This is a genomic window from Parathalassolituus penaei (genome assembly GCF_026626885.1).
GTDB lineage: Bacteria > Pseudomonadota > Gammaproteobacteria > Pseudomonadales > Oceanobacteraceae > Oceanobacter > Oceanobacter penaei.
The window spans coordinates 1-50,339 of record NZ_JAPNOA010000013.1 but is presented as its reverse complement, the minus strand read 5'-3'; the positions used below and the strand labels follow the sequence as shown (position 1 = coordinate 50,339).

45 protein-coding genes, 1 pseudogene and 1 riboswitch are annotated in these 50,339 nt (G+C 56.0%); of the genes and pseudogenes, 17 read left to right on the top strand and 29 right to left on the bottom strand.

The genetic code is table 11. The annotated features are described in order from the left end of the window. A partial coding sequence (locus tag OUO13_RS03075; protein WP_283172378.1) for a transposase occupies nt 1-264 on the top strand: 264 nt, incomplete at its 5' end. A gap of 922 nt (nt 265-1,186) precedes the next feature. Here the strand turns inward: OUO13_RS03075 and OUO13_RS03070 are convergent. Beyond that, nucleotides 1,187-2,782 (bottom strand): ABC-F family ATPase, encoded by a 1,596-nt coding sequence (locus tag OUO13_RS03070; RefSeq protein ID WP_283172377.1) that lies wholly within the window; start codon nt 2,780-2,782, stop codon nt 1,187-1,189. Between the two features lie 82 nt (nt 2,783-2,864). After that, nucleotides 2,865-3,695 carry an NAD(+)--dinitrogen-reductase ADP-D-ribosyltransferase gene (locus OUO13_RS03065; RefSeq protein WP_283172376.1) on the bottom strand — a complete coding sequence of 277 codons (831 nt, stop codon included), beginning with the start codon at nt 3,693-3,695 and terminating at the stop codon, nt 2,865-2,867. 104 nt (nt 3,696-3,799) lie between these two features. On the opposite strand from OUO13_RS03065, the gene OUO13_RS03060 reads away from it, so the two are divergent. Beyond that, a complete protein-coding gene (locus tag OUO13_RS03060) occupies nt 3,800-4,747 on the top strand; it encodes an ADP-ribosylglycohydrolase family protein (protein WP_283172375.1) in 948 nt (315 codons plus the stop codon). A gap of 67 nt (nt 4,748-4,814) precedes the next feature. Here the strand turns inward: OUO13_RS03060 and OUO13_RS03055 are convergent, their stop codons facing one another. Both OUO13_RS03055 and OUO13_RS03050 read right to left on the bottom strand, forming a co-directional pair. Beyond that, nucleotides 4,815-6,965, bottom strand: coding sequence for a S1-like domain-containing RNA-binding protein (locus tag OUO13_RS03055; protein WP_283172374.1), 2,151 nt, complete (start codon nt 6,963-6,965; stop codon nt 4,815-4,817). 73 nt (nt 6,966-7,038) lie between these two features. Beyond that, nucleotides 7,039-7,317, bottom strand: coding sequence for a peptidylprolyl isomerase (locus OUO13_RS03050; RefSeq protein ID WP_283172373.1), 279 nt, complete (start codon nt 7,315-7,317; stop codon nt 7,039-7,041). A gap of 21 nt (nt 7,318-7,338) precedes the next feature. Here OUO13_RS03050 and OUO13_RS03045 point away from each other — a divergent pair, with 21 nt between their 5' ends. Beyond that, nucleotides 7,339-7,800, top strand: coding sequence for a DUF3301 domain-containing protein (locus tag OUO13_RS03045; RefSeq protein WP_283172372.1), 462 nt, complete (start codon nt 7,339-7,341; stop codon nt 7,798-7,800). Here OUO13_RS03045 and OUO13_RS03040 read toward each other — a convergent pair. From OUO13_RS03040 to OUO13_RS03025, 4 genes are all read right to left on the bottom strand, one after another. Continuing rightward, entirely contained in the window at nt 7,792-8,529 is a 738-nt protein-coding gene (locus OUO13_RS03040; RefSeq protein ID WP_283172371.1) for a glutamine amidotransferase-related protein, read from the bottom strand. The genes OUO13_RS03045 and OUO13_RS03040 overlap by 9 nt on opposite strands. A gap of 26 nt (nt 8,530-8,555) precedes the next feature. After that, nucleotides 8,556-8,798, bottom strand: a complete 243-nt coding sequence (locus OUO13_RS03035; RefSeq protein WP_283172370.1) for a DUF3820 family protein — start codon at nt 8,796-8,798, stop codon at nt 8,556-8,558. Nucleotides 8,799-8,938: 140 nt separating this feature from the next. After that, nucleotides 8,939-9,220 (bottom strand): pyrimidine/purine nucleoside phosphorylase, encoded by a 282-nt coding sequence (gene ppnP / locus OUO13_RS03030; protein ID WP_283172369.1) that lies wholly within the window; start codon nt 9,218-9,220, stop codon nt 8,939-8,941. After that, nucleotides 9,214-10,533, bottom strand: a complete 1,320-nt coding sequence (locus OUO13_RS03025) for a sensor histidine kinase (RefSeq protein WP_283172368.1) — start codon at nt 10,531-10,533, stop codon at nt 9,214-9,216. Before OUO13_RS03025 ends, ppnP begins: the two co-directional genes overlap by 7 nt. Nucleotides 10,534-10,763: 230 nt before the next feature. Between OUO13_RS03025 and OUO13_RS03020 the strand changes: the two genes are divergently transcribed. Further along, entirely contained in the window at nt 10,764-12,707 is a 1,944-nt protein-coding gene (locus OUO13_RS03020; protein ID WP_283172367.1) for a DEAD/DEAH box helicase, read from the top strand. 647 nt (nt 12,708-13,354) lie between these two features. Here OUO13_RS03020 and OUO13_RS03015 read toward each other — a convergent pair. Beyond that, on the bottom strand, nt 13,355-14,764 hold the full coding sequence (locus OUO13_RS03015) for an SLC13 family permease (protein WP_283172366.1): 1,410 nt from the start codon (nt 14,762-14,764) through the stop codon (nt 13,355-13,357). A gap of 111 nt (nt 14,765-14,875) precedes the next feature. Here OUO13_RS03015 and OUO13_RS03010 point away from each other — a divergent pair, with 111 nt between their 5' ends. Together OUO13_RS03010 and OUO13_RS03005 are read left to right on the top strand one after the other, a co-directional pair. Next, the gene (locus OUO13_RS03010; RefSeq protein WP_283172365.1) at nt 14,876-15,712 is read left to right on the top strand and encodes an AraC family transcriptional regulator; all 837 of its coding nucleotides are present in this window, start codon (nt 14,876-14,878) and stop codon (nt 15,710-15,712) included. Nucleotides 15,713-15,872: 160 nt separating this feature from the next. Continuing rightward, nucleotides 15,873-16,015, top strand: a riboswitch (FMN riboswitch). An 80-nt stretch (nt 16,016-16,095) separates the two neighbouring features. Then, nucleotides 16,096-16,569 (top strand): 6,7-dimethyl-8-ribityllumazine synthase, encoded by a 474-nt coding sequence (locus OUO13_RS03005; protein WP_283172364.1) that lies wholly within the window; start codon nt 16,096-16,098, stop codon nt 16,567-16,569. Between the two features lie 91 nt (nt 16,570-16,660). On the opposite strand, the gene OUO13_RS03000 is transcribed toward OUO13_RS03005, so the two are convergent. The 5 genes from OUO13_RS03000 to OUO13_RS02980 all read right to left on the bottom strand — a co-directional run bounded on the left by OUO13_RS03000 (nt 16,661) and on the right by OUO13_RS02980 (nt 21,528). Further along, entirely contained in the window at nt 16,661-17,473 is an 813-nt protein-coding gene (locus OUO13_RS03000) for a hypothetical protein (RefSeq protein ID WP_283172363.1), read from the bottom strand. Between the two features lie 241 nt (nt 17,474-17,714). Beyond that, entirely contained in the window at nt 17,715-18,572 is an 858-nt protein-coding gene (gene rluB, locus OUO13_RS02995) for a 23S rRNA pseudouridine(2605) synthase RluB (protein WP_283172362.1), read from the bottom strand. Then, nucleotides 18,569-19,435 (bottom strand): SMC-Scp complex subunit ScpB, encoded by an 867-nt coding sequence (gene scpB / locus OUO13_RS02990; RefSeq protein WP_283172361.1) that lies wholly within the window; start codon nt 19,433-19,435, stop codon nt 18,569-18,571. Before scpB ends, rluB begins: the two co-directional genes overlap by 4 nt. Next, entirely contained in the window at nt 19,432-20,274 is an 843-nt protein-coding gene (locus OUO13_RS02985; RefSeq protein ID WP_283172360.1) for a segregation and condensation protein A, read from the bottom strand. The genes scpB and OUO13_RS02985 overlap by 4 nt, the downstream gene beginning before the upstream one ends. A 39-nt stretch (nt 20,275-20,313) precedes the next feature. Continuing rightward, a complete protein-coding gene (locus OUO13_RS02980; RefSeq protein WP_283172359.1) occupies nt 20,314-21,528 on the bottom strand; it encodes a nucleotidyl transferase family protein in 1,215 nt (404 codons plus the stop codon). Nucleotides 21,529-21,788: 260 nt separating this feature from the next. Here OUO13_RS02980 and OUO13_RS02975 point away from each other — a divergent pair, with 260 nt between their 5' ends. From OUO13_RS02975 to slyD, 4 genes are all read left to right on the top strand, one after another. Further along, a complete protein-coding gene (locus tag OUO13_RS02975; RefSeq protein ID WP_283172358.1) occupies nt 21,789-22,373 on the top strand; it encodes an NADPH-dependent FMN reductase in 585 nt (194 codons plus the stop codon). A gap of 136 nt (nt 22,374-22,509) precedes the next feature. Continuing rightward, a complete protein-coding gene (locus OUO13_RS02970) occupies nt 22,510-24,915 on the top strand; it encodes an ATP-dependent helicase (RefSeq protein ID WP_283172357.1) in 2,406 nt (801 codons plus the stop codon). 23 nt (nt 24,916-24,938) lie between these two features. Then, entirely contained in the window at nt 24,939-26,180 is a 1,242-nt protein-coding gene (locus tag OUO13_RS02965) for a DUF4124 domain-containing protein (protein WP_283172356.1), read from the top strand. A gap of 117 nt (nt 26,181-26,297) precedes the next feature. Next, complete coding sequence (gene slyD / locus OUO13_RS02960; protein ID WP_283172355.1) at nt 26,298-26,783, top strand: peptidylprolyl isomerase; 486 nt, start codon at nt 26,298-26,300, stop codon at nt 26,781-26,783. 112 nt (nt 26,784-26,895) lie between these two features. Here slyD and OUO13_RS02955 read toward each other — a convergent pair whose 3' ends face one another. From OUO13_RS02955 to OUO13_RS02945, 3 genes are all read right to left on the bottom strand, one after another. After that, nucleotides 26,896-27,690, bottom strand: coding sequence for a type IV pili methyl-accepting chemotaxis transducer N-terminal domain-containing protein (locus OUO13_RS02955; RefSeq protein ID WP_283172354.1), 795 nt, complete (start codon nt 27,688-27,690; stop codon nt 26,896-26,898). A gap of 556 nt (nt 27,691-28,246) precedes the next feature. Further along, on the bottom strand, nt 28,247-29,095 hold the full coding sequence (locus OUO13_RS02950) for an LEA/WHy family protein (RefSeq protein ID WP_283172353.1): 849 nt from the start codon (nt 29,093-29,095) through the stop codon (nt 28,247-28,249). 141 nt (nt 29,096-29,236) lie between these two features. After that, nucleotides 29,237-30,028: an SDR family NAD(P)-dependent oxidoreductase gene (locus OUO13_RS02945; RefSeq protein ID WP_283172352.1), complete on the bottom strand. Its 792-nt coding sequence runs from the start codon at nt 30,026-30,028 to the stop codon at nt 29,237-29,239. A gap of 262 nt (nt 30,029-30,290) precedes the next feature. Between OUO13_RS02945 and OUO13_RS02940 the strand changes: the two genes are divergently transcribed. Beyond that, nucleotides 30,291-30,974 carry a YiaD family glycine zipper/OmpA-like lipoprotein gene (locus tag OUO13_RS02940; RefSeq protein WP_283172351.1) on the top strand — a complete coding sequence of 228 codons (684 nt, stop codon included), beginning with the start codon at nt 30,291-30,293 and terminating at the stop codon, nt 30,972-30,974. Between the two features lie 452 nt (nt 30,975-31,426). Then, nucleotides 31,427-31,849, top strand: a complete 423-nt coding sequence (locus tag OUO13_RS02935; protein WP_283172350.1) for a hypothetical protein — start codon at nt 31,427-31,429, stop codon at nt 31,847-31,849. Between the two features lie 446 nt (nt 31,850-32,295). On the opposite strand, the gene dapD is transcribed toward OUO13_RS02935, so the two are convergent. Next, a complete protein-coding gene (dapD, locus tag OUO13_RS02930) occupies nt 32,296-33,330 on the bottom strand; it encodes a 2,3,4,5-tetrahydropyridine-2,6-dicarboxylate N-succinyltransferase (RefSeq protein ID WP_283172349.1) in 1,035 nt (344 codons plus the stop codon). A 60-nt stretch (nt 33,331-33,390) separates the two neighbouring features. Beyond that, entirely contained in the window at nt 33,391-33,735 is a 345-nt protein-coding gene (locus tag OUO13_RS02925) for an ArsC family reductase (RefSeq protein ID WP_283172348.1), read from the bottom strand. A gap of 193 nt (nt 33,736-33,928) precedes the next feature. Between OUO13_RS02925 and OUO13_RS02920 the strand changes: the two genes are divergently transcribed. Continuing rightward, nucleotides 33,929-35,947: a methyl-accepting chemotaxis protein gene (locus tag OUO13_RS02920; protein ID WP_283172347.1), complete on the top strand. Its 2,019-nt coding sequence runs from the start codon at nt 33,929-33,931 to the stop codon at nt 35,945-35,947. Between the two features lie 59 nt (nt 35,948-36,006). Here OUO13_RS02920 and OUO13_RS02915 read toward each other — a convergent pair whose 3' ends face one another. From OUO13_RS02915 to sufB, 8 genes are all read right to left on the bottom strand, one after another. Further along, on the bottom strand, nt 36,007-36,696 hold the full coding sequence (locus OUO13_RS02915; RefSeq protein ID WP_283172346.1) for an alpha/beta hydrolase: 690 nt from the start codon (nt 36,694-36,696) through the stop codon (nt 36,007-36,009). A 53-nt stretch (nt 36,697-36,749) separates the two neighbouring features. Continuing rightward, the gene (sufT, locus tag OUO13_RS02910; protein WP_283172345.1) at nt 36,750-37,277 is read right to left on the bottom strand and encodes a putative Fe-S cluster assembly protein SufT; all 528 of its coding nucleotides are present in this window, start codon (nt 37,275-37,277) and stop codon (nt 36,750-36,752) included. A gap of 61 nt (nt 37,278-37,338) precedes the next feature. Continuing rightward, nucleotides 37,339-37,554, bottom strand: coding sequence for a hypothetical protein (locus OUO13_RS02905; RefSeq protein ID WP_283172344.1), 216 nt, complete (start codon nt 37,552-37,554; stop codon nt 37,339-37,341). A gap of 37 nt (nt 37,555-37,591) precedes the next feature. Further along, nucleotides 37,592-37,951 carry a HesB/IscA family protein gene (locus OUO13_RS02900; RefSeq protein WP_283172343.1) on the bottom strand — a complete coding sequence of 120 codons (360 nt, stop codon included), beginning with the start codon at nt 37,949-37,951 and terminating at the stop codon, nt 37,592-37,594. Between the two features lie 134 nt (nt 37,952-38,085). Then, complete coding sequence (locus OUO13_RS02895) at nt 38,086-39,318, bottom strand: aminotransferase class V-fold PLP-dependent enzyme (protein ID WP_283172342.1); 1,233 nt, start codon at nt 39,316-39,318, stop codon at nt 38,086-38,088. Continuing rightward, nucleotides 39,318-40,667, bottom strand: a complete 1,350-nt coding sequence (gene sufD, locus OUO13_RS02890; protein WP_283172341.1) for a Fe-S cluster assembly protein SufD — start codon at nt 40,665-40,667, stop codon at nt 39,318-39,320. Before sufD ends, OUO13_RS02895 begins: the two co-directional genes overlap by 1 nt. Nucleotide 40,668: 1 nt before the next feature. Then, nucleotides 40,669-41,418, bottom strand: a complete 750-nt coding sequence (sufC, locus tag OUO13_RS02885) for a Fe-S cluster assembly ATPase SufC (protein WP_283172340.1) — start codon at nt 41,416-41,418, stop codon at nt 40,669-40,671. 142 nt (nt 41,419-41,560) lie between these two features. Then, a complete protein-coding gene (sufB, locus tag OUO13_RS02880; protein WP_283172339.1) occupies nt 41,561-43,015 on the bottom strand; it encodes a Fe-S cluster assembly protein SufB in 1,455 nt (484 codons plus the stop codon). Nucleotides 43,016-43,214: 199 nt separating this feature from the next. Between sufB and OUO13_RS02875 the strand changes: the two genes are divergently transcribed. The 4 genes from OUO13_RS02875 (at nt 43,215) to OUO13_RS02860 (ending at nt 46,259) form a co-directional block, all read left to right on the top strand. Further along, nucleotides 43,215-43,685 carry an SUF system Fe-S cluster assembly regulator gene (locus OUO13_RS02875; protein ID WP_283172338.1) on the top strand — a complete coding sequence of 157 codons (471 nt, stop codon included), beginning with the start codon at nt 43,215-43,217 and terminating at the stop codon, nt 43,683-43,685. 422 nt (nt 43,686-44,107) lie between these two features. Next, complete coding sequence (locus OUO13_RS02870; protein ID WP_283172337.1) at nt 44,108-44,716, top strand: hypothetical protein; 609 nt, start codon at nt 44,108-44,110, stop codon at nt 44,714-44,716. Nucleotides 44,717-44,758: 42 nt separating this feature from the next. Continuing rightward, nucleotides 44,759-45,568 (top strand): tRNA cyclic N6-threonylcarbamoyladenosine(37) synthase TcdA, encoded by an 810-nt coding sequence (gene tcdA / locus OUO13_RS02865; RefSeq protein WP_283172336.1) that lies wholly within the window; start codon nt 44,759-44,761, stop codon nt 45,566-45,568. Between the two features lie 73 nt (nt 45,569-45,641). Beyond that, entirely contained in the window at nt 45,642-46,259 is a 618-nt protein-coding gene (locus tag OUO13_RS02860) for a MarC family protein (protein WP_283172335.1), read from the top strand. An 811-nt stretch (nt 46,260-47,070) separates the two neighbouring features. Here OUO13_RS02860 and OUO13_RS02855 read toward each other — a convergent pair. Next, complete coding sequence (locus OUO13_RS02855; protein WP_283172334.1) at nt 47,071-49,035, bottom strand: methyl-accepting chemotaxis protein; 1,965 nt, start codon at nt 49,033-49,035, stop codon at nt 47,071-47,073. Between the two features lie 550 nt (nt 49,036-49,585). Beyond that, nucleotides 49,586-50,339 (bottom strand): annotated as a pseudogene (locus tag OUO13_RS02850) (integrase core domain-containing protein); the annotation flags it as partial.

Sequence of the window (50,339 nt, the reverse complement as noted above, 5' to 3'; positions counted from 1 at the left end):
AAAGGCTCCGGCAGACAGGTCTCATTCCGGGTTTATAGTGCCACGCCGACCTACACCGACTGGATGAAAGCCCGAATCGACAGTGACGAAGGCAAGAGAATCTACAGCCATCGGATGTCGACGGTTGAACCCGTGTTCGCGAACCTGGAACACAATAAAGGCTTGAAGCGGTTCAGTCTGCGGGGTAAAAAGAAGGTGCAAGCTCAATGGCAGTTATACGCCATGGTACACAACATTGAGAAGTTGATACCCAAAATCGGGTAATCAAAGGGAAATAACAGGATAAGGAGGTCGAATATGCAACGATATCGTGTTTCATCTATCTCCAGTCGTTTAATAATTTTGAGAAAGACTGTTGGCTCAGATTTTCGATAGATTCTTGATATGAGAAAAATATCAGCCTCGAAAATACTTTTTCTACAGTCTCGTTAGATGCCAATGAAGATACGAGTACTAAATTCGATTTTATGCGTAGTTTTTGCGGGAACTATATTGGCGGCTATGTCCATCGTGACCTTTTTTGCATTTTGGCCGTCAAGAATCGCGCATTTTGAGCTCAGGCTTATGGGGGACATCGCAATTGTAAGCGCGCTATATTTCGGTGTGGTGCCGTTGTGCATATTGGGGTTTATATCATTAAAAAGGTTGCCTACAACGCCTCAATCTGTAGGTATTATGGTTTCTTGGCTGTTGATAGTGTTTTTGCTAAGGGCCAAGAAACCTTGGTTATACTACGGTGAATTCCCGTGGTTGTTGTTCGAGCGCGAATTCATTCAGCCGCTTCCAGTAGTGTTGGCTGCAAGTCTAGGCTTTTCGATCTTAGCCAGATTCATGTGCCGCCGCTATGAAACAACGGGCTAGTAACCCCAAAAAAATTGAACTAAAAGTACCTTAAACTTTGGCTATGGTGCATCTAACAATCAGCAGCAGCGGAAAAAGCTACGCTCCGCTGTGCAAGGCGTTAACGTGCACACCTATGAAATGCAGAAATAGCGAAGAATTCCTTAAAGAATCATCAGCTATTGATAATTCTGAGCACAGTTTCGAGCATCCATAAAAAACGGGAGCTGTTGCTCCCATTCTTTATTATGCGTCTGGCTTCAGACCTCAGACCTCAGATCCGATCGCGGCCCGCTCAGACCTCAAGCGCCAGTCTCCCGACGCCTGACGCCCGACTTGTCATCAATCACTCAACGCCCTGGCTGTGCAGGTATTCGTCGTAGGTGCCGTGGAAGTCGACAATCTCGTTATCACGGATTTCGATAATACGGGTGGCCAGTGACGATACGAACTCACGGTCGTGGGATACGAAAATCAGGGTGCCTTCGTACATTTCCAGCGCAAGGTTCAGGGATTCGATAGATTCCATGTCCATGTGGTTGGTTGGTTCGTCCATGATGAGGACGTTGTGGTTGCCCATCATCAGTTTGCCGAACAGCAGACGGCCTTTTTCACCACCGGAACATACCTTGACGTTCTTTTTGATGGCGTCGGCGTTGAACAGCAGACGACCCAGAGAACCACGCACGGCGGTTTCGTCCTGGGCTTCGGTTTTCCACTGTTCCATCCAGTCGAACAGGTTCATGTCCTTGTCGAATTCGTATTCGTGGTCCTGGGCGTAGTAACCAACGTTGGCGTTTTCCGCCCATTTGATGGTGCCGCTGGTTGGGGTTACGTCGTTAACCAGACACTTCAGGAAGGTAGTTTTACCAGCACCGTTGGCACCGATAACGGCGATTTTTTCACCGGCATCGATCATCAGGGTGGATTTCTTGAACAGCAGTTCGCCGCCGTCATAACCGTGAGACAGGTTCTCGATGGCAACCGCCTGACGGTGCAGTTTCTTCTCTGGAGTGAAGCGGATAAAAGGGTTCTGGCGGCTGGATGGCTTGAACTCTTCGATCTTGATCTTATCGATCTGCTTGGCGCGAGAAGTTGCCTGCTTGGACTTGGAAGCGTTGGCAGAGAAGCGCGATACGAACTGTTGCAGTTCGGCGATCTGGGCTTTCTTCTTGGCGTTGTCGGCTTGCTGACGTTCACGCGCCTGGGTGCTGGCGATCATGAAGTCGTCGTAGGTGCCTGGGTACACCTTGATCTGGCCGTAGTCGATGTCGGCCATGTGGGTGCACACGGAGTTCAGGAAGTGACGGTCGTGCGAAATGATGACCATGGTGCACTTCATGTTGTTGATGATGCCTTCCAGCCAACGAATGGTGTTGATGTCGAGGTTGTTGGTTGGTTCGTCGAGCAGCAGGATGTCCGGGTTGGAGAACAGGGCTTGTGCCAGCAGCACACGCAGTTTCCAGCCTGGGGCCACGTTGGCCATTGGGCCGAAGTGGAATTCAGTACCGATACCGGCACCCAGCAGCAGGTCGCCAGCACGGGATTCAGCGGTGTAACCGTCCATCTCGGCGAATTCGCCTTCCAGCTCGGCGGCACGCATGTAGTCGTCTTCGGTGGCTTCCGGGTTGGCGTAAATGGCATCACGCTCCTGACGGATGGCCCACAGTTCCTTGTTACCCATCATCACGGTGTCGAGCACGGTGAATTCTTCGAAGGCGAACTGGTCCTGGCTCAGTTTGCCCAGACGTTCGTTTGGCGTAACAGAGACGTTACCGGCGCTCGGTTCGAGGGAGCCGTCCAGAATCTTCATGAAGGTCGACTTGCCACAACCGTTGGCGCCGATGAGGCCGTAGCGGTTGCCGTCTCCGAATTTGATGGAAATGTTTTCGAACAGCGGCTTGGCACCGAACTGCATGGTGATGTTGGCGGTGGAAATCACGGTGATGTCCTGCGATGGGAAGGATTTGAAAGCGCGCAAGTATACCGGTTTTTGTGGTTGGGGGTGAGTGTCAATTGACCGCTCAGACGATAGGGGCAGGTTGCAGTTGGTACAGCCCGCCGATGACCAGCCATTCGTTCTCGCCCTGCAGGCTTGTGGGTAACAGGCCCGGAAAATACAGCACCTTGGTCAGGGGGATGTCGGCCTGCCAGATGTGATCACCAAAGCTTGAGGTTTGCTGGAGGTCATCGCTGAAGGAGGACAGGTTGTTGAGCAGCATCAAAGGCGGTGTGTGGCTCAGCCATTCGTGTTGTTCACTGTGGTTGAAGGCGCGATACAGGCGCTGGTGTTGCTGTTGTGGAAAACGGTGTTGCAGTTCGTGCTGGGCGAAGCTGTAGAGCAGGTCCAGTTGGGCTTCAAGGCCGTTGGTATTGTACAGGCCAGCCATGCGCTGGCTGAGGTATTCGAGGTAGGCTGCACTGTCGGGGCTGCGAATCGGTTGTTGATGAAAACGTGGCAACAGGCCAAAGCGGCTTTCGACCCATCCTTTCAGAACCGCACCTTGCTGGCTGTCGCTGTTGAATAACCAGCCGCGTAACAGTCGGCGGTAGTCGGCCTTGTGACGGTCGTGGCGACTGTTGGTCTGCAGGCCAATTTGTTCGGGGTATTCGAGCAGGAAGCTGACGCGCAGGTATTCTTCAAACAGTTGCTGGCGTTCGTGCCGGTCGGGCTGGGCGTTTAAGCGTGCAAACAGGGCGCTGTGAAGTTCAGCAATACCGTCGATCAGCAATGGGATGGGATGTTGCTGATAACCCGGACTGCCCAGAATGTCGGCCGGAATATTACAGCGGTTGATGGCCAGACGCGCCAGTCGTGGCAGGGTTGGCGAGTGTTGTGCAAGGTCTTGACGCATATCGCGATTGCCGGTCGTGAAAGGCGTAGTCTGGGCTTTGTTGTACTGATCAACATTGATCCGTGTCCGGTCGAATACCGGTCTTGCGGCCAAAAGGAGCAATTGTGCACACCTCCGTTATTTCCCGTCTGGATCGTTATCGCGGTTGTCTGCTGGGGCTTGCTACTGGTGATGCGGTGGGCACGACACTGGAGTTCCGGCCGCGTGGCAGTTTTGCACCAATTACCGATATGGTGGGGGGCGGGCCGTTTGGATTACTGCCGGGGCAGTGGACCGACGATACCTCGATGGCGTTGTGTCTGGCGGAGTCTTTGCTGGAGTGTGGCGGTTTTGACGCAGAAGACCAGATGGAACGTTATTGCCTGTGGTGGCAGCGTGGCCACCTGAGTTCGACCGGGCTGTGTTTTGATATTGGTTCCACCGTGTTAACGGCACTGCAACGTTACCGTAAAACTGGCAACGCCTTCGCCGGTTCGGAGCATCCACACAGTGCCGGTAACGGTTCGATCATGCGGTTGGCACCGGTGGTGTTGTATTTCAGTGCCGGTAACTCGATGGCGGTGGATCGGGTGCGCTGTTTGCTGGATATGGCGGAGTGGTCGTCTCGTACGACGCACGGGGCGGCGGAATGTGTGGATGCCTGTCGGTATATGGCGTGGTTGCTGCATTTGTTGCTGGCCGGGCAGGGGCTGGATGTGGTGCTGGCGAATCGTAACTATCAGGCGCGCACCCCGGCGGTTCAGGCGTTGGTGAACGGGGAGTGGCGGCAAAAAACCGAGGCCGATATTCGCGGCAGTGGTTATGTAATGGCGAGTCTGGAGGCGGCGCTCTGGTGCCTGGATCGTTATCGTTCGTTTGACAGTGCGATTCTGGCGGCGGCCAATCTGGGCGAGGATGCCGATACCACGGCGGCGATTTGTGGCCAGTTGGCCGGGGCCTTGTACGGTATCAACGGGATTCCGCTGCGTTGGCAGCAGCAGTTGTGTATGCGGACTTATCTGGAACAACAGGCCGAGCGTCTCCTGATGGAGGGTGCATCGGCCGGTCGTTAGACTTCAACCACCGGTAACCCCGTTATGCTGGCGGTGCCAGGGCTGGGGTTGCCGGGGCTAACGAAGATTACTCTTCGTCTTTCTTCTTCAGGCTCAGGGTGTTTTCACTTGGCTTGCGGTTGCTCTTGAACACACGCTTGCCAGCATCACCGGAACGTTCAGCACGTGGCGCACGGTTGTCGCGCTGTGGACGGTCGCCGTATGGGCGATCACCACGCGGGGCGCGGTCGTCACGTTGTGGACGGTCGCCACGTGGGGCGCGGTCATCACGTTGTGGGCGGTCGCCACGGTCAAAACGTGGTTTGTCGCCGAAAGAACGTTCGCCACGCTCGGCACGATCACCACGGTCAAAACGTGGTTTGTCGCCGTAAGAGCGTTCGCCACGATCACCACGAGGAGCACGGTCATCACGCTGTGGACGGTCGCCGTATGGGCGATCACCACGCGGTGCACGGTCATCACGCTGTGGACGGTCGCCGTATGGACGATCACCACGCGGTGCACGGTCGTCACGTTGTGGACGGTCGCCGTATGGACGGTCACCACGTGGGGCGCGGTCGTCGCGCTGTGGGCGGTCGCCGTATGGACGATCACCGCGTGGAGCGCGGTCGTCACCGTATGGACGATCAGCACGTTGTGGACGGTCGCCGTATGGACGATCACCGCGTGGAGCACGGTCATCACGCTGTGGACGGTCACCGTATGGACGATCAGCACGTTGTGGACGGTCGCCGTATGGACGATCACCGCGTGGAGCGCGGTTATCACGCTGTGGACGGTCGCCGTATGGACGATCAGCACGTTGTGGACGGTCGCCGTATGGACGATCACCGCGTGGAGCACGGTCATCACGCTGTGGACGGTCGCCGTACGGACGATCACCGTGTGGAGCGCGGTCGTCACGGTCAAAACGTGGCTTGTCGCCGAAAGAGCGTTCGCCACGTGGAGCGCGGTCATCACGTTGTGGACGGTCGCCGTATGGACGATCACCACGTGGAGCGCGGTCGTCACGGTCAAAACGTGGCTTGTCGCCGAAAGAGCGTTCGCCACGTGGAGCGCGGTCATCACGTTGTGGACGGTCGCCGTATGGACGATCAGCGCGTGGAGCACGGTCGTCACGTTGTGGACGGTCGCCGTATGGACGATCAGCGCGTGGAGCACGGTCGTCACGTTGTGGACGGTCGCCGTATGGACGATCAGCGCGCTGTGGACGATCACCACGTGGGGCGCGGTCGTCACGCTGTGGACGGTCGCCACGGTCAAAACGTGGTTTGTCACCATAAGAACGCTCGCCGCGATCTCCACGAGGGGCGCGCTGTTCGCGGGCTGGTTGTGCCTCTTTTTCTTCGGCAGTCAGCAGGCGAATACCATCTTCTTCAATCACGATGCGGCGTTCCTTATAAAGTTTACCAATAGCCATCTTGAAAGCCCGTTTGCTCACACCAAAATGCATTTCGATGATTTCGCCTGGGCTGTTGTCGCTCAGAGCCAGACGGCCCTGGGCAGCTTCGAGTTTGTTCATGATCCGGCGTGACAGGGGTTCTGCCTGTTCCACACCGCTTTCATTGAGAGTGAGGTCGATCTTGCCATCGTCACGGATGCGCTTGATAAAACCGTCGATGCGCTGGCCGACGCGAATGGCGCTATGAATGTCGCTGTTGTGTACCAGACCCCACCAGCGGTTATTCACAATGGCCTTGTAGCCCAGGTCGGTGCGCTGGGCGATCAGCAGGCGAACGGCGTCGCCGTCTTCCAGTTCCGCTTCGGTTTCCTTGTTTTTCCACGGTGATGGCGTGTTGCCAATCTGGTCGCGGATAAAGCGGTTCAGACGCGAAGTGCCGATCAGGCGGCCGGTGTTGTCTTCGGTCACGTAGACCACGTAAGACTTGCCAACTTCCATGCGTTCGAGCTGTTCGGCGTAAGGCACCATCAGGTCCTTGGCCAGACCCCAGTCGAGGAATGCACCGGTGTTGTTGACGTCTACCACGGTCAGGTTGGCCGCCTGGTTCAGCTGCACACGTGGACGTTGAGTGGTGGCAACAATGCGGTCGTCGGAATCGAGGTATACAAAAACCCGAATTTCATCACCTGGCTGGGTGCCCTCGGGTACGTAGCGTTTTGGCAGCAGGATTTTGCCGCCGTCGTTATCGCTCAGGTACATGCCCTGTGGTTGGGCTTCGAGCGCAATCAGATTATAGGTAAGTCCGGGTTTAACCATGACAATGTCCGCCGTTTTGACTAGGGGTAAAAGGGTCACCGCTGCGGGTGACATACTGGGCCGCCTGAAGGAATCAGCTGCGGTAAATGGTTTCGATCAGATGATAGCCGAATTGGGTCTTGACCGGGCCTTGCACGGTCAGTAACGGGCCTTTGAACACGGCGTCGTCGAATGGTTTCACCATATCGCCGCGACTGAACTCACCCAGGCTGCCGCCGTTCTTTTTGGACGGGCAGGTAGAATATTTTTTTGCGAGCGTGAAAAAATCGCTGCCGTTGGCCAGCATTTGCTTGATTTTCAGGGCTTCGGCTTCGGTTTTGACGAGGATATGACGGGCACAGGCGCGTGGCATGGCAGGTCCTCCGGATTGCAGGTGTCTTTCGTATCAATCCCGCTGGCAACTCCGGCGGGCGCGCACTATATACTGAGTGGTGCGGGTGCTCAATGCTGCCCGTCCCTTAACCTTCCTGACTTACACAAGGCCAACATTATGGGCTGGATTCTCCTGATTGCATTACTGCTGGTCGGCTGGCAGATGTGGGACAAACAACAGAAAGCACGGCAGCTGGCATTGGGTGCGGTACGTCAGCGATGTCAGCAGGAAGGGGTGCAGTTGCTGGACGATACGCTGGTGATTGAGCGTACCTGGCCGGAGAAACGTCTGGGGCGCTGGCAGTTACGCCGCGACTACGGATTTGAATTCAGTTCCACCGGTGACCACCGTTATCGGGGTCACCTGGTGTTGTGGGGCCGCAAGATCACCTTGCTGGACCTGCAGGCGCATCGGCCAACCGCTGAAATTATCCAGCTGGCCTCACGCCGTCATTCAGGCTGATGCTGACAAGCTGATAAACGCCGTTAACCAGCGGCCAATCAGATCGCTGTCGGTAGCGGGTGGTTGGCCATTGTTGTCTGACAGGGTGGCCATGCCATCGCCATACACAGGTTCACCAATACAGCTCTGACGACGTGGTAACAGGCGGAGGGTGTATTCGAGTGTGAATTCCGGGTGTCCCTGGAATGCCAACACACGGTTGTCGATGTAAAACGCAGCATTCGGGCAGAACGGGCAGGCCGCCAGGCGGGTTGCCTGCGGTGGCAGCTGCTCAACCTGATCACGGTGGCTGTAGATCAGGCGATAACGATCGCTGCGTTCGTGAATCCACTCGGGCAGTTCAACCACGGCGCTTTCGCGAATACCAATGCCCCAGCCACGCGGGCTGCGGCCTGCAAATCCACCCAGTGTATGAGCCAGCAGCTGGTGGCCAAAACAGATACCAATCATACGTTCGCCGTGCTGGTGCGCAGCCTTGATCCATTCCTGCAGCGGCAGAATCCACGGCAGCGGGTCGTAGACACCGGCTTTGGAGCCTGTGATCAGATAGGCGTCACAATCGCCAGGCGCAGGCAGCTCGCCGTCCTGTACGTCGTAGTAACGGAATTCCCAATCGATAAACGGTGTTACCCGACGAAAATATTGCTCGAACATCCAGCCGTATGAGCGGTAGTCCGGTTGCAGATCGGGGTATAGAGTATCGGTTTCGAGCAAGCCTAACGTCAGCATTGGTTGGTATCGGTAATCAGGTTAATTCAGTGGCGGTTGGTCGTTTGTGGCTGGGTACTGGCACGCAGCGGGGTCAGAATGTCTTCCAGACCATTGATGCGGATTTCCAGCGCCAGAGCCATCAGTTGACCAAGTTCACCATCGGGAAAGCCCTTGTGGCGGAACCACAGCAGGTACTCTTCGGGCAGGTCCATAATGACGCGGCCTTGAAATTTGCCAAATGGCATGGTCACCGAAATCAGTCGGACCAGATCGGTTTTATCGAACACGGAAACCTCGGTGGGGGATGCCAGATTCTGTAATGCTGGCAAAGCAAGGCGACGGGCGCAACCTGCAATTCAGTCGGGTGAGGAATCGGGTGGGCAATGCGGGACAAACAGAACGGGGCCGTAGCCCCGTTTTGGCAACCTTATTCGTAGGTGCAGAAGTAGGCGGTGTCACCGGCTACGCGCACTTTGAATTTCTGGTTGGCTTCGATGGTAAAGGCCTGGCCCTGAGCGTAGGAAGTCCACTCGGTCGCGCCTGGCAGCAGAGCGTCCATGGAACCGGAAACCACGGTCATGACTTCTTTCTGGCTGGTGCCAAACTCGTATTCACCGGCAACGATCACGCCAACAGTCGCTGGCAGGGTTGCAGTTTGCAGACCGATGGATTTTACCTTGCCATCGAAGTATTCATTCACTTTCAGCACTTGCAGTACTCCTCATAAACAGAGCACGCATTATAAGCATCCCGGCCACGAATTTGACAAGGGATCAGCATCTGGTATCGCGTGCCCTGGTCTGGCTCGCTGAGAATCCGGATGTTGCCCTGTAGCTGGTTGACCACCAGATCGTAGACGATATGGGCACCAAGACCGGAACCACCTTCCTGACGGCGGGTGGTGAAAAATGGCTCGAATACTTTTTCGAGGGTTTGCTGGTCCATACCGCGGCCGTTATCACGGAAACACAGGCATAACTGGTCGCCAGCGCGGGTTGCCACGATATGAATCTCGCCACTCTGGTCACGCCCGAAGGCGTGGTGGAGGGCGTTCATCATCAGGTTGGTGACGATTTGCGCGTAAATGCCGGGTGCTCCGGTGATGTATAGCGGGTGTGGGCATTCAATACGAATATCAATCGGCCGGTAACGGTAGTGGGGGCGTAATGACCACACCACACTGTTCAGATAGTCCCCCACCTCAAACTCCCGAATCTGGCCGCTGGCCTGATCGACACTGACTTCCTTGAAGCGGGTAACGGTCTCGGCCGCCCGTTCGATATTGCTGTGGGCGAGTGTTACTGACTCAACGATGTGGGCGAGCATGGCTTCACAATCGTGCGCGGTTTTCGGGGACTCGAAACAGTTTGGCGTCAGTTCCTGAATCAGGCTGTCGAGGGTCGAAGCGCCAATCGCCAGCGGTGTGTTGACCTCGTGAGCGAGCCCGGCCAGTAATTCTCCCACCATGGTTTGTTGCTCTTTTTCGAGTAGTTGCTGGCGAGTCATACGCAGGGCATTGAGGGTGTCGTTGACTTCCTGGGTGCGCAGATCCAGCTCTCGGTTACGTTCGGCAACACCGGCTTCCAGCAGACGGTTGGCTTCCAGCATGCGCTGCTGTTCTTCAATGGCGTGGCGGGCATTTTCCTGCTCTTCATGCAGTTGCTGGCTCCACTGTTCCTGTTGGAGTAATACCTTGCGTATCAGGGGGGCGAGTAAAGGGGATTTTTGCAAGTCGGCCGGAATCAGGATGCTGCCATCTTCGTGATCCCGGAATTCCGGCAGCTGGCGAGCCAGCTGGCGAATCTGGCGATAGATGTGTATCTGGCGGGCAGCCAGCAACAGCACAACCAGCAGTAATATCGGCACCATATACAGCAGACTGATGTTGATGTTTTCGGTGGTGCTGTGAACGACGGTTTCGTGTTGTGCGCAGGCGGGAATAGCGGTCAGGCACAGCAGCAGACACGACACATTCGTCAGGACTGGCAGGCGGTTTGTTGTTCCCTTCAGACGTGCGGTCAAATCCATCTCCAGGCCACTATAAAAAAGACGCGCTATATTTTTTTTTTTGCTGTACAATTCGGCCCCCTTTTTCGACAAATACATGTCGGGCCAGGCCGATTGCAGACAAACGCGGCGCCAGCATACCCCACACAGGGTGTGCTTTTGCAAGTTCACTTGCCGCAGCAGAGTTCAGGGAGTTTCTGACACGTCACGGCCATGCCCTTCCTCTGTCACTGCATAGGTAATTTATGACTGACGACGTTATTCCCGCTGGTTTCGCCAGCCTGGGCCTTCCTTTCCCTATTCTGCGCTCTCTGGAAGACCTCGGCTACGAAGCTCCGTCCCCAATTCAGGCGAACAGTATTCCACCACTGCTGAATGGTCAGGACGTGCTGGGTATGGCCCAGACGGGAACTGGCAAGACTGCCGCGTTCGCCCTGCCACTGCTGGCTCGCACCCAGGCCGACTTCCGTTCTCCGCAAGTTCTGGTTCTGGCTCCTACCCGTGAACTGGCTCAGCAGGTTGCTGAAGCCGTTAAAACCTACAGCCGCTACATGTCCGACATCGGCGTAACCGCTATTTATGGTGGTTCCGATTACGGCTCACAGCTGCGTGACCTCAAGCGCGGTCCGCAATGGGTTGTGGGTACTCCTGGTCGTGTAATGGACCACCTGCGTCGTGGTTCCCTGAACCTGGCCGACATCAAGGCTGTGGTTCTGGACGAAGCCGATGAAATGCTGCGTATGGGCTTCATCGACGACGTGAACTGGATTCTGGAACACACTCCTCGTGCCCGTCAGGTAGCCCTGTTCTCCGCTACCATGCCGCGTGAGATCCAGAAAGTGGCGGAAACCCACCTGAAAGATCCGGTACAGGTAAAAATCCAGGCCAAGACCACAACTAACGCCAACATTAGCCAGCGTTATTGGTTTGTTTCCAACGTTCACAAGAACGATGCGCTGTTGCGTATCGCCGAAGTGGAAGATTTCGACGCCATGATGGTATTCGTACGTACCAAGCAGGCGACCGAAGAAGTGGCTGATTTCATGAGCCAGAACGGTTTCCGTTGTGCGCCACTGAACGGCGATATTCCGCAGGCTCTGCGTGAAAAAGCAGTAGAAAAATTGAAGAGCGGCCAGCTCGACATGATCGTGGCCACTGACGTAGCGGCTCGTGGTCTGGACGTTGAACGTATCAGCCACGTAATCAACTACGACATTCCACAAGACACCGAATCCTACGTTCACCGTATCGGCCGTACTGGTCGTGCCGGTCGTGAAGGTGCTGCGATTGCGTTTGTACGCGGTCGTGAAAAGCGCATGTTGCGCGACATCGAAAAAGCCACTCGTCAGCCAATCGAAGAGATGCAACTGCCGACTGCCAAGGATGTTAACGCCAAGCGCGCCGAACGTTTCCAGACCCGTATTCTGGAAGCGGTTAAGCCGGAAGATAACACCACTTTCCGCACCATGGTTGAAGGCCTGCTCGAGAAGCAACCGATGGACCCTCTGGATCTGGCAGCCGCTCTGGCCAGCCTGGTACAGGGTAACAAGCCGATGTTCCTGAACGAACAGGAAGATGACCGTCCACGTCGCACTGAACGTACCGAACGTTCCGAGCGCGGTGATCGTGAAGATCGTCCGCGTCGTGAGCCACGCGAACCTCGTGAACCACGCGAGCCACGCAAGGCTGCTCCGGATGAACAGGCTCGTCCTCTGAAGGGCAACCCTGATGTCGACATGCAGCGTTACTGGGTAGGCGTTGGTTACGACCACGGTCTGAAGCCAGGTAACCTGGTTGGCGCGATTGCCAACGAAGCGGATATCGAAAGCGCCTTTATCGGCCACATCGAAATCTTCGAGCAGTACTCCGTAGTGGATCTGCCAGACGGTATGCCAGAAAACATTCTGGGCGTACTGAAGAAAGCTCGTGTATGCGGTCAGACTCTGGGTCTGCGTGCATACCGTTCTGATATGGCCGTTGCCCCGCGTGAAGGCGGTGCCCGTAGTGAGCGTCGTGAAGGCGGTTTCCGTGGTGAGCGTCGCGAAGGCGGTTTCCGTGGTGAGCGTCGTGAAGGCGGTTTCCGTGGTGAGCGTCGTGAAGGCGGTTTCCGTGGTGAGCGTCGTGAAGGCGGCGAAGACCGTGCGGATTCTGCTCGCAAGATGCACCGTAAAGGCCCGCGTCACTCCTGATAACAGCAGCCCTTCGGGGCTGTGTTGTTGATAAAAACCCCGTTGGTGCAAACCGCGGGGTTTTTTATTGGGCGCTGTTTTTATTCTGTCTGGCGTCTGGCGTCTGGCGTCTGGCGTCTGGCGTCTGGCGTCTGGCGTCTGACGTCTGGTGTCTGGTGCAAGGCTGCTTGCCCTCTTGGGGGACCTTGTCCCCCGGCCGGGCGGGCCTCCCCTTGCTTTTGCCCGACTGGGCTCGTGCCTCCGAAATTCACCGACAACGGCTGTTCGACCCCGACCCGATGGCACGTCCCTGTGCCAACGGGTCTGGCGGGGCATCCATGCCCCGGCCGGGTCGGCCATTGCGGTGAATCCCGGCTCGCCCAGATGGGCATTTTGTAGCCACCTTCGGTGGGTGAGGCTGGTTTTGATTGATACTTTTTGTCCGACGTCTGCTCGGCTTGTTAATTGGCCTGGCTGCTTGCCCTCTTGGGGGACCTTGTCCCCCGGCCGGGTCGGCCATTGCGGTGAATCCCGGCTCGCCCAGATGGGCATTGGGCAGCCAGCTGCGCTGGGCGAAGCCGGTGTTCATAGTTGCTCTGTTGTAGTGTGGGCATTTATGCCCACTAAGATCGTACGCGACGCCCGACGTCCGACGCCTGAGACGCCCCTTACGGATGCTGGAACATACCGAGTGCTTCCCACCAGAGGTAATCGAGCGGTACCAGCACCAGCAGGCCAATCAGAGCCAGTGGCATCATGACTTTTAATACCCGTACCGAGGCTTCGCCGGTGAGGGCGATGGCCATCATTAATGGGCCGGACTGGTAGGGGAACATGATGTTGGCGTAGCCCATTACCTGGGTCATGAGTACGGTGTAAACACTTAATCCTGAGCTGTCGGCGAAGTGTTGGGCCATTGGCGTGAGCATGGCGGGGGAGCCTGCTTGCGTGGTTGGCAGGGTCGAGAGGAAGGCGATGGCAGCCAGCGACAGGAAGTTATGCAGGTTGTTGCCTTTTTCCATCGGCAGGGCGATTTCCAGCTGTTGTGCCAGCCATTGGCCTACACCACTGCTGTTGATCAGCGCACCAAGACCGAGTACACCGGCAATCAGCAGCAGCATGGTGACGTTCATATTGAATTTCTGGGCATCGACCAGACCCACTTTCGGCAGTAACAACAGTACCGCGGCGGCGAGGCCCACCCAGGCCGGGCTGATGCCGTGGATATCGTCGGTTAACCACAGTGCCAGCGCGGCCAGCATGATGGTCATCATACGTTTCTGCAGGCCGTTCAGGTGCGGGAACAGCGGGCCTTCTTCCCGTTGAGCCAGTTTGAGAGCGGCCGGGTCGGTGCTGGCAACCGGGTAGACCTTGAGAATCAGCATGGCCAGTACCAGTGATTTCATCAGCCCCAGAATCGGGAAGTGCAGGATCAGGTATTCGGTAAAACCGAGCTGAATGCCATACAGGGATTCAGCGGCACCGCTTAATACCATGTTCGGAATATTCGATGGCAGGATGGATACCGTCGGGATGTGCGCGCCAATGGCCACTGCCAGAATAATCCCGGTGCGGCCATTGCTGCCCGGTTCAAAGCCGAGACGGGTCGCCAGTGCCATTACAATCGGCAGCATCATGATCAGACGCCCCATGGACGACGGCATCAGGAAGCCCAGCATCAGGCTGATCAATACCAGACCAAAAATCATACGACGGTAGCTGCCCGCTAACACCTGTTGCAGGAAGGTCGCCAGACGATCACCCAGACCGGTGGTCTGAATGCCCATACCCATCACGCCACCGGCAAAAATAAGCCACAGCGCCGTGGATGAAAAGCCACTGAACACCAGTGATGGTGGTGCCAGCCCGGCCAGAATCGCCAGCAGGAAAAATACCAGCGCAGTCAGAAATTCCGGAATCACACCGGTCGACCACAGCGGCACAACCAGCAGCACCAGCGCCAGTGTGTGGTTCTGGGCGGTAGTCAGATCAGCAATCGGGAACAGCAGAACACTGGCCGACAGGCACAGCATCAGCAGCAGAATCAGGTATTTGGGTTGGCGCAACAGGGCTGGCAAGGGCAACTCCGTATGGTCTGAACGGGCAAAATCGGGAATGCGGGCTGTAGTCGCCCGTTAGCTGGAGTATTGTGGCAGTCTCGAATCCGGTGATCACGCGACAGAACGACAATGAATATCGAGAATCCGCCAAAGACATTCAGCGAGATCAGTGCCCGTTATCCCGAAAGTGGAACCGGCACCTTGCTGGGCCAGTGTATCGATGCCAGCAGGCCGCTGTTGTATCTGTCGGAGGAACTGGCTCAGGGTTCATTGCGCACCCCGCATGAACATCCACGCGGCCAGCTGGCATGGGCGGCCTCCGGCGTGTTGCGGGTTAATACTGAAGCGGGCAGCTGGGTTGTGCCTCCCAGCCACGCGGTGTGGATTACCGGTGGTACCCGCCATGAGATTCTGGTCGCCAGCCGCGCGGCGATCCGATACCTGTTTGTTGATCCGTCGGTGCTGGATCGGTTGCCGGACCATTGTCAGGTGATGGCGGTGACGCCGCTGTTCCGGGAATTGCTGCTGCGGCTCTTGAGTTACGACCTGCAGCAAGCCCAGACCGGGGCGCAACAACGACTGGTGCAGGTGTTGCTGGATGAGCTGGCCGCGCTGCAGCCATCGCCCCTGTATCTGCCATCCGGTCAGGATCGCCGATTGCTGGTGGTGATGGAGCAGCTCAGCCGTAATCCGGCGGATACTCGTACTTTACCTGAGCTGGCGGCGGTAGCGGGGGCCAGTCCACGCACGCTTGAACGCCTGTTTCAGTCGGAAACCGGTCTGGGATTTCAGCAATGGCGTAGCCGTTTGCGTCTGCTCGAAGCGGTGCAACGTCTGAACCGGGGCGAAGGCTCGGCGGCGGTGGCGCATTCGCTGGGTTACACCAGCCCGAGTGCCTTTGTGGCGGCATTTCGCCGTTATTTTGGCCAGCCACCGCAGAGTTTTGGGGCCAGCGAGCTGGCCTGAACTGTGGTTTTATCCATTACAGAACACTTGTCTGGTGATTGTCCGGCTTTGTCAAAATGGCGTTCGTTCCACGACCTGAAACTATCCGTTCTTGCCATTCACTTTGACGAAGCGATCAAAAATTCCTATGGTGTGCGAGTGTTCGTCATAAATCGGACACATTCGTTCTCGGGGCGGGGTGCAATTCCCCACCGGCGGTAACAGCTATGGCTGAAGCCCGCGAGCGCCTGCCGATGGCAGGGACAAGCAGATCCGGTGTGACTCCGGAGCCGACGGTTACAGTCCGGATGAAAGAGAGCGTGTCAGTATTCCTGTCTGGCCAATCGCCGGGCCGGTGCCTGCCCGTTCGCCCTGATTCACTTACCAACCATGAATCAGAGCCTATGAACAACGTATTTGAACCTCATCAGCAACGTATCGCGTTTATCCATGCATCCTGGCACACCGACATCGTGCTGCGTTGTCTGGATGGTTTCCGCAGTGAGCTGCTGGAGCGTGGCTACAATGATGAGTTTATCGATGTCATCGCCGTTGCCGGTGCTTACGAGATCCCTCTGCAAGCTAAACTGCTGGCCAAAAGTGGCCGTTACGATGCGATTGCTGCCAGTGGTCTGGTGGTGGATGGCGGTATTTACCGTCACGACTTTGTGGCCCAGGCGGTTTGCAGCGGCCTGATGCAGGTGCAGCTGGAAACCGAAGTGCCGGTTCTGACCGCTGTGCTGACTCCACACAATTTCCATGAGCATGAAGAGCACCGTCAGTATTTTGCCCGTCATTTTGTGCAGAAGGGCAAAGAGCTGGCCAACGCGGCAGACAACGCTATGCGGGTAACCGCGGCGGCACGTAATACTCGCTGAGTAATAACGTCTGCAGGTAATAAAAAAGGGTTAACGGTGTTGCCGTTAACCCTTTTTGTTTTCAGATCCCGGATGATTTGGCGCAGATCAATCAGTCCAGCACGATGCGGATAAACGCGCCGTCGGAAATCCGGAATTCACCCACAATCGAGGCACCACTGCGTTCTTCGTCACGGGTGCGCACATAGATATGTTCATGATTGTGTGGATGTTCCAGTAACCAGGCGCCCATCGGTACTACCACGCCACATTGTACTGGTGGCGGCTGGTGGGCGGCGGGACGGCCTGGATACCAGATGCGGCACCAGCCGGCTGGAGGGTAGTAAGCCACCGGAATATCCAGACGGCTGTAGCCGTGGCGATGAAAATAATCGCGGTCGTCACGGTAGTAACCGTAGCGATAGATTTCTTCGTGTCGTTCTTCACGACGGTATTGGTTGTGGTGATCGTCACGAGGGCCATGCCATTCAGAGCGCACCGGTTGATCATTGCGCCAGCCGCCGTTGTTTACCCAGCTACCGCCGTTGTGATTACCACGATTGTCGTTGCCGTGGTTGTTATCGTGGCCACGATTATGGTCGTTGCCGCGGTTGTTATCGCCGTGGTTGTTATTGCCACCACGCGAATCGCCTACGCGGCCGTCACCACGGTTATCACCACCACGGTTATCACCACCACGGTTATCACCACCACGGTTGTCACCACCACGGTTGTCACCACCACGGTTGTCATTACGACTGTCGTTACCGTTACCCCTATTATCGCCACGGGATTCACTGGAGCCGGAGCCTCGTTGTTCCCGGGCCGACGGGTCATCACGCCAGCCACCTTCGGCCAGGACAGGCAAGGCAAAGGCCAGCGCCAATGTCGCCGGCAAAAGTCGGGTGAGATAAGTGGCTTTCATAGGAAGCTCCTGACAAAAAATAACCCCAGGGGGCGGCCCGCAACCCATCCGGTATGCCGGGGATGATCGTGAACTGCAATCGAATGTCAGTTAACGAAGGATGTGGGTAATGCTTTAGAGTGAAGTGCCGGTGACTGGTTCCCTGAGTGGGACAAACACAGGAATTTGCGGGGGAATATGGACGAGTTTCGGATAAACGTCAGGGCTGCTTCGGCAGCCCTGAGTGAGCCTGCAGGGATGATCAGTCTTTGCTGGCGGCCGGACGGCGTGGACGGCTGCTGGCTTGCTGGCGAACTTTCTGACGCTTCTGTTCGCGCTGGAACTGTTCTTTTTCACGGCCAATCAGACGACGTACTTTTTTGCGCTCCAGACCGGCGAGGTCGGTGAGGTCGTTAACTTCGCGCTGACCGAGTTCGATCCAGGTACCTACCGGAATGCTGGATGGCAGGAAGATACAGCCGTAACGCACACGCTTCAGACGGCTGACTTCAACACCCTGGCTTTCCCACAGACGACGGACTTCGCGGTTACGGCCTTCCATCAGCACAACGTGGAACCACTTGTTCTGGCCTTCACCGTCGAAGTACTGGATGTCGGTGAAACGGGCCATACCGTCGTCCAGCAGTACACCTTCTTTCAGGCGGTTGATCATGGCTTCGTCAACGTTGCCACGCACACGCACGGCGTATTCACGGTCAACACCGGTAGACGGGTGCATCAGGGCGTTGGCTAGAGCGCCGTCGGTAGTGAACAGCAGCAGGCCAGAGGTGTTGATGTCGAGACGACCAACGTTGATCCAGCGTTCACCCTTGGTTTTTGGCAGGTGGGAAAACACGGTTGGACGGCCTTCCGGATCGGTGCGCGAGCACACTTCACCAATTGGCTTGTTGTAGGCCAGTACACGACGGGTACGACCAGCGTCGTCCAGTTCTACCTGGCGGCCGTTGACGGTGATGACGTCGTGATGGTCGGCGCGGTCGCCCAGCTCAGCTACCTTGCCGTTCACACTGACACGGCCTTCGGCGATCCACTTTTCGGCTTCGCGACGGGATGGGGCTACGGCGGTGAGCGCCAGCAGTTTCTGAATACGTTCTTTCATGATTCGGGTTCTTCTGGTTTGGGGCTGTCATCCGCGGTGGATGCGCCCGGGTTGTCTGAGGCAGAGCGGGGTGTCTGCAGGCGTCGTAACAGATCGCCAAAGGCAGTGGAGCCCGAGCTGCTGTCCGGATCGTCCGGACGTTCTTCGTTTTGGCCAAACAGGTTGCGTTCCACCTGTTCTACCAGGGCCTGAGCCTGTTCCAGATCGTCAGCAGTGGCTGCCAGCACTTCGGCGCCGCGACGGGCAACTTCGTCCTGGTTGTCGAACTGGTAATCCTCGGTTGGGGTTTGGCGCGCATTGGCGTCGTCGCCCAGTCGTTCCTTGCGTTCCTGGTCGTCGAGATCACGAATGGCCAGCAGGGTTGGCAGTTCGTCGAGGCTTTTCAGACCAAAGTAATCGAGAAAAATCGGGGTGGTGGCAAACAGCGCCGGGCGGCCCGGCACGTCCTTGTAACCGACGACCCGGATCCATTCGCGGTCAAGCAGGGTGCGAATGATGCCGGAGCTGACGGTGACACCGCGGACGTCTTCAATGTCGCCACGGGTAATGGGTTGACGGTAGGCGATCAGGGCCAGGGTTTCCAGCAAGGCACGGGAATAGCGCGGGGCCTTTTCGTCCCACAGGCGGCTGACCCAGGGCATAAAGGCCTGACGTACTTGCAGGCGGTAACCACTGGCGACCTGCACCAGTTCAATACCTCGGCCTTCGAGATCCGTGGCCAGCGCTTTGGCGGCGTCTTCAATCTGGCGGCGCGACGGTTGTTCGTCTTCTTCAAACAGGCTTTGCAGGCGTTCGACCGACAAGGGGCCGCCGTGCGCCAGCAAGGCACTTTCGAGAATATGCTTCAGTGCGGTGGGGTTCATTCAACAGCTCTCAGTCGCACATGGATGGGGCCAAAGGCTTCCTGTTGCACCAGCTCGAGGGTTTTTTCCTTCACCAGTTCGAGGATGGCCAGAAAGGTCACCACAACACCGAGACGACCCTCACGTTCACCGATCAGGCTGGTCAGGGGTTTGAATTCACCGGACTGCAGCTGGTCGATAATCTGGATCATCCGTTCCCGGGTCGACAGTGTTTCACGCTGGATCTCGTGGTGTTCGGTGCGTTCGGCGCGGCGCAGGACTTCGGCCATGGCCAGCATGATCTCTCGCATGCTGACATCCGGTGGCGTGCGGTTGATCTGGCGGTTGTCGATATCGAGATGCAGAGTGACGTTGTCGCGCTCTTCGCGTGGCAGCGCTTCGAGATCTTCGGCAGCCTGCTTGAAGCGTTCGTATTCCTGCAGACGGCGAATCAGCTCGGCGCGCGGATCTTCGTCATCAATTACCTCGTGATCGTCGTCACGATGGCGTGGCAGCAACACGCGGCTTTTGATTTCCGCCAGGGTGGCGGCCATCAGCAGGTATTCACCGGCCAGTTCCAGCTGCATGGCGTTCATCATGTCGATGTACTGCATGTACTGATCAACAATGTCGGTGACGTTGACGTCGAGAATATCGAGGTTCTGCTTGCGAATCAGATACAGCAACAGGTCGAGTGGGCCTTCAAACTGCTCGAGGATCACTTCCAGCGCATCGGGCGGAATATACAGATCCAGCGGCAGCTGGGTCATGGGTTGTCCCATGACCCTGGCAATCGGTGTTGGCAGGTCGATCACCGCCAGCGCCTCGTCGGTGCTTTGCGGTTCGATGGTGTCAGTCATCAGCGTGCTCTCTCAGCAGGGCAGACAGTTCTTGTGTGGTCAGCGTAGCAGGCCCATGGCCTTGCGCACGTCTTCCAGGGTGGCGCGGGCGGCATCACGGGCGCGCTCGCTGCCTTCGGCCAGCAGGGTGTCCAGCATGTCGGGGCTGCGCTCGAAGGTTTCGGCGCGCTCCCGGATCGGTTCCTGCTCGGCAATAATGGCGTCAATCAGTGGCTGTTTGCATTCCAGACAGCCACGGGCGGCGTTCTGACAGTGGTTATCCACCACGGCCAGTTCGTCGGCGCTGGAGTATACCCTATGCAAGGCGCGAACGGGGCATCGGAATGGGTCTCCGGCGTCACTCAGACGAATGCGTTGCGGGTCGGTGCGCATGTTACGGATTTTATGGCTGATGTCATCGTTGCTGGAGCGTAATGGAATGTGATTTCCGACCGAGCGTGACATCACGTCGCCGTCGATACCGGGCAAACGCGGTTCGTCGGTCAGTAATACCTGCGGCTCGGGCAGAATCTGGCGGGCAACCCCTTCGAGATAACCGAGCAAACGATTCTGGTCGGCCAGCGTCAGGTTGGTTTGTTCCAGCACCAGGGCGCGGGCGGTTTCCATGGCTTCGCGGTCGCCCTGTTGCTGGTATTGCTCGCGCAGTTGCTGGTAGAGCGGAATCACCTTGCGCGGCAGTTTGCGAATAGCTGCTTCGGCCAGTGCGACAAATCCGGGTTCACAGCTGTGGAGCTGGTTAAAACGATGGGCAATGTCCGCGGTGAGTTTGATGTGGTCAACCTGATCCGCACCCACCGGCACCAGTCCGGCGCGATAGGTCAGAATATCGGCTGCTTGTAACAAGGGGTAACCCAGCATGCCGTAACTGAGAGCAAGGCTGTCTTGCTGGTGGCGTTTCTGGAGTTCTCGGAATACCGGCAAGCGTTCAAGCCAGTCGAGCGGGGTGAGCATGGATAACAGCAAATGTAATTCGGCCTGTTCCGGCACCCGGCTTTGTACCAGCACGGTGGCGGCACTCGGGTTGACGCCAACCGCCAGCCAGTCGGTTAACAGTTCGCGAGTGTGAGCGGCAAGGTTGGCCGGGTCCTGGCGATGGTTGGCCACGGAGTGCCAGTCGGCAATCACAAAATAACAGTCGTACTCGTGCTGCAGCCGCACCCAGTTCTTCAGAACGCCGTGGTAATGGCCAATGTGCAGGCGACCATCGGGTCGCATTCCGGATACTACTCGCCTTTGTGAGTCGACGGCGTTCAAGGGGTTCTCCCGGTTTCAGAGTGGAACCGTCGAGTGTACGGAATGATGAGGACAGGGCAAGGTGAATTCAGCGGATTGATGACGTGGCTGGGTTTGACCGGTATTTAAGCTGCAATTTGTTCCATTTTTGTGAACGGTATGTCACTTGACCCGCTTGCTGCAGAATCTTACTGTTGCAGACATCAACAGCCGCCAGCCGATGTGTTACCGATTCCGGGCTGGCCAATGTGTTACGTTGTTTTGCCCCTCCGAGGTGCCTTATGTCCAATACCCGTGTTGTGATTGTGTCGGCTGCTCACCGTGCCGATTCCCAGAGTCTGCGTATCGCCAACTCCCTGAATGAGCAGTTCCTGGGTGGTGAAGCCAACATTGTTGACCTGTTTGCAGCGGACCTGCCGATGTGGACCGGTACTGCCGCCACTCCAGCCGTTGAAGCGGTGCGTGAAACCTTGGCCGCTGCCGATGCCCTGATTATTGTGGCGCCAGAATGGCACGGTATGGCTCCTGCGGGTTTGAAGAACCTGCTGTTGTGGTGTGGTGCGGCCCAGCTGGCACACAAACCAACCCTGCTGGTGGCGGTATCCAGCTCGGTGGGGGGGGCGTTTGTGATCGCCGAATTACGCGGCAGCGGTTACAAGAACTCCCGTCTGCTCTATACCCCGGAACACCTGATTCTGCGCAACGTGACTGACCTGTGGTCTGGCAAGGATCACCCATCCGATGAATTCCTGTGCAAACGCGCCCGCTTTGCGGTTGATCAACTGCTGACCTACGCCGAGGTGATCAAGCCGGTGCGTGGCAAGCTGGTAGAAGGCATGGCGGAATTCGCCAACGGTATGTCCTGATTCTGGTTGCGGATTTGCGCTTGTTCTGATCAGTTTCTGTTCTGATTGTTTTTTGTTCCATCTCTCCTTGCTCCGGTCGGCAACGTTTGCGACCGGTTTTTTGCTATTATTCGCCCCCTGATTTCCGGGAGGCGTAATGGCGTATCTGACAGCTGAACAACAGGCGGTGGTGAACCACAACCACGGGCATGCCCGGGTGGTTGCCGTTGCCGGTGCTGGCAAAACCACGACACTGACGCACTTTATCCGTGCTCGCCTTGCCGATGGTGTACCTCCACGTCGGATGCTGGTGCTGATGTATAACAAGGCCGCCCGCGAGGACTTTCAGGCCCGTCTCGAACGCCTGTTACCTGGCCAGCCATTACCCGAAATCCGTACCTTTCATTCCCTTGGTCTGCGTATTTACCAGCGTCTGGTGTTGATGGGCGAGTTGCCGTCGTACCAGAGCAAATTGCTGGGAGACGGTGAATGTGAAGGTATGATCTGGCGGATGTTGCAGGAACTGGCGGAAGATGATGAAACCCGCCAGGACATTCTGGCGCAGCGCAAAAAATGGGTAGAACCGGCGCTGGGTTTTATCGACCGGGTCAAATCCGGGCTCGATTCTCCGGCTGAAGTCTTTGAATTGCTGGGGCTGCCGGAGTCCTGCCGGTTATTTGTGCCGCTGTTCAGCCTCTTTGAAGAATCACGCAAACAACAGCAACGTATCACCTTCGCCGACATGCTGTACGACCCGGTGAAATGCCTGTTCGAACGCCCGCAACTGGCGGCGACCTTTGGTGGCCATATGGCCTGGACGCTGGTAGACGAGTATCAGGACATCAACGATATCCAACAGTTTTTGCTGCAAACCCTGCACGGTGGCCGCGGTTCGCTGATGGTGATTGGTGACCCTGACCAGACCATTTATGAATTCCGTGGCTCACGTCCGGAGCTGATTGTCACCGGCTTCGAACAGCAGTTCGGTAGCGTCAGCCATTATCCGTTGCCACACACTTTTCGTTATGGCCATCGCCTGTCGTTGCTGGCCAATCACCTGATCCGTCATAACCTCGAACGTGATCCGATTTTATGTCTGTCACATTCCCGTACGCCGAAAACCGTGGTTGAGGTTCACACGGTGTCGGCGGAGGACGAAGCGCTGCGAGTGCTGGCGCAGGTAAAAGAGCAACTGCAGAAAGGGCGCAAGCCCGAAGAGATTGCCGTGATTCACCGCTTGTGGGCCTTGTGTGCGCCGATTGAGCTGGCGTTCCTGCAGGACGGTATTCCCTATCAGCTGCATCATTCACAGTCGGTACTGGAACGCTGGGAGCTGCAGATTTTCTGGCTGCTGCTGGAAATCGCCGCCGGTGAGTTTGGCCAGCGCGATTATGAACAGCGTTACCAGGGCTGGCTGATGTTGCTGACCACGCCGTTTCCGAAAATTCGTCGGCTCGAGCTGGAGAAACTGGCACGGCAGATGGCTGGGACTTCAAGCGATCTGGGAGCTGCCTTGCAGCAGGTGTTGCCAAAGGACATGAATCGCTGGCAGCGCAAGCAACTGGAAAACCGCGCCGAGTTGCTCCACGCCGCTGAGCACCAGCCACAACCGGCGTGGCGCTTGTTAAAAAGTTATATGGATCAGACCGATTTGCTGGAAGGGATTGCCGACAGTGCGTTTTCAGCCCAGCAAATTGAAGACCGCCAGCAAACCTTGCGGGCGTTTGTGCGTTTTATGCAGCAAACCAACCTGATGGCGGCGGATGCTCTGGCCTGGTTACGGGAGCTGAAAGAGCAACGCAAGGTCCAGCGCGATCAACCAGGAGCCGGTGCCGGTGTGCACCTGACGTCCATCCACAAGAGCAAAGGTCTGGAATGGCCAGTAGTGTTGATTCCCGGCCTTAACGACCATTATTTTCCGTATGAAGCGGAGGGGGAGTTCACCACCGCCGCCAGTGAGGAAAGTGAGCGACGTTTGTTGTACGTGGCCATGACCCGTGCCATCGATGAATTACATCTGCTGGTGCCAATGCCGGTGAAAAAGGCGGACACCCCACGGGATGCCGCCAGCCGTTTTTATCGCGAACTGGAAGTGGACACCTGCAAGCGGGTCGGTAATGCGTTGGAGGCGTTGCCAACGCTGGGTGAAGACATACCGGAAGACATTCCTGATGGCAGTCGGCCAGAGTTAAAGCTGGAGTTACTGAAACCCTGGCAGCCCTGGATTGATGAGTATCTGCGTGCTGTTGGTTGTAAACCACAGTTGCAGCTGAGCGCCTCCTCCCGTGCCACTCAGCGTCCAGTGTCCGCCGGTCGCAAGAAAAGTGGCCTGTTTGTGGGGGATGGTGTTGCCCGCACCACCAATCTTCAGGAGGATGGTTCCGAGGCTGCCGGATTACCGTGCCGGATTATTCACGACGTGATGGGTGCGGGGCAGTTGATCAAGGCGGATCCTGGTTATCTGACCATTCGTTTCAAGGGCCAGGCGGGGACGCGGGATTTTGTCCGTGGTGCTGTTTTACCACGGCTGGAATGGCCGGATGGCAAACCACCCGGCTTCTGATTTCTACTTGACAGGGATGTTCTGTGAAAAATTTTGTGTCGCTAGGCCTGCAAGCCTTGCTGCTGTTGCTGGTGGCGATTGAAGTCGTCTGGCAAGCCTGTGTTCCGGCGCAACGCCAATACATCATTCACAATGTTGAGGCGCTGAGCAGCGCCGGGCTCGATCGTCGGGAGCCGGTTCTGTTGTTGTGGGCGCTGGGATGGTCAGCGCCCTTACCGCCACTAGCGGTTGAGCCTGCGGCACCTGAACTGCAGGACCCTGCGATGTTGCCAGTACCATCATCTGTACCCACTCCCACGTCACCGGTATCTGAGCCGACCACTGATGAACCTGACGAGTCAGCGCGGGTAGAAGTGGTGTCGCAGGTGATGTGTCAGCAACCCATGCCAGCCGCAAAAGTCGAGCAGAAAAGCCAGCAGGTATATCGCTGGACCGATGCTCAGGGGCAGGTCCACTTTGGAGATCGCCCGCAAGGTGGTGCTGAAGACCTCAGTAATCGTTATGAACGTCAGCAACGCCAGTTTCAGCTCAAGGTCGATTATCCCGGCTGGGATGGTTATCCGCCGATGGCAACCGCGTTGGAGAACGAAGCCAGCCTGATGTATCGCATCATTACCGATCTGATTCCGGCGCGGCAGCACCGCGCTATGCAGCTCAATGTGAATCTGTACCCGGATTGGAACAGCTTTGCGACCCAGCTGCGCTCGCACAATCTTGATCGTAATACCGGGGCGTTTTACAGCTCGGCGGAACACCGGATGTATATTCCGTTTGATCGTCGCCGTGGCCTTGATAAAGCCATGGACTACACCCGTTCACTGGCTCGCCATGAAATGACCCATGCTATTACCACCGCCATGCTGGGCAGTTTGCCGATGTGGCTGAGTGAAGGGCTGGCGGAGTATATGGAGCGTCTGGATTGGCAAATGAATGCCGCTTTGGTGCATCCGGGCCTGTTTGCGAAAGCGCAGCATAAAAACGGTGTGTCTCTGGTACGCCTGACCGGTATGGATCGCAGCCAGTTTTATGCAACCCAGTCCAAGGGCATGAATTATTTGCGAGCCTCTGCCTTTGTGCACTTTCTGATGGGCCACGAGGCTGGGCGGCGCTGGTTGGGGCGCTTGCTGGAAAGTTATGCCGATGCGCCCTGTCACCGTTTTGTGCCGGAAGTGGCGCTGGCGTCCTACGAAGGTGGTGCTGTGGTACTGGAGCAGGCTTTTAACCAGTGGCTTGTCCGTAGTCAGTTCTCAATCCATCAATACTGACTGGCAGTGAAGTCCGCAGTTGTTATACTGGCGATTCTTTTATTCGGCCTGCCGTGATTTGTGAGGCAGGCTTCACCCAAGGCCGGGGTTTCCGGCCAGTTACCAATGGACAAGATTATGACTATCACCCAGAAAAAAGTGGTTTCCATTCACTATAAAGTGGTTGATGCAGCCTCTGGTGAAACCATCGATTCATCCGAGGGCGGTGCACCAATGACTTACCTGCACGGTGCCCAGAACATCATTCCGGGTCTGGAAGCTGCTCTGGAAGGCAAGACTGTGGGTGACGAGTTCGAAGTAACCGTTGAAGCCGCTGACGCTTACGGCGAATACAGCGAAGACCGCGTTCAGAAAGTGCCACGTGAAGCGTTCACCGGCGTTGATGTAATCGAGCCAGGCATGACTTTCACTGCCAATACTGCTCAAGGCCCAATCAGCCTGATCGTGACCGAAGTGGAAGAAGAGATGATCACTGTTGACGCCAACCACCCACTGGCTGGCAAGAACCTGACCTTCAGCGTTTCCGTACACTCTGTACGTGATGCCAGCGATGAAGAGATGTCTCATGGCCACGTTCACGGCGAAGGCGGTCACCACCACTGAGTTGTGGCGGCTGTTACGGTGGGCGCCGACTTTGTTGGCGCCAACCGTTACCCATAAAAAACAGGGTTGCGCAAGCAACCCTGTTTTTTTTCGCCCGGACAGCAGACAGATATCAGCTCTTGGCTTGCTGGGAATCCATCACGGTTTCGTACAGCTTGGTGATCTCATCCATCTGCTTCAGCATGGTATCAGTGGTAACGGAGATTACGGTTGGTACATAGTGACCGTTATCGTCCAGCTTGAAGCCGGAACGAGAGAAGTTCCACTGGGACTGTACACGATCAAGGGCGGCTTTAAGCTCGGGAGTATTTAATGGGGATTTCTGCAGGTACGCCAGGGATTCATCGAACGTCTTGATGGCTTCGTCAAATTCGCTACGAATCTGGTTGTTATTGATGTTCCAGTACATGGCGACATAAGCCTTGGCAATTCGCTGCGACAACATACGCTGGCGACCGGAAATATTCACCAGATCAGCACTCGGCAGGTTGGCGTGTTTGGCAATGGCCACAACCACGTCATTGCTGGCGTTGAGCAGGCTCAGGTTTTCAGTCAGCAAGCCTTCAATAGTGCCTTTGTTGGGCGCGCTCAGCAGGTTCTGACGGTGCTGTTTCCAGATACCTTCAACGGCACTGAGACGGGTACGTACGTCGTTATTGGCACCGACCGCGTAATCGCGCAGGTCAAGCAGGCGTTGTTCGTAAAGAGCGATGCTTTCATCCAGTTGTTGCTGGGCCACATCCGCTTTGACCTCGGCACCAATCATCAGGTAACTCTTCATCATTCGTTGGCTCAGCATACGCTGGGCACCGGAAATGTTGACAGCTTCGGCATCCGTCATGGCAGATACAGAAGTAAAACCGATCATGCCCAGCAGGCAGACGGTTACAAGGCGCAGGAATTTCATTTCAAAGGTCTCGCAGATTTCTGTTTTAGTTATTGGCTCAATTTGTCCGAGCGAGCGCTTTATAACGAATTTGAAATGCCATAACAAACAGATTGTCGGACAATAATTGTTCGCATTTGGGCTTTTGTGTCGTTTTGATGACAGAAATTCAGAAAAAGCATCACAAAATCCAATAAAAACAGAGGCTTATCCCGTATTGTTTAAAAGCGACAAAATGTCGCAAATGTCACTCTGGCGAGTCGTATTTGTCCTTTAACAGGGCGCAAATGGCTAACTGAGGCAAGCAAATTTCGTGAATCAGTTTTGTCTTTGTAGTGGCTGACCTGATTGGTTCCGTTATATACGTTGACATATGAACCACTGCGCCGTGTGCGGGCGAGTAATATCTCAGTCCTTGGTATGAGTGTGGTGTCGTGGGGAATACACGTAACAATACAGAGGGAGGGAAGCGGAAAGGCGGTGCAGAATTTTGATGGTTTACACAAGAAGACAATCGCAATCGGCAGCGGCGGGAGCCAGAAACAAACTGGCGGCCCGCAGGCCGCCAGTCAAGAGCTTATTTGCTCAGCTGTTTGGTCAGGTTGAAGCTGACCGGATCAGGATTCCAGTAAGGCAGGGATGATGAGTAATCGAGGTTACCCTTCACGCCGATCTGAACATCCTTGCTACCACTCAGCATTTTCAGCAGGGAAGCACCGGCTTCGGCCAGACCCAGCTTGATCGGGATTTCCAGCTGCTGGGATTCACCTTCTTTCAGGGTAACGGATTTCACCGCACCGGAAATCAGTGAGCTGCTGCCAGCACTGATCTGGTAGTCCAGCTTGTTCAGGTCCAGACCGAAGGCGTTCGGGTTGGCTACGTTAACCAGCAGGGTCATATCAGCACCACTCAGGCCAACGCTGTTGAGTTTGGCGGTTTCCAGCGACAATTTTGGCATGGCTGGAATTGGCAACTTGTCGGAGTAGGACAGTGGGATACGGATGTCGCCCAGTACTGGCAGGTTGAACTTGAAACCGGCTTCAATGTTGTAAGCGAATTCTTTCTGGTTCTGCAGCTGGCTCAGGGTCGACAGGATGTCGACAAACTTCAGGGTAACCGGTACGGAGGTGGTGGCGTTGCCATTGGCTGGCAGGGCAACACGGGTATCGGTCATGTTGAGGGTGGCCAGGGATTTTTTCTCTACCTGCAGATCAAGGTCAAAACCGTTGGTGTTGATAGCAAAACCGTTCGGGTTCTTGATGTCGAGGTCGAGCAGCAGGCTGACGCTGTCGAGGGTCATACCGGTCACATTAACGTCTTTAACGTTGGCGGTCGGCTTTTTCACGTTGAGGGTATCTTTTACTGTGGCACAGCCGCTAAACAACAGCGCGACAGGCAACAGGAGAGCACACAGGCGTTTCAGCATGGTTAATCCTTGGGTTGTCCTTTTGGAGGATAGGGTTCTGATCGGCAAACATATTACCCCTATCACCTTTTAGGCTGAACGGTCTGGCCGTGAATTTGGCAAAAGAAGTACCGGTGCTGTGAACACCGGCACGATGGCGGCTCAGTAAGCGCTTTTCACCACGCCACCGTCTACCCGCAGAGCAGCGCCGGTGGTGGCGGATGCCAGTGGGCTGCACAGGTAACAGATCATGGCGGCGACTTCTTCCGGTTCGGCGAACCGTTTGATCAGCGAGCTTGGGCGGACTTTCTCGAAGAACTCCTGCTCGAAAGTGGCGAATGTCTTGCCGTCGGCAGCGGCCAGTTCGTTTACAAAATCCACTACGCCACGGGAGCGGGTCGGACCTGGCAGTACCGAGTTAACGGTAATACCGGTGCCCGCTACGTCTTCGGCCAGACCACGAGCAACTGCGATTTCTGCGGCTTTGGTCATGCCGTAATGGATCATTTCTTGCGGAATCTGAATGGCACTTTCGCTGGAGATAAAAATCATGCGGCCCCAGTTGCGGGCTTTCATGCCGCCCAGATACAAACGTGCCAGGCGGACACCGCTGAGGACGTTTACTTCGAAGAAACGACGCCATTCGTTGTCGCTGATGTCTTCAAACGCTACCGGCTCAAAAATACCGAGGTTGTTCACCAGAATATCGATTTCCGGGTAGGCCAGTTTCAGCGCTGAAGCGGTTTCCGCCAGCACCAGATCACCAGCAAAACCACTGATTTTGCCGGGACCGGATGTATCGAGGCTGGCGATCGCCGCTTCAACACCTTCATGGGTGCGGCCAGTGATAATCACATGAGCACCTTCAGCCAGCAGGGCTTTGGCAGTAGCCAGACCAATACCGGCGGTACTACCGGTGACCAGAGCGGTTTTTCCCTGCAGTTGCAGATCCATAACAATATCCTCGTATTGTTTACCGGGTAGGAGGACTGCCTTTTACCACGGAGCTGACAAGCGCCGGGAACCCGCAGGCGGAAAGCTGAGTTCTCATTTGTGGTGTTCAGTGGATTCGGGTTTTTGGTAACAGCCAGAAAAAGTGCTTCAGAAACAGTACATTGGCGTATTGGATTTGGATTCGTGTGGCACTTTTCCGGTTTCCGGCAGTCCATCTCCTGTAAAATCCGGACCAAACTTTCGACTCAGGATGCGAGCGATCATGAAAAAAATGTTTAGCACTGCCACTTTGTCCGCCACGCTGGCGGCGGTTCTGGTGACCTCCGGCTGTACCACCTTTGATGCCTACACTGGCGAAGAAAAAACCTCCAACACCGCGATTGGTGCCGGTATTGGTGCTGGTGTGGGGGCGGTAATTGCCTATCTCGACAACAAGGACGAAAAGAGCTCCAAGAAACGTAATCAGCGTATTCTGGCGGCGGCTGTGGGTGGTGGTGCAATTGGTGGTGGTATCGGTTATTACATGGATGCCCAGGAAGCCAAACTGCGCAAACAGCTGCGTGGCACCGGTGTTTCGGTTCAACGTGATGGCGACAACATCAACCTGATCATGCCGGGCAACATTACCTTCGCCCAATCCCGTTCTGACATCGCGTCCAGTTTCTATGACGTGCTGAACTCGGTGGTGGTGGTTCTGAAGGAATACGACAAGACTCTGGTGGTGGTGGCTGGCCACACCGACAGCGACGGTTCTGCAGAATACAACCAGACCCTGTCGGAACAACGTGCCCGCTCTGTATCGGATTACCTGAAGTCCGGCGGTATCAACGCGGTGCGTCTGGAAACCGTTGGTTTTGGTGAAAATAACCCGATTGCCAGCAACAGCACAGCCGCTGGCAAGCAGCAAAACCGTCGTGTGGAAATCACCCTGGTACCGGCAACTTAATAATTCGTTGCGGGTGATGGGTTAACGGCACCCCCCAAGGGGCTTGCCTGTCATGCCGATCGGTTAAACACCGATCGGCATTTTTTCGTCCGGTTTTTATGTTGGATGTCGCAGATGCGATCAGCCAGGCTTGATCACGGAAGGCGCCGCTTGCCCTCTTGGGGGACCTTGTCCCCCGGCCGGGCGGGCCTCCCCCTGCTTTGCCCGGCTGGGCTCGTTTTCCCGGTATTCCCCGACAACGGCTTTTCGACCCCGGCCCGATGGCACATCCCTGTGCCAACGGGCCTTGCGGGGCATCCATGCCCCGGCTGGGTCGGCCGTTGCGGTGAATCCCGGCTCGCCCAGATGGGCATTGGGTAGCCAGCTGCGCTGGGCCAACCCGGCAACATCCGATTGGAGCGGAATCTTTCGAATTTGATCAATCTTTAATCAATCCAATACAAGGAAGAAATATGCAACTGCCGGAAAATGCAGAAGAACTACGCGTATGGCCGTTACCAACGGCATTAGCGGGCATCGGAATTCTCGGGCTGTTTACGCTGGAACGAACCACGGTGGTGGCTGCGGCCTTGTTGCTGGAGCAGGGCATCGATTGGTTCTGGACGCTGCTGTTATTTCCGTTGGTAATGGGCGTGGTGCTGGCTGTGCCGCTGGCGGGGCGTTACTGGTTGGGAATGTTCTGGGCGGCGGTGTTGTGTTACTTGCTGTCGTTGCTGATTCGCTGGGCTGCTCTGCTCGGGATACTCGGTGATGTGTATTTGCTGCTGCTGGCCTGTAGCCTGATGTTTCTGTGTCAGTCGTTGCTGTTATTACTCAAGCGTTGTTCGCTGTGGTTTGACGACGGCAACCGGTTTGGGAATGGCCCGCCGGTGTGATGCGGGATTGATCCGGACAATGCACAAGGTCAACGCTCAGGCATAAAACTACGTGTTTGATTCATTCTCTTGGCGATAGTCTCATCATTGATTGGCGACCTGGCCCAGCGCAGCTGGCTGCCCAATGCCCATCTGGGCGAGCCGGGATTCACCGCAACGGCCGACCCAGCCGGGGCATGGATGCCGCGCAAGGCCCGTTGGCACAGGGATGTGCCATCGGGCCGGGGTCGAAAAGCCGTTGTCGGTGAAAACCGGAAGTACGAGCCCAGTCGGGCTAAGCAGGGGGAGGCCGCCCGGCCGGGGACAAGGTCCCCAAAGAGGGCAGTGGTGCCGCCAACTTAAAAAACGTGCGGGTCGCGCATGCATAAAAAAACCGCCGTATAAACGGCGGTTTTTTTATGCATAACGGCTGGTTAATGACCAGCCATCGCTTCTGCAACAGGCACTCAGTTGTGCTTGTGCAGTTCTTCGTTCAGCTGAATGGCGCTCTTGTTGGTCACGCACTGAACGGCACCGGTGATGGAATCACGACGGAACATCAGGTCGGACTTGCCAGCCAGATCACGGCCTTTAACGGTGTCGACGACTTCGCGCTGGTCGTCCAGAACCTGGATCTTGGTACCAGCGGTTACGTACAGGCCGGCTTCGACGGTGCAACGGTCACCCAGTGGAATACCGATACCGGCGTTGGCGCCGATCAGGCACTTTTCACCGACGGAAATCACGATGTTGCCGCCGCCAGACAGGGTGCCCATGGTGGAGCAACCGCCGCCGAGGTCGGAACCGTTACCCACCACAACACCGGCAGAGATACGGCCTTCAACCATGGAGACACCCATGGTACCGGCGTTAAAGTTACAGAAACCTTCGTGCATGATGGTGGTGCCTTCACCAATGTAGGCACCCAGACGTACGCGGGAGGTGTCGGCGATACGAACGCCCGCAGGCACTACGTAGTCGGTCATGCGTGGGAATTTGTCGACGCTGTTTACGCTCAGGATTTCGCCGTTCAGACGGGCTTCCAGTTGTGCGGCTGGCAGTTCAGACAGGTCGATTGCCCCCTTGTTGGTCCAGGCAACGTTTGGCAGCAGGCCGAACATGCCGGTCAGGTTCTGGCCGTGTGGCTTGACCATGCGGTGAGACAGCAGGTGCAGCTTCAGGTAAACCTCTGGAGTGCTGGTTGGCTGGGCATCGGATTCCAGCACAGTAATCACTACCGGGCGATCACTTTCGATACAGGCGCGTGCCAGGCCAGCCTGGATCGGGTCCAGGGCTTCAATCGCATCGGCCAGAGCGGTCAGATCACCACCGTCTACTTCAACGGCCTGGTTGCCACCTTCGTAATCGCTCAGCGCGCCACGAACGGCTGCCATCAGCTCGGCGGATGGCTGGAATACCGGTTGGGCGTAGAAAACTTCCAGCCAGGCACCCTGGCTGTTCTTGGTACCCAGGCCGATGGCCAGTGCAAATGCATTGCTCATGTTGGTTCCTCTATGGATCGGCAGCGTCCGGCGCTGCCGTAGTCTGTTATCAGAAAATCGTTAGCGGAAAAGACTGCTGTATTCGTCGGCGTTAAAGCCCAGCACTTTGCGTTCACCCAGATCCAGCAGTGGACGTTTGATGATCGACGGGTTGTCGAGCATGAGCTGGCGGGCGCTGGCTTCGTTAATGTTGTCGCGTACGTCTTCCGGCACTTTACGCCAGGTTGTACCACGGCGATTGAGCAGCGCTTCCCACCCCGGGTTTTGCAGCCACAGGTCGAGTAATTCCGGGCTCAGGCCGTCTTTCTTGTAGTCATGAAACTGGTATGCCACGTCGGCTTCATCGAGCCAGGCGCGGGCTTTTTTCATGGTGTCGCAGTTTTTGATGCCGTACAGGGTAATCATGCAGGTCGCCTGAATTTGCAAAGGGCAGAAGGATAACAAACCAGCGACCCGAGTTCAGCCATTGGGGTGTAATCGGGCGGGGAATGACGATTTACACAATATTCCGGCAATTCTGTACAAAACGGATTCATTCCCAACGGGATCGTCTAGGCTGAATCGGACAAGTGTCTAAAACTTCCTCGGGAGCCGGAAGATGAACTGGATTTCCACATGGCCGGTCAAGGCCAAATTGCTGGCGATGGTGCTACTGCCGCTGGTGGCGCTGGTCATTGTGATGGGACAGATGATTATTCGAAATGCTGGCGGAATTCAGGACAGTGAACGCTTGCAGGAGCTGGTCTCGCTGGCGCGTCTGCAAGGTGTGCTGGCCCATGAACTGCAAAAAGAGCGTGGCATGTCGGCGGGTTATCTGGGCAGCAAGGGCAGCTCGTTCAAGACGGAATTGCCGAACCAGCAGCAAGAGAGCGACCGTGTGCTGGGCGAGTGGAAAGGGATGCTAGAAAACCACGATCTTTCAGGGTTTCCGAAACTGAAAGAGGCCCTTGGGACTGTGCGAGGAGAGCTGGACAAACTTGCCACCACACGCAAGAGCGTGTTGGCCCAGACCTCGGCTACGCCAGATGTTGTTGGCTTCTACTCGGGGGTGATCGATCGTTTGCTAGTAGTGGCGGCGCAGGCAACGGAGTACAGCCAGGATGGTGAGATTTCCCGATCTCTGCAGGCCTACTACAACTTGTTACAAGGCAAAGAGCGGGCGGGGATCGAGCGGGCGTTGCTCAGTGCTGCCTTTGGTGCAGATGCATTTGCGGCAGGCGCTTATTCGCGGTTTATCCGCATGGAAAGTGAGCAGGGAGCATTTTTCCAGTCGTTCCAGCGTTTTGCCGATGGCACTACGGCGGCGGCTTATGCGGATTTCCTGAATTCCTCCGAACAGAAGGAAGTGTTGCGCATGCGTCAGATTGCCCACGAAAAAAGTGCAACGGGTGGGTTTGGTATCTCAGCGGAAAGCTGGTTCAAGGCCGCAACCGTACGTATTGATCGCTTGAAGAAGATTGAAGACGTACAGGAACAAGCGCTGCTGGCCAAAACCGCTGACGGTTTACATGCCAGTGAGCAGATGTTCTGGCTGAGTCTGGCGGCAGGACTGATGATTCTGGCGTTAACCACCGTGATTACCCTGGTCGTCTCGCGGCTGTTGTACAAACAGATTCGCGCTTTGCACACCTCAATCGCCCGTATCAGTGAGAACCTCGATTTGACCGTACGTGTGCCGGTGGTGGTTGAAGATGAGCTGGGCGACGCCAGCCGTGCGTTTAACCGTTTGTTGCAGCGCCTTGAGGAAACCGTCATCAGCATTACGGACTGTGCCACCGAGCTGCACCTGATTGCGATCCAGAACCACATGACTATTTCCCTCAGTACTCGCAGTATGCAAGCCCAGCAGGATGAAACCTCCAGCGCGGCTACGGCGGTAAATGAGCTGGAACAGGCAACCCAGGAAATCGCCACCAGTATCCTGCATGTGGCTGACAAGGCCGATCAGGCCAATCAGACGGTGGAAGTCAGCGGTGCGGCGGTGGACAAGAGCCTCGAGTTTATCGGCAGTCTGAACAGCCAGATGGATCAGGCGGCCGCAGTGATTCAGGATCTGAACCGCTCCAGCGGGGCAATCAGTGGAGTGCTGGAAGTGATCCGTAATATTGCTGAACAGACCAATTTACTAGCGCTGAACGCGGCGATCGAAGCGGCGCGTGCCGGTGAGCAGGGGCGTGGTTTTGCGGTGGTTGCGGATGAAGTTCGCTCGCTGGCCAGCAAGACCCAGGAATCTACCGCTGAAATCAGCCGCATTGTTGGTCAGTTCCAGCAGGATTCCCAGCGCGCTTTTGGTTCGGTGCAGCAGTCCCAGAGTGTGGCGCAGCAAACGGTCGAGCTGTCGGCCACAGTGTCCCATGAACTGAATACCATTCGTGATGTGATTCGCAGCATCCGTGACATGACGGATCAGGTGGCTTCCGCGGCTGAAGAGCAGGTGGCGACCAACAAGGAGCTGACGCGTAACATGGTCAGTATTCACCGTTTGTCCGAGTCGACATCGGCCACCGGTGGTTTTATGCGCAAGACGGGTGTGCAGCAGCGCGAGCTGGCAGGCAAGCTGATGGAAATGGCCAACCTGTTCAAGCTGAGCGAACGCGGAACCCGGGAGTTACGTTAGGTTTCCCCTGTGTAGGGTAGATGCAAACAGACCGGCATTAAATGCCGGTCTTGTCGTTTTCAGAAGCAAAAACGCGGCAGGTTCTGCAGGAAGCGGGCGATATCGTCCACTTCCAGGCGTGCCACTTCATGCTGGATCGGGTAAGTGTGCCATTGTGGCTGCAAGCCGTGCGACTGCAGCTGGCTCAACGCCTGTTCAGCCAGAGTCAACGGTACCACCTGATCGTACAGACCATGGCCAATAAACACCGGTAATCTCTGGTTGGCGGTATTCACAAAAAACGGATTCACCACGCTGGCATCCGGCACATAGGTGCTCATGGCAATCAGACCACCCAATGTGTGGGCACAACTGCTGGCGGCCTGATAGGCGACAGCGCCGCCCTGGGAAAATCCGGCGATCACAATCTTCTGCGGCTCGATGCCCGCCTGCATCTGTTCTTCTACCAGTTGATAGACACGGTTAACGGAATCCGCCAACTGGTCCGGGTCGATGGTACGTTTGGGTGCCATGGCCATAATGTCGTACCAGGAACGCATGGTTTGGCCATCGGCGATGGTAACCGGGCGTTGCGGCGCGTGCGGGAACAGATAACGGATGCCCGGATTCCCCAGACGTTCATTCAGATACGGGGTAATCGAGACGAAGTCGTAGCCGTCCGCGCCCAGACCGTGCAGCCAGATAATACAGGCGCTGGCAGGAATCTCGGGCTCAACGGTGATCAGGTCGTGGCGTTCTATCAGTGGCATGGTTTATCCGGGGCAGAAAAAACAAAACCCGGAGGTGTGCTCCGGGTCAGGGATCAGAAGAACAAGCCGGCTTCGAGCTGGGCTTCTTCGGTCATCATGTCGCGGCTCCACGGCGGATCAAACACCAGATCTACCGTGACCGATTCAACGTTGGGCACTTTGGCAACGCGATATTTCACGTCGGAGATCAGTACCGGGCCCATACCGCAGGTGGGTGCGGTCAGGGTCATACGGATCACGACGTTGCGGTCGTTGATATCAATGCCGTAGATCAGGCCCAGATCAAGCAGGTTGATCGGGATTTCCGGGTCAAAAATGGTTCGCAGCGCCTGACGTACCTGGTCGTCGTGAACCAGGCCATCCTGACGTTCTTCAAAGATGATTTCTTCGGATTGCAAACCCAGTGCGGCGGCATCGGTGCCGTCCACACGCATCATGTTGCCGTTAACGGTCACGGTGTAGTTGCCACCGAGGGCCTGATTGATGGTGACAAACACACCAGCCGGAATGGTGGTGGGAACACCAGAGGGAACCTGTCGTGCCGGGCAAGCTGCCAGCGACACAACCATACGTTTTTCCATAATTCTTCTTGCCGTACAGGTTAGACGAGCCGGATCAGAGGGGGTGTCACCGTTCCGGTATTCAGAGTTCCTTCATGCCCAGCCATTCGCGAACCCGACTGATCTGGTCGGCCGGGTTCTCGGCGAAGTTCATCAGGGTGGGATGGCGGGTGCGCATCCAGACGATGAATTCGAGACTGATACAAATATCATGACGGTGAATAAGACCAACGTGTTCGCGTAAAAACTCATTGTATAAATGACGGAGCTGGCGAACCGGGTCGTTCGGTAATGACATTCTGCATTCCTTGGGTGGCTTGAGTGGGCCTTGCGGCTCACACGGAGAAGGATTCTCCGCAACCACACAGGTCTCGTGCATTCGGGTTGTTGAACTTGATAGTACTGTTCAGGCCTTCACGGGTGAAGTCGATAACGGTTCCCCGTACGAAGGCTTTGGCGTCTTCGGCAATATACAGCGTTACGTCGTCGGCGACCGCAATTACTTCATCACCAGCAACAGGAGTGGTGACAAGCTCAACATCATACTTGAAACCGGAACAACCGCTCTTTTTGACACCCAGGCGAATACCGCACATTTCGGCGTTTTTTTGCAGCATCTTGCGCACATGGCTAACCGCGGCTTCAGTCATGCTGACATCCAGCGGCGCGCTCGGATCAAAGGTTTCGATGGTCATTTAAGTGTCCTCATTACAAGTGAGGGAGTTTAATCTTTGTCTGGCGTCTGGCGTCTGGCGTCTGGCGTCTGGCGTCTGGCGTCTGGCGTCTGGCGTCTGGGGCTCCTGACGCCAGGCTCCTGACTCCCGACTTTTTAAAGCAAAAACATCTTGGCTTTTTCGATGCCGCGGAACAGGGCGTCCACTTCATCCAGAGTATTGTAGAACGCCATGGAGGCACGCACGGTACCCGGCACCTGGAAACGTTCCATCAGTGGCATGGCACAGTGGTGGCCAGTGCGCACGGCAATACCTTGCTGGTCGAGCAGGGTGCCAACGTCGGCCGGGTGAGCACCGTCCAACAGGAAGCTGAAGACCGAGGCTTTTTTCGGCGACTGACCAATGATGCGGATACCGCCCATTTCTTCGGCCAGCTGGTGCGCACGTTTGATCAGGCTGTCTTCGTGAGCGGCCAGTACCTTGCGGTCGAGACCGTTCAGGTAGTTGATGGCGGCGGCCAGACCAATGGCTCCGGCGATGTTGGGAGTACCGGCTTCAAATTTGTACGGCAGCTGGTTCCAGGTGGTGCCGGCAAACGAGCAATGCTCGATCATTTCGCCGCCACCCTGGTACGGAGGCATGTCGTTCAGCAGTTCTTCCTTGCCGTACAGCACGCCCATACCGGTTGGGCCAAACAGCTTGTGACTGGAGAATGCGTAGAAGTCGACGTCCAGTTTCAGCACGTCCACTTCAAAGTGGGATACACCCTGAGCACCGTCGACCATCACTACCGATTCGTTGATACGGGCCATACGCACGATATCCGGAATCGGGTTGATGCTGCCCAGCGCGTTGGAAACGTGGGCAACGGAGATCAGTTTTACTCGTGGTTCCATCAGCTCGGCAAAGCCGTTGAGGTCCAGCTCGCCATTTTCCAGTACCGGAATCGGTACCAGTTCGGCGCCAGTCTGCTCACACAGCATCTGCCATGGCACGATGTTGGAGTGGTGTTCCATGCCGCTGACCAGAATACGGTCGCCAGCCTTGATGTTCTTGCGGCCCCAGGTGGAGGCTACCAGGTTGATACCTTCGGTCGTGCCACGGGTCCAGACAATTTCTTCCGGTTTCAGGGCACCAATAAACTTCTGTACGGTGCGACGGGCGTTTTCAAACTGCTCGGTCGCCAGGTCGCTCAGCTTGTGAGCACCACGGTGTACGTTGGAGTTGATAGTGCGATAAAACTCAGCTTCGGCTTCAATCACAGCGTTTGGCTTGTGAGTGGTTGCACCGTTATCAAAATAGATCAGCGGCTTGCCGTTAACCTGCTGGTGCAGGGCCGGGAAGTCGGCGCGGATTTTTTCAATGTAGGCGTTCAGTTCAGCGCTCATCAGACAGTCTCCACCAGATCTTCATCAAATGCCTGCGGGCGACCAAAACGCTGGGCCAGCAGTGGGCGCAACCAGTGGCCAATGGCCTCGTGTGGCAGGGCGTCCAGCAATTCGTTGATAAAACCAAAGCTCAGCATCACCTGGGCTTCCTGCTCGCTGATACCACGGCTTTGCAGGTAGAAGCGGGCCTTGTCATCCAGCTGGGCCACGGTGGCACCGTGGGCACACTTGACGTCGTCAGCGTAGATTTCCAGTTCCGGTTTGGTGTTGATCTCGGCCTTGTTAGTGAGCAGCAGGTTTTTGTTGCTCAGCTCGGCCAGAGTTTTCTGGGCTTTGGGATGAATATGAATTCGACCGTTAAACGCAGCGCGGGCCTGATCATTGATAATGCCGCGGAACACTTCGTTGGAGGTGCAGTGTGGCACTTCGTGTTCAATGCTGGTGTGGAAGTCGATGATCTGTGAGCCTTGTGGTACGTACACGCCGCTCATTTCACAGTGGGAACCACCGGCGGTGTGACGAACCAGAATATCGTTACGGGTCATCTGACTGCCCAGACCCAGGTGGAAACCCTGGTAGTTGGCGTCGCGCTTGAGATTCACCTGGCTGCTGCCAACAAATACCGCAGCTTCCTGCATCAGGTTCAGACGGTAATGAGTCAGGCGGGCGTTATCACCAATCACCAGTTCGGTGAGGTTGTTGGTGAAGCTCTGGTCGGCGCTGTTGCTGTCCAGAGACGCAAACTGTTCGATCAGGGTCAGCTCGGCACCGGTTTCCAACACCACCAGTACACGCTGTTCAACACTGAAAGCCTGCTCGGCAGTCGTGGTCAGGGAGACCAGTTGCAGCGGTTTTTCCAGACGGCTGTTGCGACCAACGTGGACCAGAACACCTTCGTTCAGAGCCGCGGCGTTGAGCTGGTTAAACAGATGCTGGCTCGGGTGAGCATGACCGGTCTGGCCCAGATGGGTCAGGATCAGGTCTTGCTGGGCGGCATCGGCCTGGCTGAACAGGGTGACCTGTTGCAGTGCCAGGGCATCGGACAGGGCCGTGTTCACCTGACCATTCACCAGCACCAGACGTGCGGCATCCAGACCCGCGACGCTGGCGGCCTGTTGTACGTCGTTCTGGGCAACTGCGGCGACTGGTGCCGGAGCACTGTGGCTGTTGTCGTTCAGAGCGCGCAGGGAGCAGTATTTCCAGGCTTCAGTCTTGCGGGTTGGCCATGCGGCGGCTGCAAAGGCTTCAGCGCCAGCGCGGTTGATGTCAGCCAGCCATTGCAGGCCGGAAACGGATTGCAGGCGTGCCAGTTGTTCGCTCTGGAAGCTGCCAGTATTGGTATCTGCCATCTTACTGAGCCTCGTTTTCCAGCCAGCCGTAACCTTTTTCTTCCAGCTCCAGCGCCAGTTCCTTACCGCCAGTCTTGACGATACGACCACCGGCCAGAACGTGTACGTAGTCTGGAACGATGTAGTCGAGCAGGCGCTGGTAGTGGGTTACCACGATGAACGAACGGTTTGGATCACGCATGGCGTTCACGCCCTGGGCGACCACTTGCAGAGCGTCGATGTCCAGGCCGGAGTCGGTTTCGTCGAGGATGCACAGCTTTGGCTCCAGCATCATCATCTGCATCAGTTCGTTACGCTTTTTCTCGCCGCCGGAGAAACCTTCGTTAACACCACGCTTCAGGAAGCTCTGGTCGAGGTTCACGGACTTGATTTTTTCACGGGCCATTTTCAGGAAGTTAACGCTGTCCAGCGCGTCCTTGCCCTGATGGGCACGCACGGCATCCACAGAGGCTTTCAGGAATTCGAGGTTGGACACACCCGGGATTTCAACCGGGTACTGGAATGCCAGGAACAGACCTTCACGAGCACGTTCTTCGGCTTCCAGCTCCAGCAGTTCCTTGCCGTTCAGGACCACGGAACCTTCGGTCACTTCATAACCATCACGACCAGCCAGTACGTTACCGAGGGTACTTTTACCAGCACCGTTCGGGCCCATGATGGCGTGAACTTCACCTGGACCAATTTCGAGGTTCAGGCCTTTCAGAATCGCTTTGTCTTCTACCTTGGCATGCAGATTTTTAATGCTGATCATGGTTGTGTCTCTTTACTGGTCGGACGTCTGAAGTCGGACGTCGGACGCTTTAATTTTTCTGGTCGGACGTCGGATGCTGGACGTCGGACGATGAATCATTGCTTGTGCTTCAGACGTCTGGCATCAGACGTCAGACGATGTTTTAACCAACCGAGCCTTCGAGGCTGATTTCCAGCAGCTTGCCGGCTTCTACCGCAAACTCCATAGGCAGTTCCTTGAATACCTCTTTACAGAAACCGTTAACAATCATGGAGACGGCTTTCTCGGTATCAATGCCGCGCTGGCGGCACAGGAACAGCTGGTCGTCACTCACGGTGGAGGTGGTTGCTTCGTGTTCAACCACGGCGGACGGGTGTTTGCTTTCGATGTACGGGAAGGTGTGGGCGCCACACTGATCGCCGATCAGCAGCGAGTCACACTGGGTGTAGTTACGAGCGCCTGCGGCGTTCGGACCCATACGCACCAGACCACGGTAAGCGTTCTGGCTCTTACCGGCAGAAATACCCTTGGAGATGATGGTGGACTTTGTGTTCTTGCCCAGGTGAATCATCTTGGTGCCGGTATCGGCTTGCTGGTAGTTGTTGGTCAGGGCGACGGAGTAGAACTCGCCAACGGCGTTATCACCCTTGAGGATGCAGCTTGGGTATTTCCAGGTCACGGCAGAGCCGGTTTCGACCTGGGTCCAGCTGACCTTGGCATTGGTATGGGCAACCGCACGTTTGGTTACGAAGTTGTAGATACCGCCTTTGCCTTCTTCATCGCCTGGATACCAGTTCTGCACGGTGCTGTATTTGATTTCAGCGTTGTCCAGTGCCACCAGTTCCACCACGGCTGCGTGCAGCTGGTTCTCGTCGCGCATTGGCGCGGTGCAACCTTCGAGGTAGGAAACGTGGGAGCCTTCATCGGCGATGATCAGGGTACGTTCAAACTGGCCGGTTTTGGCTTCGTTGATACGGAAGTAGGTGGACAGCTCCATCGGGCAACGCACGCCTTTCGGGATGTACACAAACGAACCGTCGGAGAACACGGCAGAGTTAAGGGCGGAGTAGAAGTTGTCACGCTGAGGCACCACGGTGCCCAGGTACTTCTTGACCAGTTCCGGGTGCTGATGCACGGCTTCGGAAATCGGCATGAAGATCACACCCGCTTCGGCCAGCTTTTCACGGAACGTGGTGGCAACGGATACGGAATCGAACACGGCATCCACGGCAACACCGGCCAGCGCCAGCTGCTCGTGCAGCGGTATGCCCAGCTTGTCGTAGGTTTCAAGCAGCTTCGGATCAACTTCGTCGAGGCTTTTTGGCTTGTCAGCCATGCTTTTCGGAGCGGAGTAGTAAGACAGTGCCTGGAAATCAGGTTTCTGATACTTCAGGTGAGCCCAGTCTGGCTCTTCCATTTCCAGCCAGGCGCTATAAGCCTTCAGACGCCATTCAAGCATCCATTCCGGCTCGCCTTTTTTGGCAGAAATAAAGCGGATTACGTCCTCGTTGAGGCCGGGGGCAATCGTATCGGATTCGATATCACTGACGAAACCGGCAGCGTATTCCTTGCGGATACGTTGGTGGATTTCGGCATTCGGAGTCTGGACGTCAGTCATGGTGAGCTCTCACGGTCATACGGAGGCAAACAGGCTGGATTCTGTGTCCGGCGCGTGTTTGGGCAGTGCCATCCGGGAATTGCTGCAATGTCGAGCATTCTACTCGGGTATTTTGGGTATTACCAGAATCATTACCAGTTTGGTATTCTTTCGGTCGCTCCTGATCATTCGGGTCAGTTGAGCCTACACAGGCCATCCCATGAAAATAAGCAAAATGACCGACTACGGTGTGCTGGTGCTGAATCATCTGTCACGGATGGGGGCTACCCGTCAGTCCACCGAAGAGATTGCTGAGGCGACGTCACTGGCGCTGCCAACGGCACGCAAGGTGCTGAAGCTGCTGGTGGATGCCGGTCTGGTGCAGGCTCGGCGTGGTGCTCGTGGCGGGTATTGGTTAACCCGCAGTCCGGAACAGATTCCCTTGCTGGCGATTGTGGAGGCTTTTGAAGGCAAGGTGCAAATCACGGAATGCAGCAGCACCGACGAACATGGCTGCGAGATTACCGACAGCTGCTCGCTCTCGGACAACTGGGGCGGCATCAATCAGGTACTGGTGCTGGTACTGTCGTCGATTACCCTTGGCCATATTCGTGAGCCAGCTTCGTTACGGCGTTGGATTCAGAACTGGAGTCCTGCCACCGATCGTATTCCTCTCATACAAGTTGATTGATCAATCAACTTACAATGTTGTCACTATGGCGTTTTCTGACCTTTGTGATTTCGCTGATATGTCACATATTTCGGTGACACTGCTCATACAGCAAGGAATGCGGCCTGTCGGGCATGTGTCAAGTTTTTCTTGGTTGTTTTTTCGTGACTTGGATCGGGATCTGGTGAAATGTTTGAAAAACTTCACTGGGTTTTGGGAAATGTCACAATTTTGAACATCTGTATTGAGGTAGTATGGTTTTGCTGTTAGACAGTCTGGATGTCTTTATTGTTGACAGGTATGTCAAAAAAAGTGTTCGCACGATTCCGGTGCTCCAACTGATCGATCATCATTGCAATCGCATTCCCGGATCGTAAATGCAGATTTTTCGCCTTGGTGTCTCAAGGTGATTTCCTCTCCTGGAGGAAGTGGCAGGTAATGTTATGAAACACGTTCTTACTGTTCTGCTATGCGTCCTGGTGACTTCCGTTGCTGATGCCAAAAGCAATCTGTCTATTGGCTCATTTGAGATCCTTGACAAGGAATGGTTTGTTGTTTCTCTCTCGCAAAGTTCACCTGATAATTTTGCTCAACCGCGCGTTGGTACTCTTTTTGAGATGAAAGCGTTAGCTGATGACATTTCCCCACGGCGATTTCGTCAGCTATGGCAGGATGCTCTAGCGGTAAATGAATCTGCTGATATCTGGCACAAGTACTCTCGCGACTTTGATCTGTTTTTTCAGGTCGTGCAGGCTCCGCTCATCAAAGGTGATCATCTGGTGCTGGAGCAAGGGGAAGACTCTGTCGTGGTATCGGTCAATCATTATGAGCATGCTCGGCTGTCTGCTGGTTTCCTTGGGATGGTGCTCCAGACTCTTACTGCACGGATTGCTCCAATTCCGGAGTTGAAACAGGGGCTGCTGGCCCAGTTGCCAGAAGCTGAACAGAAACGCTTATCCAGCGAATTTTCCAACGGTGAAGTAAGTCTTCAGCGTATCGGTGAAACCGCGCGCTGGTTACGATTCCCCAAATCCACCGTGTCCCAGCTCTGATATACTCGGCCCGATTTCTGGTTCAGTTGTGCTGAGGGCCGTGTGACTCCTTCCTATCTTGATCGTTTTGGTGGTATCGGACGCCTGTATGGCGCAGCCGGTTTGCAGCGTCTGCATGATGCTCATATCTGTGTTGTTGGTATTGGTGGTGTAGGTTCCTGGGCTGCTGAAGCGCTGGTGCGTTCTGGCATTGGTGCTGTCACGCTGGTGGATCTCGATGAAGTCTGTGTCACCAATAGCAATCGGCAGATTCATGCGGCCACATCCAGTGTTGGTAAATTCAAGGCTGAGGTTATGAAAACCCGCCTGCTCGACATCAATCCCGAGTGTCGTGTTACCGCTATTAACGATTTTCTGACCGAAAAGAACCTGGCGGATTTGCTGGCCCCTGACGGCAATTCTGAAGCATTCGCCTATGTGGTGGACTGTATCGACAGCGTCAAACACAAGGCAGCCATGATTGCTTTCTGCAAGCGCCGCAAGATCCGGATCGTGACCACCGGCGCAGCGGGAGGGCAGACTGATCCGACCCAGATTCAGGTCGGCGACCTCAACAAGACCTTCAATGACCCGCTTGCGAAAAAGGTTCGATCGTTATTACGTCGCGATTATGATTTTTCCCGCAACCCATCTCGTAACTACTCGGTGCCCTGTGTATTCTCCAGTGAACAGCTGGTTTATCCACAACCCGATGGTAGTGTCTGCCAGGCCAAACCGGCCGAAGGCGACAGTACTCGTCTGGATTGTGCCTCCGGATTTGGTTCCGCCACCATGGTGACGGGCACCTTCGGTTTTGTTGCGGCCGCCCGAGTGGTGCGCCGCATTGCCGACGGAGCGGGTAAAAAAGGCTGACGGGGAACCTTCCGGAGGGAAGGGAATCCCTGTTTCTGATTCCCTTTCTCCCCCCTTTGATTCCGGAGCTTCGATGAGCGATCTGATCGCCACCTTTGTATTTTTCTTCGCGGTTATCGACCCGATTGGCACTGTGCCGGTATTCATCGCCGTTACCAGCCGCTTCGATAAACAGACCAAACAGAAGATTGCCCTGCAGGCGGCGTTGGTATCGGCTGCTGTTCTGATGTTTTTTCTGGTGGCGGGCGAAATTATCCTTACATCTATTGGTATACCGTTATCTGCATTCCAGATTGCTGGTGGTATCGTGCTGTTCCTGTTTGCCCTGTCGATGATTTTTGGCGAGAGCAAACCAGAGGGGGAGGTCAAGCTGGTGCGTCGCGGAATGGAGACGGCGATATTTCCATTAGCCGTACCGAGTATTGCCAGTCCGGGTGCCATGCTGGCGGCCGTGCTGCTGACCGAAAACAGTAAGCATTCCATCAGCGAGCAGGCGGTGATTGCGCTGGTAATGCTGTCGGTGCTGGTGGTGACTTGGGGCCTGATGAATGCCTCGACTTTTATTTACCGGTTTATTGGTGATAGCGGTGCCAGCATTATTAGTCGTGTAATGGGGCTGATTTTGTCATCGGTAGCGGTGACCTCGGTGCTGGCAGGTATTCGTGATTATTTCGGCCTTGCGGGGGCTTGAGGTCCCTCAGGTTGCCTTGATTATGGAATGCCCCGGCCTGGATTGAGTTGGCGGCAGGTAGTGGGTCTGGATCAGGATATCCGGTTTTGACAAGTTCTACCGGCAAGCCTTGCCGTATGCCACTCAGGTTCTATGTGATAGCGATCTGGCAGCCATTCCTGTGCGTCGTCTGCGTATGGTACTGGCAGGTACACTCTGAATAATTCTGCACAGCTCTCGGCTCTGGCTTGCTTAATTGAGAACACCCTCTAGGGACACTCTGAATAACTCTGCACAGCTCTGCGCGAGTGCTGCAGCGCGTGTGAGCAAGGCGACGAACGCAGCGAAATGACGAACCAACCTGGCCGGGTCCTTTTCAAGTTCGTCAACACCGCTCAAATGCGCTGCAGCCCGCGCCCTTTGGGGCTTTCGGGATGGTGATGACTCGGTGTCGCCGGTTTTCGACGTAGCCCGCTATGCCATCAAACCGGCTTCGTGATTCATCACCATCCCGATAAGCCAGAGCGGGCACCGAGTTATTCAGAGGGTCCCTAGCCCTTTGGGGCTTTCGGGATGGTGACGACTCGGTGTCGCCGATTTCTGACGTAGCTCCCTGGATTTAGGTAAGAGAGCCATTAAACCGGCTTCGTGATTCATCACCACCCCGATAAGCCAGAGTCGGCACCGAGTTATTGACAGGGGCCATGGCTGCTGATGCTGGTGGCTCAGCAGCTTCCTGAGGTGGCCGCGCGTGAGAAGTTTTTCTGGTGTAATGCGGCTGGGCTGCGTGGGAGGCGGGCCGGAAGAAGGCCGATCCGAATAGCAAGGAGGGCTACACCCGGAAACGGTTCATCATTTGTTCCAAGCCACTGGCAAGTTGCCCCAGCTGCTGGCAGGAGACTCGGGTTTTCTCGGCACTTTGCACGGTATGGTCGGCTGCACTGCGGATATTACCCAAGCGTCCATTGATATCACTGGCGATACCGGATTGTTGCTCGGTTGCACTGGCAATGCTGCGGTTACGCTCATTGATCTGGCTGATCATGGTGGCAATTGTATCCAACGCTTCGCCAGACTTGCGTGAAATCTCCAGTGCCTGACGTACACTACCTGAGCTGCTGTGCATCGCCTGCATGGCTTTTTCGCTGCCGCTCTGCACTTCACTGATGATGGCACTGATTTCACGGGTTGAAGATTCGGTGCGGTGTGCCAGTGAACGTACCTCGTCAGCCACAACAGCAAAACCGCGGCCGCTTTCACCGGCGCGGGCTGACTCGATAGCCGCGTTCAGGGCCAGCAGGTTGGTCTGTTCGGCAATCGCACTAATGACGTCCAGTACGGTCCCTATTTTGCTCAGTTGTCCGGCCAGGGCTGCCATGACGCTGGCTGTTTCTTCCGTCTCACGGTTGAGGCCGGTGATGGCGTTGACGATGCTCTGCACGCTGCTTTGCCCTGCCCGGGATTGTGCTTCACCGGCGACCGACGCTTCGGCAGCCTGGGCGGCGTTGTAGGCCACTTCCTGAAAGGCATGAGTCATATCCGCCAGCGAGGCAGCCGCTTGATCAATGTCGGAGTGCTGCTTCTGCAAGGACTGGCCGGATTCGTTGGACTGGCGAGTCAGCTCTCCCGAAGTGGTGGCCAGTTGCCGTGACGAGTGGATGATCTTCTGCACCGTGTCGCGCAAGTCGCCTTGCATACGTTCCAGTGCAGTCAGCAGACGGGTACCCTCGTCGTTGCCGTCAATGGCGACGGGCTGGCTCAGATCCCCTGCAGCAATCCGTTCGGCTGCCTGCATGGCCTGGGTCAGACGCCTTAGCAGGGGGCCGGTAATCATGAATACCAACAACACGAGTGCCGCAGCCCCCGCCATGGTGCCAATGGCGGCCGTGCTCATCAGTCGCTGTTGCAGGCTGGCCAGGGGGGCGCTGTAGTCATCCACGGCCATGGCTGAAATCAGTACCAGACCACCAATGTTGACCGGATGATGGGCCGCTATGTAGTCAATACCATCCAGGCTGAAGCTTCCGGTCTCTGATTGGTTGCTCTTCAGGGACGCGAAGTAGTCACTCAGCCCGACCTGACGGGAAAAATCGAGCTTCAGCAAATGCTCCGGATTCTGTGATGACAGCACCAGACCTGTCGGGTTGATCAGATAATTGTGAATCTGTGTATGGCCGTTGACGATGTTGTCGGCGATGTTCTTCAGATCAATTGGGGTATCCATAACGCCGATGGTCGAACCGTCAGAAGCCTTGATGGGGGAGGAAATCACCATTACCGGCCTCCCGGTAATGGGGGATATGACCGTTTGCCCGATCACTGCTTTTCCCTGTTTCAATACGTCGATTTCCTGTTCCGCCAAGGTGAATTCGTAGCCTTCTGACTGACCGTTCAGTGAATCTACTCCGAGGCGCAAATCCGATCGCATCACAAAGACGTTTTCGAAACTTCCCTGACTGTTGTGATAAACACCGGCGAGGTACTGACGCAGACTGGCATGCAGTTGCGGATCATCCTGACCGTTGCGGTTGAACTCCTCCGCGTATTGAATCACCGTCGGAGACGTGGCCAATATCTGGTTCTGGATAATCAGCTGGTTGAGCCCTTGTTCGATCTGGTCCGCCTTGTTTTCGGCGCTTTGCAAGATGTTGTTGAGCGCACCTTCCTCCATCTGACTGCTGGTCAGGCTGGAAGTAATGGTGATCAGAATGGCCATGGAAACACCGAGGCAAAGCAGCGCTGCGACCACAATTTTGATGAATAACAGGTTCTGATTACTGGCAGATCGTTGGGTCATGAAATGCTCCTGCGTTGGAGGGAGATAATGCGGCCGCAGCCCGATGACGGGCTCTGTATCCTTGTCCGGGGCGGGAAGTGTCTGGCGATGGCTCTGATTCCCGTCTTCCTTTTGTAGCAGTGTAGTCAGAAGCCACTGATCTGCTTGTGATCCTTCCGGGTTCGAGGGGGATGTTGGTTTTTTTGGCGTCAGATCAGCCGTGTCTCCGGAAACCGGGAGCGCAATGTCCTGATCAATGTGCCGCAGCTGAGCGGCCTGGTGTCGGCATATAGAGGTTTTTCTTATAGCCTCGGACAACAGGCCTGGTTCAGAAACCGGTATTTTTCAACATAGTTGTCCGATAAACCATTAATCAGGCCGCCATCGTCGCGGCTTGTATTTCTTCCTTCCTCACCGGATTCAGCGTCACCGTTTCCTGCCAGCTCAGATTACGGATTCTCTTCCGGCTCCAACGTTCCGGATGCTGTTTCATCGCCATTTCGCAGATCTGTTTTCTCCGCTCCAGGACGGCCTTGTCTTGTCCTTGATGACGCTGGTCAGGTGTCACGAAGCGGATACCGCTGTGGCGGTGTTCTTCGTTGTAATAACGGGCAAACGCCAGCATCCATTGCTGTGCATCCTTGAGCGTTGCAAAGCCGCCTGATGGCCACTGCGGGCAGTATTTCAGCGTCCGGAACAGTGACTCCGAGTAGGCATTGTCATTACTGACGCGTGGTCGACTGTGACTGCTGCGGATACCCAGCTCATCCAGTTTTGCCTTCAGTGTACTGGCTTTCATCGGGCTGCCANCCAACGATCTTGCGGCTGAACAGGTCCATGATCAGGTACAGATACCAGTAGCGACCTTTGACCGTACTGGCGCAATAACTGATGTCCCAACACCACACCTGATTCGGAGCGGTGGCTGTATGGGTTGTGATCGGGCGTTTCGCCGGTGCCTTGCTGCGACCGCGATGGTGCTGCTGGTTGGCAGCCTTTAACACCCGATAGAAGCTCGACTCAGAGCCGAGGTAACGGCCTTGATCCATCAGCTTCGGGACGATCTGTGACGGTGGCAAACTGGCGAACTCCGGTTGATTGCAGACCTCTATAATGGCTTGTCGTTCTGGCTCGGTTAAGGCGTTGTGCGGCTTTGGGCGCCCAGCCGCAGGACGACGGTCAGGCAAAACCTGATCGCCCTCCAGCCAGCGTTGTAGCGTTCGGACATTGAGCCCTAACTCAGCGGCAGCACGCGCTCGACGAGCCCCAGCCGAGATGCCTTCCAGAAAAATCTCCGCCAGACGTTGTCGGCATTCCAGATCTGT

What these genes read in the sequence shown, in the direction of transcription:
- dapD (WP_283172349.1), bottom strand. Translation starts at nt 33,330, where the DNA reads ATGAGCAATGCATTTGCACTGGCCATCGGCCTGGGTACCAAGAACAGC.
- OUO13_RS03065 (WP_283172376.1), bottom strand. Translation starts at nt 3,695, where the DNA reads ATGCGTCAAGACCTTGCACAACACTCGCCAACCCTGCCACGACTGGCG.
- OUO13_RS02905 (WP_283172344.1), bottom strand. Translation starts at nt 37,554, where the DNA reads ATGTCATTACCGAACGACCCGGTTCGCCAGCTCCGTCATTTATACAAT.
- sufT (WP_283172345.1), bottom strand. Translation starts at nt 37,277, where the DNA reads ATGGAAAAACGTATGGTTGTGTCGCTGGCAGCTTGCCCGGCACGACAG.
- OUO13_RS02950 (WP_283172353.1), bottom strand. Translation starts at nt 29,095, where the DNA reads ATGCTGAAACGCCTGTGTGCTCTCCTGTTGCCTGTCGCGCTGTTGTTT.
- sufB (WP_283172339.1), bottom strand. Translation starts at nt 43,015, where the DNA reads ATGACTGACGTCCAGACTCCGAATGCCGAAATCCACCAACGTATCCGC.
- OUO13_RS02895 (WP_283172342.1), bottom strand. Translation starts at nt 39,318, where the DNA reads ATGAGCGCTGAACTGAACGCCTACATTGAAAAAATCCGCGCCGACTTC.
- OUO13_RS02955 (WP_283172354.1), bottom strand. Translation starts at nt 27,690, where the DNA reads ATGAAATTCCTGCGCCTTGTAACCGTCTGCCTGCTGGGCATGATCGGT.
- sufD (WP_283172341.1), bottom strand. Translation starts at nt 40,667, where the DNA reads ATGGCAGATACCAATACTGGCAGCTTCCAGAGCGAACAACTGGCACGC.
- OUO13_RS02940 (WP_283172351.1), top strand. Translation starts at nt 30,291, where the DNA reads ATGAAAAAAATGTTTAGCACTGCCACTTTGTCCGCCACGCTGGCGGCG.
- OUO13_RS03000 (WP_283172363.1), bottom strand. Translation starts at nt 17,473, where the DNA reads ATGAAAGCCACTTATCTCACCCGACTTTTGCCGGCGACATTGGCGCTG.
- OUO13_RS02935 (WP_283172350.1), top strand. Translation starts at nt 31,427, where the DNA reads ATGCAACTGCCGGAAAATGCAGAAGAACTACGCGTATGGCCGTTACCA.
- OUO13_RS03040 (WP_283172371.1), bottom strand. Translation starts at nt 8,529, where the DNA reads ATGCTGACGTTAGGCTTGCTCGAAACCGATACTCTATACCCCGATCTG.
- OUO13_RS03010 (WP_283172365.1), top strand. Translation starts at nt 14,876, where the DNA reads ATGAATATCGAGAATCCGCCAAAGACATTCAGCGAGATCAGTGCCCGT.
- OUO13_RS02860 (WP_283172335.1), top strand. Translation starts at nt 45,642, where the DNA reads ATGAGCGATCTGATCGCCACCTTTGTATTTTTCTTCGCGGTTATCGAC.
- OUO13_RS02920 (WP_283172347.1), top strand. Translation starts at nt 33,929, where the DNA reads ATGAACTGGATTTCCACATGGCCGGTCAAGGCCAAATTGCTGGCGATG.
- OUO13_RS03050 (WP_283172373.1), bottom strand. Translation starts at nt 7,317, where the DNA reads ATGCCACGCGCCTGTGCCCGTCATATCCTCGTCAAAACCGAAGCCGAA.
- OUO13_RS02970 (WP_283172357.1), top strand. Translation starts at nt 22,510, where the DNA reads ATGGCGTATCTGACAGCTGAACAACAGGCGGTGGTGAACCACAACCAC.
- OUO13_RS02925 (WP_283172348.1), bottom strand. Translation starts at nt 33,735, where the DNA reads ATGATTACCCTGTACGGCATCAAAAACTGCGACACCATGAAAAAAGCC.
- OUO13_RS03005 (WP_283172364.1), top strand. Translation starts at nt 16,096, where the DNA reads ATGAACAACGTATTTGAACCTCATCAGCAACGTATCGCGTTTATCCAT.
- OUO13_RS02945 (WP_283172352.1), bottom strand. Translation starts at nt 30,028, where the DNA reads ATGGATCTGCAACTGCAGGGAAAAACCGCTCTGGTCACCGGTAGTACC.
- OUO13_RS02875 (WP_283172338.1), top strand. Translation starts at nt 43,215, where the DNA reads ATGAAAATAAGCAAAATGACCGACTACGGTGTGCTGGTGCTGAATCAT.
- OUO13_RS02870 (WP_283172337.1), top strand. Translation starts at nt 44,108, where the DNA reads ATGAAACACGTTCTTACTGTTCTGCTATGCGTCCTGGTGACTTCCGTT.
- scpB (WP_283172361.1), bottom strand. Translation starts at nt 19,435, where the DNA reads ATGAACCCCACCGCACTGAAGCATATTCTCGAAAGTGCCTTGCTGGCG.
- OUO13_RS02985 (WP_283172360.1), bottom strand. Translation starts at nt 20,274, where the DNA reads ATGACTGACACCATCGAACCGCAAAGCACCGACGAGGCGCTGGCGGTG.
- OUO13_RS03020 (WP_283172367.1), top strand. Translation starts at nt 10,764, where the DNA reads ATGACTGACGACGTTATTCCCGCTGGTTTCGCCAGCCTGGGCCTTCCT.
- OUO13_RS02915 (WP_283172346.1), bottom strand. Translation starts at nt 36,696, where the DNA reads ATGCCACTGATAGAACGCCACGACCTGATCACCGTTGAGCCCGAGATT.
- OUO13_RS03055 (WP_283172374.1), bottom strand. Translation starts at nt 6,965, where the DNA reads ATGGTTAAACCCGGACTTACCTATAATCTGATTGCGCTCGAAGCCCAA.
- OUO13_RS02975 (WP_283172358.1), top strand. Translation starts at nt 21,789, where the DNA reads ATGTCCAATACCCGTGTTGTGATTGTGTCGGCTGCTCACCGTGCCGAT.
- OUO13_RS02855 (WP_283172334.1), bottom strand. Translation starts at nt 49,035, where the DNA reads ATGACCCAACGATCTGCCAGTAATCAGAACCTGTTATTCATCAAAATT.
- slyD (WP_283172355.1), top strand. Translation starts at nt 26,298, where the DNA reads ATGACTATCACCCAGAAAAAAGTGGTTTCCATTCACTATAAAGTGGTT.
- rluB (WP_283172362.1), bottom strand. Translation starts at nt 18,572, where the DNA reads ATGAAAGAACGTATTCAGAAACTGCTGGCGCTCACCGCCGTAGCCCCA.
- OUO13_RS02900 (WP_283172343.1), bottom strand. Translation starts at nt 37,951, where the DNA reads ATGACCATCGAAACCTTTGATCCGAGCGCGCCGCTGGATGTCAGCATG.
- sufC (WP_283172340.1), bottom strand. Translation starts at nt 41,418, where the DNA reads ATGATCAGCATTAAAAATCTGCATGCCAAGGTAGAAGACAAAGCGATT.